We start from the raw sequence: 57,135 nt of genomic DNA, 5'->3' as shown, positions 1-57,135 counted from the left end.
ATTGTCCACATTCACTTTGCCGGTCAGCGCATTAAAAGCAAAGCCCTCGCTGAAGATGTCATGAAAATCCAGCTGAAAGCGCCGGGGCAGCGATTGCAGGCTGATCACCCCCAGCAGGCGGCCCATGCCGGGGTTGATCTTGGCAAATTGGCCGTTTTCGGCGCGCAGGCTGAGGTCACCACGCAGCGAGGACAATACCGGGCTGAGCACGCCACCCTGCCATTGCAGCGCGCCTTGTGCGGTCAGCCGGCCACGGCGCAGGGTGTCGGGGTAGCCAAAGCGCGCCAGCAGGCCACCCAGATCCTGACTGTCAAACTGGCCGCGCAGGGCGGTGACGCCTTCGCGGCCGTCGCGCTGCCACATGCCGGTCAGGCGGGCGCGGCCTTCCGGGCCGCTCCACCATAGCTGATCCAGTTGCCAGCCATTATTGCGTGGCTGCATGGCCAGTTGCAGATGGCCCAGCGGCTGTTGCTGATAACTGAGCGCATCTACCGTGATGTCCAGCGCCGGCAGGTTGGCGGCCTGGCGGCCCAGGCTGGTGTCGTTTGGCTCGTTGGCGCTGCTGCTCAGCGGCAGGTTCAGCCGCGATAGCTTGGCGCTGAGTTTATGCGCACCGGCTTGCCAGTGCAGGTTGCCGGCCAGCTCTTGCGCACTGACCTGGCCTTCCCAATCGCCATGGCTGGATTGCAGCTGCGCCTTGACCTGATGCAGCACACGGCCCTGGGCCAGCAGTTGCCGGGTGTCCAGCGCCACGCTCAATGTCGGCCAGGCACCGTCGGCGTCGCCGCTGCCCAGGCTGAGCCAGGGGTCAAGCTCAAAACGCTCGTCCTGCACCGCCACCGCCACGCCGCCGCGCGCCGGCAGGGCCGGCAAGGAGGCATGCGCCCCCAGACGCAGCGCACCGCGCTGGATTTCGCCCGAGTCAGCCAGGGCAAACTGGCCTTGCAGCGTCTGGCCCACTTTGACGCCCAGGCGCAGGCCGCCGCGCGCCTCTGGGGCCAAATCCAGCCGCAGGGGCAAGGTGTCGGCGGCTTGCTTGGCCAGGGGCATTGGCAGTTGGCTGCTGACTCCGCGCAAAGAGGATTCCAGCCATAGCGCGTCCAGGTCGCGGCTGATGTGAAATTCGCCGCGATACTCGCTTTGCCCGTTAAGGTGTGGCGCCAGCCAGGGCAGGTATTGCCGGGCGGCGGCGCGCATATCGGCGTGGCCGTTCAGGCCAAATCGCATGCGCCCCTGCGGCTCGCGGGCAATGCGCAACTGACCGGCGCCACCCAGTGCGGTAAAGCGCAGGCCGTCGCTGTCGGCGCCGGTTTCACTAAAGCGCAGCACGCCAGACACCTCGCTCAAGGGCGGCACCGCATAACCCACCAGGCGCACGCCATTGCGCTGAAACTGATATTCACCGCTCACCTGGGTGGCATCGGCATGCGCCAGCGGAATATCCAGCTTGAGCTTGAGCGCACCCGCGCCCTGGGTTTGTGCGGCGCGGGTCAGCCCGCCCAGCACGCGGTCGATGGGGGTGGCGCGCAGATACTGCAAAAATGCCTGGGTGGGCCCGCTGGCCTGGCCGTCGATCTGCAAATGGCTGCTGCTGTGTTCAATGTCCGGCAGGACGCCATTGACGTTAAACAGCCGCGCACCCATCACCTGGCCGCTGGCGTTGGCGATTTCCATGCGGTTGCGGATAAAGCGCAGCTCGCCGCTGATGTTCTCCAGCGCCGGCCAGCCCGGCGCATAGGCCAGGGTCACGCCGTCGGCGCGGGTGTGCACTTCAAAATTGCCCTTGCTGGCGTCGGCAAACGGAAAATGATCCAGGTCGCCGCGCAGCAGCAGCCGCGCGCCGTCGGCGTGGCCGCGCCGCAGCGCCTGGGTGAGCCAGTTGCGGGTGTCGTGGTCGATGCTCAGCGGCAAATAGGCCGGCACGCGGTTGGCCGGTGCGCGGCCCAGCGTGGCCTGAATGTCCACCAGGCCGGCGTGGCCGGGCACATAGCGGTAGCGGCCAGACAATTCGCCGCTGACGTCGGCGTTGGCAAAACGAATCTTGCCCAGATCCACCGCCACGCCCTGCGCCTCGCGCGTCCAGTTGACTCGGGCGTTGAGGTCGGCAAATTGCAGCGGGGCGATAAACACGCCAGGCAGGGTGACGCTGGCGGCGCCCTGGTTGCGCAGGTTCAGCTCGCCCCGGCTTTCGTCAAAGTTGAGCTCGCCGCTCATGCCGGTGACCGAGGGCAGCACGCCCGAGCCCTGCCAACCCAGCTGACGAAAAGCGCCCGACACCTGATAGCGGCTGGGGGCGACAATATCGCCGCGCCAGCCCACCTGGACTTTTTCCACAAAACCGGTGGGCGCCAGCGCCTTCCAGGCGGCGTTTTGCTCCAGCGGCAAATGGCGCAGCAGCGGCTTGATGGCGGCCAGGTCCACTTGCGACAGCGTCAGCTTGCCGTGGCCGTTGGCGCCGTCTTTCCATTCGCCCTGAATATCGGCGTGATTGAAGATGGCGGCGTTTTCCGCCACCGCGAGCAAATCCTGCGCCGCCAGCGTCCACACCCCGTCGCGGGTCTGCGCCAGCGCCAGCTTGCCCGACAACACCGGCACGCGCACGGCGGCTTCGCTGGGGTTCAGCCGCAGCAGCACATTGCGCAGCGACAGTTGCGCGTTCAGCGCCTCGATGCGTGGGCCGTCAAAGTTCAGCTCGACGCTGCTCTGGCCTTCGCCCTGCGGCAGCACCCGGCTGCTGTTGAAGTTCAGGTAGTTTTCCCAGGCGGACAAGCGCACGCCGCCCACGTCCAGCCGCACGCGGCCGCGCCAGGTTTTCCAGTCGGCCAGCCGGTCGCCGCGCCAGTCCATGGCAAGGGCAAAGCTGGACAGCCAATCGCTGGGCGGGCGGGCGCCAATGGCCAGGCTGTGGCTGAACAGACCGCGCCGCAGCACCACCCGGCCATCGGTCAGGGTCAATTCGGCCAGACCGGCAAACTCGTCGCGCCAGTGCAGGGTGGCCTGGTCAATGCTGACTTCGCTTTGGCGCAGCAGCCAATCCAGCAGCGCAGTGTCGCCGCTGCCCTGGGTGAGGTCGATGTCGTTGATCAGGATGGCGCCGCGTGCGTCGCGGCGGATGTGAATCACCGGGCCAGACAGGGCAATCCGGCTAAAACGCGGCTCCAGCCGCCACAGCGAGCTCAGCGACGGAGCCAGCTCCAGCTTGGCAAAGCGTTGCGTAGCGCCGCTGTGCGGCTGGCTGACGCTGACGCCGCGCACAAACAGCACCAGATGGCCATGCCGCCAGCCGCCGCCCAGTTGCGCGATACTGACCTGCTGGCCGGTGGCACGCGACAGGGCATCGGCCAGCGCCGGTTTGTAGTCGCCCAGGCGCGGCAGCAGCCAAAACTGAATGGCGCAGGCCAGCGCCGCCAGCAGCAAGGCAGCGGACACAATCAGCCATAAGGCGGCGCGAAGGGCGCGGCGCACGGCCGGGCGCTGGCGCCAGGCCAGCAGTCGAGCGGAGATCAGGCGGGGGAAAACGTTCAAAACAGGCGTCCGCTCAGGATATGATAGGGAAATTCACCCAGTGAAATGCCGGCTGGCCCTGCGCCAGCACTTTCAGAAATGGTCATTATATGTCACTCAGCCCCGTTCATGCGCTGTCCGCCGCCCAGGCGCACAGCCACTACCTGACCCGCCTGTTCGCCGCCGACCCGGCCCTGGCCGAGCGCATCGCCGTTGAGGCCGCCGAGCCGTTTTCGCTGCGCCACATGCAAGAGGGCTTTGCCAGCCTGCCCGCCGACAGCGAAGAGGCGCTCAAGCGCAATCTGCGCAAGCTGCGTCAGCGCATGATGGCGCACCTGATCACCCGTGACATTGGCCGGCTGGCCGATCTCAACGAAGTGGTTTCGACCATCAGCCAGTTTGCCGAGTTCTGCGTGACCACGGCGCTGGCGCATGTGCAGCCGCTGTTGGCGCACTTTGGCCAGCCCATCGGCGAAGACAGCGGCCAGCCGCAATCGCTGATTGTGGTGGGCATGGGCAAGCTGGGCGGCGGCGAGCTGAATGTCAGCTCGGACATCGACCTGATTTTTATCTACCCGGAAGACGGCCAAACCGAGGGCGGAACCCGCCATATCAGCAACCATGAATACTTCACCCTGCTGGGCAAAAAGCTGATCGCCGCCTTGTCCGAGCCCACCGGCGACGGCTTTGTGTTTCGCGTGGACATGCGCCTGCGCCCCTATGGCGATTCCGGCCCGCTGGTGATGAGCTTTGCCGCGCTGGAAAACTACCTGCTCAGCCAGGGCCGCGAGTGGGAGCGCTACGCCTGGATCAAGGGCAAGGCGCTGTGCGGCGACGCCGAGGGGCTGAATGCGCTGATCCGGCCATTTGTGTACCGCAAATATCTGGATTACAACGCCTACGGCGCCATGCGCGAGCTGTACGCGCAAATTCAGCGCGAAGTGGCGCGCCGCGAGCTGACCGACAACGTCAAGCTGGGCGCTGGCGGCATCCGCGAAGTGGAGTTCATCGCCCAGGTGTTTCAGCTGATTCGCGGCGGTCGGGAAAAAAGCCTGCAAGTGCGCAGCACCCGCGAGGCGATGGCGCGGCTGGCTGAGCTCAAGCTGCTGGAGCCAGAAACCGTCAGCGAGCTGCTGGAGGCCTACACCTTTTTGCGCGACGTCGAGCACCGCCTGCAATACCTGGACGACCAGCAAACGCAAACCCTGCCGGCCGGCGTCGAGGCGCGCCAGCGGGTGGCTGGCAGCATGGGCTTTGCCGATTGGGATGGCTTTGTGAGCGCGCTCAACCGCCAGCGCCAGCGGGTCAACCGGCATTTTCAGCAGGTGTTTCTGCTGCCCACCGAGCAACACGGCGGCCACCCGCTGGCCAGCCTGTGGCTGGACGTGGGCGAGGCGCCCGAGGCGGTGGTCGAGCGGTTGGCCTCGCAGGGCTTTCAGGATGCGCCAGCGGTGGCGCACCAGCTGTCCACCCTGGCGCGCAGCCAGCGCTACCTGCAACTGCCCGCCGCCACGCGCAAGCGCTTTGACGCGCTGATGCCGCCCTTGATTGAAGTCTCCGCCCAGTGCGGCAACCCGGATGTGACGCTGGCGCACATCATCAACCTGATGGAAGCCATCAGCCGCCGCGCGCCGTATCTGGCGCTGCTGGCGGAATACCCGCAAACCCTGCGCCGGCTGGTCACGCTGTATTCGTCCAGCCCGTGGGTGTCCAGCTACCTCACCCGCCACCCGATCCTGCTGGACGAACTGCTGGACGCGCGCGAGCTGTACGCCGAGCCAGACTGGCCGGCGCTGGCCGCCCAGCTGGAGCAGCAAATGGCCGAGTGCGGCAGCGATGTGGAAGCCAAGATGGACACCCTGCGCCATGTGCAGCACGCCCAGCAGTTTCGCCTGGTGGCGCAGGACCTGGCCGGCATGTGGCCGCTGGAAGCCTTGTCTGACCAGCTCTCGCAACTGGCCGACATGATTCTGGACGCCACCCTGCGCCACGCCTGGCAGGACGTGGCCAAGCGCCACGCCGACACCCCGCGCTTTGCCATCATTGGCTATGGCAAGCTGGGCGGCAAAGAGCTGGGCTATGTGTCTGATCTGGATGTGATTTTTTTATACGAAGACGAACACCCGGACGCCGCCGACGGCTACGCCCGGCTGGCGCGCAAGCTGTCGGCGTGGATCACCAGCGCCACCCCGGCCGGCATTCTGTACGACCTGGATTTGCGCCTGCGCCCGAATGGCCAATCCGGTCTGCTGGTGAGCACCGTCGAAGCCTTCCGCCAGTATCAGGCGCGCGACGCCTGGCTGTGGGAACACCAGGCGCTGACCCGCGCCCGCTTTGTGGCGGGCGACGCGGCGATTGGCGACGCCTTTGAAAAAGTGCGCTTTGAGGTGCTGTCGCAACCGCGCGACCTGGCCGCGCTGCGCCAGGAAGTGCTGGCCATGCGCGCGCGCATGCTGGAAACCCACCCGGCGCAGCCAGACAAACTCAAGCACGCGCGCGGCGGCATTATTGATCTGGAGTTCATCGTCCAGTACCTGGTGCTGGCCTACAGCCACTACCACCCGGAACTCACCGGCAATATCGGCAATATCGCCCTGCTGCACCTGGCCGCCAACGCCGGGCTGATCGAGCACGACCAGGCCGAAGCCTGCCAGGCGGCGTACCGCCACTACCGCCGCCTGCAACACGCCCAGCGGCTGAACGAGCACAATAGCGTGGAAGTGGACGACGTGCTGCGCCGCCACTACGCCGACGTGCAGGCGCTGTGGGAGGCGGTGTTTGGCCAGCCAGACGTGGTGTGACCAGCAAAAGCACACCCCCGCCGCCATGGATGGCGTGCGGGGGGCGCAATGCAGCTTCAGTTCAGTGGGTGGGGCGGAAACTCAGAACACCAGCTTGGCGCCGATCATCGCCATCATCACCGCCAGCGCCGGGCGCAGCCATTGCTCGGCCACGCGGCGGGTCATGTGGCTGCCCAGCCAGATGCCCGGCAGCGAGCCCATCAGCAGCTGCGCCAACAGGCCGTAATCCATATGTCCCATGCTGGCGTGCCCCAGACCGGCCACCAGGGTCAGCGGCACGGCATGGGCAATCTCGGTGCCCACCAGCCGGGCAATCGGCAGCAGCGGATACAGGGCAAAGATGGCCAGGGTGCCCAGCGCGCCCGCGCCAATCGAGCTTAAGGTGACAATCACGCCCAGCACCACCCCGGTCAGCACGGTGGCTTTCACCGGCAGCACGCCCTCCGGGCGCGGCGGCATCATGCGGGCCAGTTGGCGCAAAATCCACGGTTTGAACAAAATGGCGATGGCGGTCAGCATCAAGGCCACGCCCAGCATCAACTTGATCAGCCGCTCGATGTGCTGGGTTTCCAGGTGCAGGCCATGCAGCGCCAGCACGGTGAGCAGCGCCGCCGGCATGCTGCCCAGCGCCAGCCAGCCGGTGATGCGCCAGTCGATCTGCTTATGCTGGTGATGCACCCAAACCCCGCCCATCTTGGTGATACAGGCGTACAGCAGGTCGGTGCCCACGGCGGTGGCGGGGTTGATGCCAAACCACAGCAAAATCGGCGTCATCAGCGAACCGCCGCCCACCCCGGTCAGACCGACCACAAATCCGACCACCAGGCCGGCCACCACAAAACCCCATTCCACGGCGTTCTCGCTTCATGCAGATCAAACAAGTCTGCATGCTAGCCCACTGCGGTATAACTTTTTAGACGTTTTGAATCGTAGTTAATTCCAAATTAAACTAATAGACAAACTGGACGGGCGGGTGTGCAGGTGTGTGGCGCCGCTAGCCCTCGCTCTCGCGCGCCAGCCCCGCCGCATCCCGCACGGTAATCACCCCGCGTCCCAGCTGAATCAAACCCAGCTCGGCCAGTTGCCCAAGCATGGCGTTGCAGCTTTGCCGACTCAGCCCCACCGCGCTGGCCAGCGCTTCCTGGCTCAGCCGCAGGCTGGGCGCGCCATCGGCCAGCAGCAACAGGCGCTGGGCGACGCGGGCGCGTGAGGACAGCAAGGTGTGCTGCTCCAGTCCATTCATCAGCTTGCGGGTTTTGCCGGCCAGCAAGAGGCCGATGTCGCGCCATACGGCGGGCTCGGCGTCCAGCCAGGCCAGCAGCGCGCGCTGGGGCGTGTGCCACAGCAGGCAGGGCTCGTCGGCCCAGGCGTCGTGGCTGCGCGGGCCATGATCAAACAGCGCCAGCTCGCCAAACCACTGCCCGGCGCCCAGCCGCGACAGCAGCGCAGCCTTGCCCAGCGCATTGCTGGCGCCAATCAGCACACTGCCGGCCAGCACGCCATACAAGCCATCCGCCGCATCGCCACGCAAAAACAAGCAGCCGCCAGCCGGCAGCAGGCGCGGGCGGCCCAGCGCGCGCAAGCCGGCCTGGGCGCGCTCGGGCAGGCCGGCAAACCAGGGGTCGCGCTCCAGCAGGGTGGGCGCGGTGCTTGTGTCGGGGTTTTGACAGAAGTCGGCGGCAGAGCGGGGCATGATGTCTCCACGCGCCAAGCAGCGCGGCATTGACTGAGCGGCTCACCCGCCTGGCGTGACCTTGCCGTGCGACACGGCCAGGATCGCCGCGCCAGCTTTGGTGAGCGAGAGTTAAAAATATATTGCGACACGAGGCCAACACCATGAAACCGCTGACCCGCCATCTCGTCAACTACGCGCATTACCACCGCGACCCGCGCAATATCCGCACGCACTTTGTCGGCATCCCGATGATTGTCGTCGCCGTGGCCTGCCTGCTGGCGCTATTGCCCCTGCCTTTGCCCGGCGGGCTGACCCCCGCTCATTTAGTCACCCTGGCGGTGATCGGCTTTTATTTTTGGCTGGACCTGGCGCTGGGGGCAGCCATGGCGCTGGCCATGCTGGCGGCGCTGACGCTGGGCAGCAGCCTGGCGGCCGGGCCGCACGGCTGGCAATGCGGCGCGGGTTTGTTTGCGCTGGGCTGGGTGATCCAGTTTATCGGCCATGTGTTCGAGGGGCGCAAGCCGGCGTTTGTCGACGACCTCACCGGGCTGGTGATCGGCCCCTTGTTTGTGGTGGCGGAATGGCTGTTTGCCTGCGGCCTGCTGCGCGCCCTGCAAGCCGATATTGAGCGGGAAGCCGGGCCGGTGCGTCTGCGCCCGCATGCGGCTGGGGCAGTTGGCCGCCACAGCTGAGCAGCCAGGCGCGTTTGTCCGCCGCGCGCATGGCTTTCACCGCGCGCTCGGCGGACAGCGCCTCGCCCTTGCTGGCGAACTCCACCACCAGCGCCAGTTGCTGCGGCGGAAAGCTGCGGGTGTAGCGCGCGCCCTTGCCGGCCAGATGCGCCGCCCAGCGGCGGGCCACATCTGGCGTGACGCCGGTGTACAGCCCGCCGCCCTGACAGGCCAGCACATACAAAAACCAGGGCCGCGCCATCGGCTTATAAATCCAGCTGGCGCTGGCCGCCGTCCGGGTGGCGAATCTCGGCCTGGGTGACGCCGTCGGCCAGGCGCAGGGTGACGCGCTCGTTTTGCTTGAGCGCATCCGGGCTGCGCACTGCCTGGCCTTTGCGGTTTTCCACGATGGCGTAGCCGCGTTGCAGCACCGCCTGCGGATTCAGTGCGCTCAGCCGGTCGGCCAGGTGCTGCTGATGCAGCGCGGCTTGCGCCAGCTGCCGGCGCATGGCCTGACGCAGGCGCTCGGCCAGCGCGTCCAGACCGGCTTGCGCGGCGGCAGCTTGCGGGCGCGAACGGGCGTGACGCTCGGCCAGCCGCTCCAGCCGCCAGCCGGCCTGCTGCACGGCGCTGCGCGCCAGGCTGGCAAGCCGGGCTTGATCGCGCTGGAGCAATTGCGCTTGCTGGCGCAGGCGCTGGCCGGGGTGGGTAAGCCGGGCGGATAAGGCGTCCAGCGCCTGCATGCGGCTGTGCAGCAGGCGCTGCATGGCGCGGCGCAAGCGCTGCTCGCGCTGCGCCAGCTCGGCCAGCAAGGCCTGGCGGTCCGGGCACACCTGCTCGGCTGCGCCGGTGGGGGTGGGCGCGCGCAGGTCGGCGACAAAATCGGCAATGGTGAAGTCGGTTTCGTGCCCCACGCCGCTGATGGTGGGAATCGGGCAGGCGGCCAGCGCGCGGGCGACGGCTTCGTCGTTAAACGCCCATAAGTCCTCAATGCTGCCGCCGCCGCGACAGACAATCAGCACGTCCACTTCCTGGCGCAGCGCCGCCTGGGTGATGGCGGCGACAATCTGCGCCGGCGCCGCCTCGCCCTGCACCAGGGTGGGGTAGAGCACCAATTGCGCCGATGGCATGCGCCGACGCAGCGTGCTGACCACGTCGCGCAGCGCCGCGCCGGACGGTGAGGAGACAATGCCGATGCGGCGCGGAAACGCCGGCAGCGGCCGCTTGCGCGCGGAGTCGAACAGCCCTTCTTCGCCCAGTTGGCGCTTGAGCCGCTCGAAGGCTTCAAACAGCCGGCCTAAGCCGGCTTCGCGCATGCGGTCGAGCTGGATTTGATAATCGCCGCGCGCTTCATATAAAGACACCTGGCCAAACGCCTCAACTTGCACGCCCTCGCGCAAACGAAACGGCAGGCCGGCCACCCGACCGCGAAACATCACCGCGCGAATCTGGCCGCCTTTGTCTTTCAGCGAAAAATACGCATGCCCGCTGGCGGCCACGGTGAGGTTGGAAATCTCGCCGCTGACCCACAAGGGCGGCAGGCCGCGCTCCAGCAGGCCGCGCGCCAGGCGGTTGAGTTCGCTGACCGAAACCAGCTCGGGTAAAACGTCTTGCATGGGTGGTTTTCCTGGCTTGTCAAGTCATCCACACCTCTTGGCCTTGTGGGTATTCTGTCAAGAGGGTTTGTCATGAAAGCGCAATTATTTTTTAAGTGTTTGTTTTTTATAGACTTAGCCAGCCTGCCCAGCAAATGGGCAATCCAGAAAAAAGCCTTGCCTGACTAGGGGTTTGCCGGTTCACTCAAGGTTTGTCCACATGGTTATCCACAGTTTGTGTGGATGAATGCAAAAAACCGTGACAAACCATGGTCTTAAGTAAAATTACCCAGAAAACACCGAGAAAATCCCCCTGGTGGCGGTCAGATGTCTTGCCGCAGCTGACGCCTTCGCGTAGAGTTTAAAGATTGTACTGTCTACGCATAAAAGGGGTCTTGCGTGTTGTCGATCATCGAAGCGGCCGGCTGGCCGATCTGGACCATCATTCTGGCTTCCGTGGTATCGCTGGCGATCATTTTCGAGCGCTTCTACAGCCTGCGGCAAAGCCTGGTGGCGCCGGCGGGCCTGCTGGAAGACGTGCTCAACCGCAGCCAGGCAGGCGACACCCGCGCATTGTACGAGCAATTGGTCAATGGCGCGCCGCTGGCGCGCATCCTGGCCGCCGGCCTGAAAAACCAGCGCGCCAGCCGCGAAGTAATGAAAGAAGCCATCGAAGAAGCCGGCCGCGTGGTGGCCCACGAGCTGGAGCGCTTTCTGACCACGCTGGGCACCATCGCCGCCATGGCCCCGCTGCTGGGCCTGCTGGGCACCGTGGTGGGCATGATCGAGCTGTTTGGCGCCAGCAGCCCCACCGGCACCAACCCGCAGCAACTGGCGCATGGCATCTCGGTGGCGCTGTACAACACCGCCTTTGGCCTGGTGGTGGCGATTCCCAGCATGATCTTCTACCGCCATTTCCGCGCCAAGGTGGACGCCCTGCTGGTGAGCATGGAACAACAGGCCATCCATCTGGTGGACGTGGTCCACGGCGACCGCGACCGTTAAGGAGAGCGGCATGAACTTCAGCCGAGGCCGCAAGCGCGAAGAGCCGGAAATCAATTTTATTCCGCTGATTGACCTGTTGCTGGTGATCTTGATCTTTTTGATGGTCACCACGACTTACAATCGCTTTGCCGAACTCAAGATCAACCTGCCCACCGCCAGCGCCGACGCCCCGCAGGAAAAACCGCTGGAAATCCGCGTGGCGGTGAACCCGGCCGGCGAATACCTGGTGAATCAGCAGCCCGTGGCCGCCAACGCCCTGGGCGACGCGCTCAAGGCCGCCGCTGGCGGCCAGGCCGACCCCAGCGTGGTGATTCAAGCCGACGGCAAGGCGCCGCACCAGGCGGTGGTGACCGTGATGGAAGCCGCCCGCCAGGCCAGCCTGAGCAAGCTGACCTTCGCCACCCAGGCGCCGGCCGCCCAATAAGCGCCGCTCACAAAACCCCCTGGCGTTGTGGTGTGACCTTGCCGTACTTGTTGCACTGTCTGCACACGCCTAGCCAGGGGCGCTTCGCTGAGTTTTGTGAGCGACTCTAAGCGCGGCTGACCAAACCCTCTGGCGGCATATGCACTGCGCGGCAGTGCTCGCCAGCCCGCACACCAGGCGGCCAGCGGCTGCTTGGTGCGGCGGCGGCGCCGCCTTCTGATCCCGACCATGTCTGACTCCCCTTCGACTTTTGCCGAGCGTCTGCAAGCCTTCTGGCATGGCCGCCGCGACCCGTGGCTGGCGCTTTGGACCCTTCCGTTGTCCTGGCTGTTTGCCGCGCTGGCTGGCCTGCGACGCGCCGCGTTTGCCTGCGGCCTGCTGCGCCGTGAGCGCCTGCCGGTTCCGGTGGTGGTGGTGGGCAATATCCACGTTGGCGGCGCCGGCAAAACCCCGCTGACCCTGGCCTTGCTGGCCGAGCTGCGCGCCGCCGGCCTGCACCCCGGCGTGATCAGCCGGGGCTATGGCGGCGCGGCGCGCCAGGCGCAGGCGGTGCATGCCCACGACGACCCGGCTCAAGTCGGCGACGAACCCTTGCTGTACGCCCAGGCTGGCTTTGCCGTGGCGATTGGCCGCCGACGCAGCGAGGCCGGGCGCGCGCTGCTGGCCGCTCACCCCGAGGTGAATGTCATCCTGGCCGACGATGGCCTGCAACACTACGCGCTGGCGCGCGACATCGAGCTGGCGGTGGTGGACGGCGGGCGCGGCTTTGGCACGGGCCGCCTGCTGCCGGCCGGGCCCTTGCGCGAGCCCGTCAGCCGGCTGGCGCGGGTGGACGCGGTGGTGGTGAATGGCGACGCGGCGCCGCCCGACTTGCCGGCGCATCCGCGCTGCTTTCATATGCGTTTGCAGCCTGGCGCGCTCTACCAGCTCAGCCAGCCGGCCAGGCGCTGCGCGCCAGCGGATTTACCTGGCCGGGTGGTGGCGCTGGCCGGCATTGGCCACCCGCAACGCTTTTTCGACACGCTGCGCCAGCAGGGGCTGACGCCCGCGCGCTGCCTGGCGTTTGCCGACCACCACGCCTTTACCGCCGCTGACTTGCCCGCCGACGCCGACGCCGTGGTGATCACCAGCAAGGACGCAGTCAAATGGCAAGCGCTCGATAATGGTAAACTCTGGGTTTTGCCAGTCACCGCCCAGCTGGACGCCGGGTTGGTGAGCTGGCTGGTTTCTACGCTGAAAGAACTGCGCCATGGACAGCAAGCTGCTTGAAATTCTCGTCTGCCCGGTCTGCAAAGGCCCGCTGGTGTTTGACAAGTCCGCCCAGGAACTGATCTGCAAGGCCGATCGCCTGGCTTTTCCGGTTCGCGACGGCATTCCGATGATGCTGGAAAGCGAAGCGCGCGAACTGCCCGCCGACGAAGAGGTGCGCGGTGGCTGAGTTTCGCGTGGTGATTCCGGCGCGGCTGCATTCCACCCGCCTGCCGGACAAACCGCTGGCCGACATCGCCGGCCTGCCGATGGTGGTGCGCGTGGCGCAGCAGGCGGCCAAAAGCGGCGCCGCCGAAGTGGTGGTGGCCACCGACCACGCCCGCATCCTGCAAGCCTGCGCCGAGCATGGCGTGGCCGCGCGGCTGACCAGCGCCGATCATCCGTCCGGCACCGACCGCCTGGCGGAAATGGCTGATTTGCTGGCGCTGGCCGATGATGACATCGTGGTGAATGTGCAAGGCGACGAACCGCTGATCGACCCGGCGCTGATCGACCGCCTGGCCGCGCTGATGGCCGCCAGTGAAGCGCCGATGGCCACGCTGGCGCATCCCATCCATGATGCGGCGGACATGTTTAATCCGAATATTGTCAAAGTGACGCTTGACCGGCGCGGTCATGCGCTTTACTTTAGTCGGGCTCCGATTCCCTACGCCCGCGACGCGTTTGCCCACCGAACCGACGCGCTGCCGCCAGAGCTACCCGTTCTGCGCCATATCGGGATGTATGCCTACCGCGCCGGCTTTCTGCGTCACTACCGTGAACTGGCGCCGTCCGCGCTGGAAGCCATCGAAGCGCTGGAACAGCTCCGTGTCTTGTGGCACGGCCACGCCATTGCTGTGGGCGTGGTCGAGCAGGCGCCGCCGGGTGGGGTTGACACCCCCGAAGACCTGGCCCGCGTGCGCGCCCTGTTTCACCCATAACCATAACGACCGCCAAAAACCTACAAGTGGAGTCTCACTCAAATGAAACTGATTCTGTTGGGCGCACCGGGCGCCGGCAAGGGCACCCAGGCCAACTTCATCAAAGATAAATTCGGCATTCCGCAAATCTCCACCGGCGACATGCTGCGCGCCGCCGTGAAGGCCGGCACCCCGCTGGGCCTGGAAGCCAAAAAAATCATGGATGCCGGCGGCCTGGTGTCGGATGAAATCATCATCGGCCTGGTCAAAGACCGCATCGCCCAGCCCGACTGCGCCAACGGCTTTCTGTTTGACGGTTTTCCGCGCACCCTGCCGCAAGCCGACGCCATGCAGGCGGCTGGCGTGACCATCGACTACGTGGTGGAAATCGACGTGCCGGACAGCGAAATCGTCGAGCGCATGTCCGGCCGCCGCGTGCACGTGGCCTCTGGCCGCACCTACCACGTCAAGTTCAACCCGCCCAAGGTGGAAGGCGTGGACGATGAAACCGGCGAGCCGCTGATCCAGCGCGACGACGACAGCGAAGCCACTGTGCTCAAGCGCCTGGCCGTGTACCACGAGCAAACCGAAGTGCTGGTGGGCTACTACTCGAAGATGGCCGCCAGCGGCGACGCCAGCGCGCCGAAATACGTCAAGGTGCCGGGCGTGGGCTCGGTGGACGGCATTCGCGACGCCGTGTTCCGCGCACTGGGCGCCTGATCCTCGATCCCTGCTCAGGTAAAACGCCCCGGATGGCTACGGCCCGCCGGGGCGTTTTTGTTTTACACTGGCACCATCACACCTGCTCGGGAGCGTGCCATGCGCTGCAAGAACGCTTTTTATGCCCAATCCGGTGGCGTCACCGCCGTGATCAATGCCTCGGCAGCCGGGGTGATCGAAACCGCCCGTCAGCACCCTACGCGCATCGGAACGGTATACGCCGGGCGCAACGGCATTCTGGGCGCGCTGGATGAAGACCTGATTGACACCCGCCACGAGTCCGCTGCTGACATCGCTGCCCTGCGCCACACCCCCGGCGGGGCGTTTGGCTCCTGTCGCTACAAGCTGCAAGATCTGCAACAGCATCGGGCGGAATATCAGCGTCTGATCGAAGTGTTCAAGGCACATGACATTGGCTACTTTTTTTATAATGGCGGGGGTGATTCTGCCGATACCTGCCTGAAAGTGGCCCAACTGTCTGCGGCACTGGGCTACCCGATCCAGGCCATCCATATCCCCAAGACCGTAGACAACGACCTGCCCATCACCGATTGCTGTCCGGGCTTTGGCTCAGTCGCCAAATACGTAGCCACTTCAATTCGTGAGGCGGGCTACGATGTGGCGTCCATGGCCAAGACCTCCACCAAGGTGTTTATCCTGGAAGTCATGGGCCGCCATGCTGGCTGGATCACCGCCGCCTGTGGCCTGGCCAGTGAAGCCGAAGGCGAGCCGCCGCATTTGTTGCTGTTTCCGGAAATTCCGTTTGAGCCCAAGCCGTTTCTGGATCAAGTGGATGCCTGCGTACAGCGCCACGGCTATTGCGTGGTGGCTGTGTCAGAAGGCATTCGCCAGGCCGATGGCCGCTTTATTGCCGAAAGCGGGCTGACCGATGCCTTTGGCCATGCCCAGCTGGGCGGCGTGGCGCCGGTGCTGGCCAATCTGGTCAAGAGCGCATTGGGTTATAAATACCATTGGGCCGTGGCCGATTATTTGCAACGCGCGGCCCGCCATCTGGCTTCGGCAGTGGATGTCGAGCAGGCCTGGGCACTGGGCGCGCGAGCCGTGGAATTGGCGCTGGCCGGTCATGGCGGGGTGATGCCGACCATCGTGCGTCTCAGCGATGTGCCTTACCAATGGACGCTGGGGATGGCGGCACTGGAAGACGTGGCCAATGTGGAAAAATTCATGCCAAAGGAATTCATCAGTGCCGAAGGATTTCACATCACTGACGCTTGCCGACGCTACCTGGCGCCGCTGATTCAGGGCGAGGCCTGGCCTCCGTTTGTCAATGGCTTGCCACACTATGTGCGCCTGCAAAATCGCGCAGTCCCCCGCCAGTTGCCGCCGTTTTCTCATTGAAAGCAGGCCGTCACCCAGCCTGCCATGTGGCCGGAACGGCAGGATGCGGGCGAGGTTGTCGCAGTGCACAGGGCCATGCCGATTTGCCACTGTTGCATGTCCCCCACAATATCCCAGGCTGACATATTATTTTGCTATATGTTGAGGCAGAAACAATTGCTTCACATTTGATGTCAATTAAGTAAATCTACCAAAAATCTTTGCCTGGCATAGCTTGTGTCATTCAGCTTAATTTAAGCTTGGCTCGTGATACTCTTAAAAAATCCCACCGCATCGTGCAGGGCACCCCATCGCTGCCACAACAAAAAAACCTGCGTTCATTCATCAACTTGGCTAAAGTACAATTTCAATTGTCATTTTTTGATCGACCTTTGGGTTTTTCGGCATACGGGGAGGTTTCCTGACAGATGGTGCTCGCCCTGGCGGGAAATACACCTTTTGCTGGCAGGGGAATATCGCAGGATTTCTGCTCACAGTCCGTCAGGCATCGGCGTATACTGTTGAACTTTTGTTTATTACTTATAAAGCATGCTCGGCCAGGCCGCATCGGCACGGCGCATGCGCAGCAGGAACTCACGCATCCATGAAAAATCTGTCTGTTCGCACACAGTTGCTGACCCTGGTTGTTCTGGCGGTGGTCGGCTTTCTGACCTTGGGTGGCATGGTGCTGCGCTCGGAATATCAGGCGCTGCGCGCCGCCAGTATCGGCAAGCTGACCTGGCTGACCGAAAGCACCTTGCGCATCATCACCCACTACGAAGACGCCGCCAGCCAAGGCAAGCTCAGCGAAGCCGAGGCACAGGCGCGCGCCAAAACGGCAGTGATGGCTGCCCGCTATGGCAAGGATGGCTATTTTTTCATCTTTGACGCCCAGATGAACTACGTTGGCCACCCGATCAAGCCCGCCTTGGACGGCACCAGCGTCTACAAGCTCAAAGATGCCAAGGGGCGCAATCTGGGCGAGCTGTTTGCTCAGGCACTGGCCAATGGCAGCGGCCTGGCGGCGTATGACTGGGTCAAGCCGGGCGACAGCGAAGAAAGCGAAAAAATCTCCAAGGTGCTGGCCAGCCCGCGCTGGAAATGGGCAGTGGGCACTGGTCAGCATATCGACGACGTCAATCGGGAAATCCTGCAGTCGGCCATCAGCCTGCTGGTCATCGTCGGTTTTGGCACCCTGACACTGGTGGTTATCGGTTTGCTGATTGCCCGCAATATTGTCCGCCAGTTGGGTGGCGAGCCCGCCTATGCGGCTCAAGTGGTTGCCAGCATTGCCGCCGGCAACCTCAATACTCCGGTTCAGCACGACAACCAGGGCTTGCTCGCAGCCATCGCCGGCATGCAGCAGCAATTGCGCACCATGGTCAGTCAGGTGGCCGATCAGGCGCACCGGCTGATGAATATGTCACAAGGGCTGTCCGGCCATGTGGGTCAGCTGTCGCAATCGGCCAGCCAGCAAAGTGAATCCGCTTCGTCAATGGCGGCATCGGTAGAAGAAATGACCGTCAGCATCAACGAAATCGCCAGCCACGCCGGTCAGGCGCGGGAAGTCAGTCAGCAGGCCGGTGTGCAGTCGCGCGAAAGCGGCCGTGTGGTACGCCGCGCGGCAGAAGAAATGGCCAAGATTCATGATTCGGTCGAAGCCGCTTCGCATACCCTGACCACACTGGTGGACGATGTATCTGGCATCAGCTCGATTGTTGGCGTGATCCGCGATGTGGCCGACCAGACCAATCTCTTGGCGCTGAATGCTGCCATTGAAGCCGCGCGCGCCGGCGAACAGGGGCGTGGTTTTGCCGTGGTGGCCGATGAAGTACGCAAGCTGGCCGAACGCACCAGCCAGGCCACTGGCGAAATCACCGACAAGATCAGCCGCATCCAGCAATTGTCTGGCCAGTCGCGCCAGAGCATGGATGCCGCTGTCGAGCAGATGGGCGCCGGCGTGGCATTGGCGCGCGAAGGTGGTACGGCCATTGCCGTGATCGAAGGACGCACTGACGAAGTGGTCAGCACGGTCAACGATATTTCGCTGGCGCTCAAAGAGCAAAGCCTGGCCAGCAACGACATTGCCCTGCGCATCGAACACATTGCCCAGAGTGCCAGCGACAACGCCGCCGCCGTGGATGCCGCCGCCCAGGCCAGCCACGATATGCACACGGTGGCCGCCAACCTGCAAACCTCGGTGCGCGGTTTTCAGACATAAGTCCCGGCCTGATGGCCTGTACGGCGCCACCGCAGGGTGGCGCCAGGATGCCTTGAGAAGATGTGTGATCCCCTGAGCTTGCCCACCCTGCCCGCCGCCCTGGACGCGCAGGGTGTGCGTTTGCGTGCCCGTCAGTCGGGCGACCAACTGGCGGTAGACCAGCTATATCAGCAATGGCGCATCGAACAATTCATCGTCGGCGGCCTGCCGCTGGCGGATTGCCAGCAACTGGCCAGCCAGCAATGCCGCGCACAGCGCCAGCATTACCGGCTGCTGGAGGGCCCACTGGCCTGGGGAGTGGTGGAACAGCATGGGCAGTGTGTCGGTCGCTTATACCTGCAACAACATGGTGACGACCTGCACATCCTGGATATCCTGCTGCAACCGGCCAGCCGCAACCACGGCCTGGGCAGCGCGCTGCTGACCGCCTGCCACGCGCACGCCGCCGCGCTGGGTTGCACGCAGCTCAGCCTGTTGGTGGAACTGAACAACCCGCGCGCCCTGCTGCTGTATCAACGCCTGGGTTTTGTGCTGACCGGGGTAAACGGTGTGCACGGCCAGATGGTGTGGCCGGTGTAAAAAGCGCTCACACAATGCGCCTGGCGTTGTGGCGTGACCTTGCCGTGTCTGCACACGCCCAGCCAGGATCGCTTCGCTGCATTGTGTTCGCGCTTCTCGGCGCCTCATGCACAACGCCCCCGCCGGCATCACCGGACGGGGGCGCGTGATTTTCAGCGCAGCGGGGGATTACAGGCGTTCAAACACCACGGCAATGCCCTGGCCGCCGCCGATGCACATGGTCACCAGCGCGTAGCGGCCTTGCACGCGGTGCAGCTCGTGCAGCGCCTTGGTGGCGATCAGCGCGCCCGAGCAGCCCACCGGGTGGCCCAGGGCAATGGCGCCGCCGTTGACGTTGGTCTTGCTCAGATCCAGCTCCAGGCCCTTGGCCACGGCCAGCGCCTGCGAGGCAAACGCCTCGTTGGATTCGATCACGTCGATCTGGTCCAGGCTCAGGCCGGCTTTTTTCAGCGCCAGCTTGGTGGCCGGGATCGGGCCTTCGCCCATCACATCATTGGGCACACCGGCCACGGCGTACGACACCAGGCGCGCCATCGGCTTGTAGCCGGAATTGGCGGCGGCGGCGGCGTCGGCCAGCACCAGGAAGGCGGCGCCATCGTTCAGGCCCGAGGCGTTGCCGGCGGTGACGGTGCCGTCTTTCTTGAACGCCGGCTTCATGGCGGCCAGCGACTCCAGCGTGGTGGCGCGCGGGTGTTCGTCGGTGTCGAACACGGTTTCGCCCTTGCGGCTCTTCAGCACGATGGGCACGATCTGGCCGGCAAAGCGGCCTTCGGCGATGGCTTTGGCGGCGCGCTGTTGCGATTCCAGCGCAAAGGCGTCCTGCTCGTCGCGGCTGATGCCCCACTTGCTGGCCAGGTTTTCCGCGGTGATGCCCATATGGCCCACGCCAAACGGATCGGTCAGGGTGTCCACCATCATGTCGATGGCCGGAGTGTTGCCCATGCGCGCGCCGCTGCGCAGCGCCGGCAGCATGTACGCGCCGCGCGACATCACTTCCACGCCGCCGCCAATGCCGTATTCGCAATCGCCCAGCATGATGCTTTGCGCGGTGCTGACCACGGCTTGCAGGCCGGACGAGCACAGACGGTTCACCGCCATCGCCACCGATTCCATCGGCAGGCCGGCCTGGATCGAGGCCACGCGGGCCACGTAAGCAAAGCGCGACTCGGTGGGGATGCAGTTGCCCACGGTCACGTAGTTGATCGACTGGGCGTCCACGCCAGAACGGGCGATGGCTTCTTTCATCACGCGGCCCGCCAGATCGGACGGCTCCAGGCCAGCCAGCGAACCATTGAACGTGCCCACAGCCGAGCGCACGGCGCTCAACACCACAACATCTTTTGTCATTGTATCTATTCCTCTATTTTTTCATGGCCGCCGGCAAGGGCGGCGGCATGCCTGCGATGGGGCCGACGCGGGATGCGCACATGGACTATGCTGCACCGCAACATCAAGCCGGTGGGCACTTTACCATCACTTGCGCCACAGGCAAAGTGTCACACCGCCATCCGGCCAAATGGCCTGCCCATCCCGGTCTTTTTACCCTGAATTTGTTCGCGCATGGAGATTGCATGAAAGAACCCTATCATTTGGCGCAACGGCTGTTGCGCCGCGCGTCACAGGGCGCGCTGGCCACCCTGTCGGCCGAGCTGGACGGCTGGCCGTTCGCGTCCGCCGTCAATCTCGTCGCGCTGGCCGACGGCAGCCCGGTGTTCTTGATCAGCCGGCTGGCTGAGCACACCCGCAACCTGAGCGCCGACGCCCGCGCCAGCCTGTTGCTGGTGGACCCTTTCGCCCCGACCGAGGGTGCGCCACGGCTGACGCTGATCGGCCGCGCCGAACCGCTGACGCTCAGCGCGGCAGAACGCGCGCGCTGCCTGCGCCTGCATGCGGCGGCGGAACAGTATCTGCAACTGGGCGATTTTGCCTTCTGGCGCCTCCGCCCCGAGCGGCTGCGGGTGATTGGCGGCTTTGCCGCCGCCGGCTGGGTGAGCGGCGAGGCCTATCTGGGCGCGCCTCAGCTTAGCCTGGATGACGAACAGCACTTGTTGGACGAGCTGGCCGCCGAGACAGGGGGCACCGTATTAGGCGTGGACGCCTATGGCGCTGATGGGGTGGACGCCGCCGGCCGGCGCTGGCGTGATGAATTCACCGCCCCCTGCACCAGTGCCGAGGCGGTGCGCTCCGCGTGGGCGACGCGGCGGCGCTGTGGCGGCTAAGCTCGCCAGCGCGACTCACCAAACCCTGCTGAAATCGCAGCATGGGATTTTGTGAGCGTTTTGTGAGCCGCTGTGATCTTGGGGGGGCCGCCAAGGGGCCAAAGCAAGCCGCCCGTCGTCCCCGAAGGGGCGGCGGGCGGGAAGGGGTTACAGCACTGGCGGGCGGGTGTCGATGAAAGACTGACGTGCTTCCAGCTTGGCCATTAGCGCAGCCAGATTGGGATATTGCTCACGCCAATTCATATGGGCAAAGCGCAGATCCAGGTAGTTCAGGCTGCAACCAACCGCGATATCAGCCAGGCTGTAGGATTCGCCATTGCACCAGGTTTTCTCGCCCAGATCTGCTGACATGGCAGCCAGGCCACGGCGCATTTTGCCAAACTGGCGCTCGATCCAGCCGGGGTTCTGCTGGGTGGATTCGCGTTGTTTTTCCAGGTAGATGGCCACGGCGGCGTCGATGACGCCATCGGCCAGCGCTTCCCAGCGCTTGGTCATCGCCAGTGGGCGGCTTTCTGCCGGCAGCAGGCGCGACACTGGCGAGAGCTTGTCGAGGTATTCGACAATCACCCGCGAATCGTACAGCGCGGTGCCGTCATCCAGCACCAGCACCGGCACCTTGCCCAGCGGATTGTATTCAGGCACCTGGCTGTCTTCATCCCAGGGGATGTCCACGTCCAGCTGGCAGTCGATTTTTTTCTCCAGCAGGACAATGCGTGCCTTGCGGCCGTAAGGGCTGGTCAATGAACTGAGAATTTTCATGGGGCTGCAAACAGTATTTCGGGATGGAGGGTGTGCAGTATCTTGCCACACTCGCCGCATGCTGTGGGCGGCCATTGACGGTTTTCTGTGTCAGCGCCGCCTCACCCGGATTTACGGCGCGGTTTGCACCGTGCCTTGCACCTGCACGCTGATTTCGCTCACCCCCGGCGCAAAGCTGGGCGCGGCTTCGGCGGCCATCATCGGCGCGCCGGCCTTCATCGCGCGCTGGGCGCGAAACACCTGCAAGCCCGGCTGGCCGGCCTGATCCACGCGCATTTCCACCAGGCGGTAGTCGCGTCCGCCCAGCGCCTGCACAATCAGCCGCGCCTTGTCGCGAAACGCGCCAATCGCCTGCGGGATCAGCTCGGATTCCACCTTGCGCCGTGCCTCGTCCGACACGCTAAAGCCCACCTGGGCAATTTGCAGCTGGTTTTGCAACTGGCCAATCAGCTGCGAGGCTTGTTCAATGTCGCGGCTTTCCAGGCGCAGCTCGGCGCGGCCGCGCCAGCCGGTGACGCGCTGGTTGTTGTCGTACACCGGCCAGGTGGACAGCTGGCCGCTGCTGGCCTTGACCTTGCCATGCTGGCTGGCGATTTTCAGCGCGGCGGCCATGCGCTCGTTGAGCACGGCGCTCAGCCGCGCCGGGCTGGCGTGGCTGTCTTCGGTGAACAGCACGGCATTGAGGGTGTCATTATTGATTTCGCGGCGGGCGTCGGCGCCCAGCTGAATCTGGTTGTAGTTCAGCGGCTCGGCCAGCGCGCCTGCGCTGAACAAAACGCTGGCCAGCGCCAAGGGGGCAAGCACAGAAAAACGCATGGGATCACGCTCCGGCAAGGATAAAGCGGTTCAGACTGCCGGTGGTGAACAGGGTTCCACCGTGGCGGCCAAGGCCGCCGCCGACGCCCGAAAATGCAGCAGCGCCACCGGCTGGCCATCGCGCTGGCGCGCTTCCACCGCGTGCGGGGCAAAGCCCAGCGCCGGATAACACAGCAGGCCGGCGACATTGCCGTTAAAGCACGACACCCCCAGCTCGCGCACCTGCCAGCGGGCGATGGCCTGCTGCGCCATGGCGGCCAGCAAGGCGCGCGCTGCGCCGCGACCGCGCCAGGCCGGCGCCACAATCACATTGCCTATCATCGCGCACTCGCCCGGCGTGTGCCGGTAGCAATTGGCAAACGCCACGGGCGCGCCATCGGCCAGCAACACCGTGTTGAGCTCGCGCGCGGCAAAGGCCTCGGCCAGCTGGGCCACGGTCAGCGGAAACTGCGCGCGCGGATGCAGATAAAACAGCGTATCGGCGTCGTCCACCCAACTGCACACCACAGGCAAATCAGCCAGCGTCGCCGCGCGGGCGGCAAACGCGCTCATACCGGCTCTTCGTCACACTGCGGAATCAGGCCCAGCAGGTCGGTTTCGCCGATGTCCACGCCACATTGCGACAGCAGGGTGGTCACCTGGCCGCGATGGTGGGTCTGGTGATTAAAAAAATGCATCATCAGGCTGCCCATCGGCCGCACCGCTGGCACGCCCTTCAGGCTTTGGTAGGCCAGCGGATGCGCCAGCGCGTCGGCGTTGAGCTCGGTACACCAGTCGATGATGGTTTGATCCAGCTGATGGCGGGCCAAGGTGAGCTCCGGCAGGGTGTCGTGCAGCATCACATCCACCCGCTGCGGGGCGGACATGCGCCGAAACGATTCCAGCGCGGCATGGCGGGCCGGGTGGCGGGCAAAGCGCGACAACCACACCCGATCACCCACCATGATGTGGTTGAGCGTGCCCAGCACCGAGCGGAAAAACGCGCCGCGATCCTGGGTGAGCATATCGTGCGGCAATTCTGCCGCCGCCGCATACAGCCGGGTGTTGATCCATTGATTGTAGTCCGCCATCAGGCGGGCATGAGCGAGCAGGGCATGCATGATGGATTCCCTCTGATGTCCGGGCAGCGCCAAGCCATGCGCCGCGTGCCCGTGTAATTTTGTGCATTGCAACATCAGCTTAGCACGAAGCATGCTGATTGGACAGTGTCCAAAAGCCGTAAAATCACCTAGAAAACTCCATCAGCATGGGCCAGATGCCCCTCAAGCATTCTACCGTTCAGTGCCCTGCTCTCGTTCAGAGCCAGGCATGCGTACGCCATGCTTACCTTTCCAGCGCGCCCTGGCCATCCGCCGCCGACCACAACACCCGGCCGATGTCGGCCCCGGCGTCGCCCAGGCGCAGCGTCAGCGAGCCATCGGCGCACTGGCCATCCAGCCGCAGCCAGGCCGCCGCGCCGCCCAGCGGCGGCGTGACCCATAGGGTTTCGCCGCTGCGCCCCAGCAGACTCAACGCGCCATCCAGCCCCAGTCGCAGCAAGCTGGCCTGGGCACTGCCGGGCGCTTGCCACAGCAGGCGGCCATCGGCGGCGCACAGGCGCAGGCCGTCATCCAGCGACAAAGACACGCTCGCCCCGCCATCCTGGCTCAGCAAAGCCTCACCGGGGCGCAACACGCCGCCCCGACGGCTGTCCAGCAGGGTGGCGTCGCGCATTTCGCCCAGCAAGGCGCGCTGGAACAACATGGCCACCTGCGCTGCCGACCAGCCATGCAGCTCGGCCAGGGCCAATAACACGCTCAGCTTGACCTGTGCAGCCACCGGGGTCATGTCGCCGGGGTTGAGCGCACCCAGCTGCGCCAGCCAGGCGCCCGCGGCGTAGATCTGGCCATTTACCCCGCCATGCGGCGTTTGCGTGCCGCCCACCAATTGCACGCCCTGCTGGCGCGCCTGCGCCAGCGCCTGATACACCGCGCCGCGCGCCGGCTCGCTGGCGTCGCCGCTGGGGAAGTTTCCCGCGCCATAGCCCAGCAACAGCAGGCCGCGCGCGCCAGCGGCCACCGCCGCGTGAATGGCCTGCGCCAGCGGATTGGCCTGGCCGTCGGCCGGCTGCGCCAGCAGCGTCCACACCGGATGGGCCGCCAAGCGGGCTTGCAAGGCATCCAGCAGCGCCAGCTGGGCGGCGCGGGCGGCCGGGGATTCCAGGCTGCGCGCCGGGCTGGCCGGCGGCGGCAAAAAACGCTCGCCATGCACCCGGCATTCCAGCCCGTCTTCGATCAAGGGCAAATCATTGGGCGCGGCAAAGGCGGCAAACGCCTGCGCGTCGGTTTTCAGCACCCGATTGCCGCGCCACAGCGCCCGCTGAAAATACACCGCCACCTCGCACACGCCGCGCTGGCAGGCGCGCAGCGCGCCATCCAGATTGGCCAGCGCGTCGCCCTGCGCGTTCAGCGTCAGGCCAGCGGCGCTTTGCGCAAACAAAGGCAGTTGCGAGCCGGTCAGCAGCACCGGCCGCGACAGCGCCGCGCTCAGTTGGCCATCGGCGGCAAAGCCATTCAGCAAAAAAGACAAGGCCGCGCCGCTGTGCGCCATGCTGTCGGTGCCGTGCAACACCACAAAGGCGTCGTACTCGGTGTAATGGGCAAGTACCCAGCGCGCCATGCGCAGCCAATCCGTGGGTTGCAGATTGGTGCTGTCCAGCGTGCCGCTGGCCGAACCCGGAAAGCGCAAATCCACCGGAAAATCCAGCTGCAAGCGGGCATGCCGCATGGCCAGCCACGGCCCCAGCAGGCGCTGGCAGGCGGCGGCAAACTCGGCCGCCGGCATCGGCGCCAAGGGCGCGCCCACGCAGCTGATGGTGCCGCCGGTGTTGAGAATGGCAATGCGCATGGTGAACTCCACAAAAGCAAACGGCCGGCATCATGCCCGCCCGCCTCACAAAAGCCAAGCGCCCCGCGCGCTAGCGCCCTTACAATCGTCTTTCACCACCAGGAAAAACCACCATGCCCCACCTCACCATTGAATATTCCGACAACCTGCCCGGCTTTGACCCCCGCGCCGCCCTGACCCACGTCAACCAGATGCTGGACGCCAGCGGCTTGTTTCAGGAAATCGACATCAAAAGCCGCATCATCGCCTGCTCGGTGTTTCAAGTGGGCCTGGCCGACAGCGGACGCGGCTTTATCCACGCCCGCATCGCCATCATGCCCGGCCGCACCGACCAGCAAAAAGCCGACCTTACCCAAGCCGTGCTGCACGCCCTGCGCCAGCAACTGCCCACCCTGGCCGATGTGCATGTGCAAATCTCGGTGGAGCTCTACGAACTCGACGCCGCCAGCTACGCCAAAGACAGCCTGGTGGGCGGGGTGTCGATTGGGCATTGAACGCCCAAGCATGTGTGGTGCGTGCGATGCGGTGAACAACACCTGAGCTGGCGCGGCGGCTGTCGTTCTGTATGGCCTGTTTAGCAGCGCCAAGCAACTGGCCATCCCCATCAGCTTGCCTTTACACTCTTGGCATGATCCCTGATGCAAAGTGCGCGGCCATGCCCTCCCATCCTATCCATGCCCTGATTGACCTTTGGCGCCAACGCCAGCCCCGCCACGCGCATGGCGGCTGGTGGGCCTTGTCTGGATTTCATTACCAGCTGCTGATCAGCATTCAGCAAACGATTGACGCGTATCGCCCCGGCCAATCTGCCCTGCAACTGAACGAAACGCTGTCCGACCACCTGCGTTTTGAGGCAAACAGCACGCATTGGCTGTGCATTCAAGTCAAACGCCGACTGGATCGCCGCACATTGTCTGCTGCGCTGGCGGAGTTATGGCTCATCCACATCCTGGCGCTGTCCGACGCGCCCGAATTGGCCCGCGATGCGCACTACGAAGTGTGCGCCGAACAAATAGACGGCCAACCCGATGCGCATCTGCCTGACTGGCAACCTGATCATCCGGCTGAGCCGGCGCAGTTGGCGGATTTTTTGCAGCGGGTTCAGGTGGTGCATCGCCACAATGTGCGCGCCGCCATTCTCACACAACTGGTGAGCCAGCCGATTTATGCGGCGACGCCCCTCACCCTGCTGGAAAGCTGGCTGGCGCATGGCCTGAGCATAGAGCGCACCCGCGATGGCCAAGCCTTGGCGGAACGCATTTACAACGACTTGCATCAAGCGCCAAAAACCCATGGCGCGCTGCCGCCAGGCATCATGATGTGGCGGCCCCATTTTCGGCCGCCAGCCGATGTGGTGTGTGACGACCGCGAAGATAGCGTACTGACAGGCCAGCAACCCACACCGCAAGACCTGGCGGACGGCTGTTTTTTTACGCGCCCCTTGTATGCCACGCTGGCAGACAAGGCCGAGCGCTGGATTCACCAGCAGGCCAGCCAATCCCGACCCCTGCCCGCCGTATTTTGGCTGGGCGGGCGTTCTGGCTGCGGCAAAAGCGTGGCGCTGTTACATGTGCTGGGCCAGCTGCATCAGGCCGGCTTTGACCACATTTTATGGCTGGGCAACAGCGTGAACCTGCTGCCAGACGCCGTGGCGCTGGCGCGGGTGCTGCACTCGGAAGACAGCCGGGAAGCGCCGGTGATTATTGCGCTGGACGACCCCTTTCTGTTGCCCGACAGCCAGGCGCTGGCCGCCTGGCAAGCCGCTGTGGATGCCCTGCAAGACCTGGTGGCGCAACGCCGGGGCGATGAGCTGCCGGTGTTTTTATGCTGCGGCCCCAGCGAACAAGCCATACGTTTTGAAGAACAGATGGCTGGGCAATTGCGGGTGAGCCGGCACGACCTGCCTATTGAATCCCCTGCTGAGCTGGCCGATATGCGCCACTGGTTTACCCGGCGCACCAGCCGGCCTGCGCCACACTACGCCGAGCATGATGAAAATTTGCTGTTGGTGCAGTTGTTTTTTGAATGGCGGCATGCTGAACCATTGACGGAATTTGCCTGGCACTTTCGCCAGCGGCTGAAAGCCTGGGACGACAGCGGCGAACTGGAAAAACACGTCGCCCAGATTCTGGCGGCCAATCGCCTGTATATTGGCTACTGCCCTGCCGCGCTGGAGCGTCTGGACGCTGTTTTGCGCGACCGCCTGAGCGCGCTCACTCAAGACCAGCACCTGCGCGTCTTGTCTGATGCCCGCCCGCTGTCTGCCGCCGCTGGGCAAGCGCGCCGCCCCGGCGTCTGGCTGGCGCATCCCCATCTGGTGGATGCCATCTATCAAACCTGGTTTCCACCAGGCCAGCACGCCGCCACCCGTCGCCAGCACCTGGTGAACGCCGCGCTGGATTGGCTACAGCACGCAGCCGAAGACAGCCAGCGCAACACCGTGCTGTGGGCCATCGCCTATAGCCAGACCCGGCCATCGCTGCCCTACGCCGGCAGACTGAGCGCCGCCGACGCCGCGCAAACCCTGGCGGACATCCATCACCAACGGCCCGACTTAACGCAGGGCTCGCTTAGCGCGCTGGCGCCATGGGTGGCGGCAGAAACCGAGCTGCCCGCGCTGGTTGCCCAACTGCCCAACCGCCCGCGCGCGCAAGCCATCCATCGGCTAAACGCCATTCAGCAAGACGAGCCCGGCCTGGGCCTGGTGTGCCGCCTGCTGGCCACCCCACCCGCCAACGCGCACGATGCGGCCGCCACAGATACCGTGCTGGCGCTATTGCGTCGCCTGGACGCGCGCCAATGGCCGAAATGGCAGTCTTTGGCCCAATATTGCCTCACCCTCACCCACGACCCCGCCTTGGCGCTGAGCCTGGCCAATTATTATGCCCAGCACCCCAGCGAGCATCCTGGCCTATGGCTGGAGCATTGCCTGCAATCAGCAGGCGAAGCCGCTCTGCCCGCTGTGCAAACCTGGCTGGCTCAAGCCCCGGCGACGCTGCCGGCATGGAGCTATATCTGGGAGGCCGCATGGGGGCAGGCGCATCATCCGAATACGCCACTGCGCACGCTGGCCAATGATTGGATGCGCCGAGCAGATACGCAATCTGGCCCATCTTGGGCCTTCATTTGGGGTCCTCTGTGGCAAGCAGCGCCGAACGATGCGGCATTGGCGGCGCTGGGGCGGGAATGGTTGCAGCGGGCGCCGGCTGAGCATGCTTCATGGGCGTTTGTGTGGGAAGCGCTGTGGCAAGCGGCGCCGAACGATGCGGCATTGGCGGCGTTGGCGCGGGAATGGTTGCAGCGGGCGCCGGCTGAGCACAAATCATGGACTTTTGTCTGGCAAGCCCTGTGGCGAGTCACGCCTGATGACCCTGTGCTTGCGCAGCAAGGGCAGGCGTGGCTGAGTGCTCCGCGCTGGCGCCATGATATGTCTTGGGGCTATATGTGGCAGGCGCTATGGGAAACACGCACGCAGGACCAGCCCTTGCTGGCGCAAGGACGGCGTTGGCTGGAGGAGACGCGCAGCCGCCGTGGCGGCTGGGGGCGTGTGTGCGCCAATGTATTGCCGCATTACGCCGAGGATACGGCGTTGATGGCGGCGGCCGAGGCGTGGTTATTAACGCGCCCGGCAGAGGATGAGGAGGCTGTGCGGGTGCGGCAGGCTTTGGCAAAGCGCTAAATATAAAAACCCCCTGAAAAATCAGGGGGTTTTTATCGATCTGGCGGAAGCGGTGAGATTCGAACTCACGGGGGACTCGCATCCCCGACGGTTTTCAAGACCGCTGCCTTAAACCGCTCAGCCACGCTTCCGGAACTCATAACTATACCGGCTTGCCGGGCTTTTGCCTAGCCCCGATGCCATGCGGATGGCCGGCGCTGGCCCGGGTCAGCGCCGGCTTGGGCTTACTCTTCGCGGGTGTAAATAATCTCCCAGTCGCCATCATCCTCATCGTCAAAGTCGTCGTCGTCCAGCGGCAGCGCCTTGCCGTGCATTTCGCTGCGCAGCACGGTGAGCAGGGCGCGCATGTCGGCGGGCAGGCGGGATTTCCACTGCATGGTTTCGCCGGTGGCCGGGTGCACCAGGGCCAGGCGGAAGGCGTGCAGCGCCTGGCGACCCAGCAGGTTGACCGCTTCGCGGGCGGCATCGCTCATGGCGTGGCGCGGGTTGCCATACAGCGGGTCGCCGGCCAGCGGGTGTCCGGCTTTTTGCATGTGCACGCGAATCTGGTGGGTGCGGCCGGTTTCCAGCCGGCATTCCACCAGGCTGTGGTGTTGCAGGCGCTCGATGACCTCCACATGGGTGATGGCCGGTTTGCCGCCAAAGCTGAGCACGGCCATTTTCAGGCGGTTGCGCGGGTCGCGGCCGATGGCGGCGTCAATCGTGCCGGATTGGCGCACCAGGCCGTCGGCCACGGCGCGGTAGTGGCGCTTGACGGTGCGCGCTTGCAGCTGGCGCACCAGGTCGGTTTGCGCCAGTTGGGTTTTTGCCACCACCATCAGGCCGCTGGTGTCTTTGTCCAGGCGGTGCACAATGCCGGCGCGCGGCAGCTGGGCCTGGCTGGGGCAGTAGTGCAGCAGGCCGTTGAGCAAGGTGCCCGACCAGTTGCCGGCGGCCGGGTGCACCACCAGGCCGGCGGGTTTGTCGATCACCAGCAGGTGCTCGTCTTCGTACACCACCGGAAAATAAATCTCTTCGGCGGTAAAGGCGGTCAGCTCGGGCGGCGGCGGGGCGTCCAGCAGGATTTGCTCGTCGCCGTAGACTTTTTGCTTGCCCAGCGCCGGCTCGCCATTGAGCAGCACGTGGCCGTCCTTGATCCATTGTTGCAGCCGGGAGCGCGAGTACATCGGGAACAGTTTGGCCAGTGCGGCGTCGAGCCGCTCTCCGGCGAATTCCGTCGGTATCTGGACGACACGGTTTTCGGATAAGTCGTTATAATCTTCGGAATTGTCGTAAGGATGGCTCATGAAAAAAATCGTAGCTGCAATGCTGATGACAGCAGGCCTGGTGGCTTGTTCGTCCACCAAGGGACCTGCAGATGAAACGCGAGGCTGGCCGGTTGAACGGCTGTACGGCGAAGCCCGCGACGAGTTGAACAGCGGCAATTATACCCGTGCCGTGCAACTCTATGAAACGCTGGAAGCACGCTTTCCGTACGGTCGCTATGCCCAACAGGCCCAAATGGACCTGGCTTACGCCCATTACAAGGATAAAGAGTCGCAAATGGCACTGGCTGCCTGCGATCGCTTTATCAAGTTGCACCCGGCGCACGCCAACCTGGATTACATCTATTACCTGAAGGGCTTGATCCACTTCAACGAAGACGAATCGCTGCTGACCCGCTGGACCGGGCAGGATTTGTCCGAACGTGACCCGCGCGCCGGCCGTGAGGCTTTCCAGGCGTTTGGCGAGTTGATCAAGCGTTACCCGGACAGCCAGTATGTGGACGACGCACGCAAGAAGATGATCATTCTGGTGGATGCGCTGGCCGCCAACGAGATGCATGTGGCGCGCTACTATATGAAGCGCAAGGCCTATCTGGCGGCGGCCAACCGCGCCCAGGCCGCCATTCGGGAGTTCTCCAACACGCCGTACGTGGAAGAAGCGCTGGCGCTGATGGCCACCGCCTACACCGAGCTGGAGCTCAAGCCGCTGGCCGACGACAGCCGCCGCGTGCTGGCGCAAAACTACCCGAACAGCCGCTACCTGAAAACCCCGTGGGTGTATCAGGATATGCCGTGGTATCAGTTCTGGCGTTAAGCGGAGCAAGCAACGGCAGCTCAGACTTTGCGTCTGACAGAAAACAGGGCCAACGCTGCCAAGGCGCTGGCCCTGTTTTTTTAGTTCTGCTCACAAAATTCAGCGAAACGTTCCTGAAGAGCAGGCCCCGTGCCTGCCCTTGTAGTCAGTTAACATGATTTGAACTGACTGGCCTGCGCTACGCTGTGGACACGCCAGGATTCCCGCCTGCGCGGGAATGACTTGGTGTCATGCGGAGAGAGGTTCGTCGTGACACATGAACCCTCGTGTTTCAACGTGACTGGCTACTAGCAGATGCCCAAGGCCACCCCGGCCGCCAGGCCGCCGCCCAGTTCGGCGGCGTCGGCCAGCGCTTGCGCATCGGGCTCGCCCACCACACGCAAGGGCGGCGCCACGGCGCGCCAGCCGTAACCAATGGCAATGCGCTCGATGGCGGCAATCGCGCCACGGCCGTCATTGCCGGCGCACACCATCACTGCATAGGGCAGGCCCTGGCAGCGGCCTTGCGCCGGGTAGTAGGTGCGATCAAAAAAATCTTTCAGCGCGCCGGCCATATAGCCAAAGTTCTCTGGCGTAGCCAGCAGCAGCGCATCAGCGGCCAGCAAATCCTCCACGCAGGCTTCCAGCGCCGGGCGCAGCCACACCCGCGCACCGGGCTCGGCCTGGCGCGCGCCATCGGCGGCGGCCTGGGCCAGGCGGGCGGTGCGGCCGCTCTGGCTGGCGTACACCACCAGCACGGTCGGGAAATTCTTATCCGCGCTCAAGGCGGCCAAAGGCTCGGTCATGGCACAGTGCTCCCTGTGTTTACCGGAGAATCCCACATGCAAACCTCGCAAATTCATCTGTTCGACGCGCGTGGCATCGCCAAGCGCTTTCGCCACGCAGCCATTTTTGGTGCGCTGGAATCGCTCAGCCATGGTGAAACCATGCGCTTTGTGAATGATCATGATCCGCTGCCGCTGCTGGGGCAAATCCAGCAGCGCTACGGCGAGCAAATCCGCCTGGCCTATCAGCAGCGCGATAGCGAACAAGTGGTGATTGATTTCACCGTGGATCTGCCCGGCGCAGAAGGCTCGGGCGGCGGTTGTGGAGGGGGTGGCGGCGGCGGTTGCGGCTGCGCCGGCCACTGAGTCGATCTTACGGCGCGACGCGCGCGCCGTTCAGGCAGGCATGCACCCTGGCGTCGCCGGCCACGCCGCACGGCGAGGCGTGTGCTGCCGGATGCGGAATGCCTTCGGCGTCCATATCCGCCGCCACGGTGTCCCAGCGCGCCACGCCGTGGCGGGTCAGCGTCATGCGCAGCAGCCAGCCGCGTTTTTCTGCCTGGCGGTCAAAGCCGTCAAACACAAAATTGCCCAGGCTGTAGATAATCGGCTTGCCGCGATAGGTTTCTGCGCCCTGGGTGACATGCGGATGGCCGCCCACCACCGCGTCGGCGCCGTGGTCGATCATCCGCCGCGCCAGCTGGCGTTGGCGGGCGCTGGGCGTGGTTTCCCGCTCCCACCCCCAATGCATGAACGGAATCACCAAGTCGGCCCCGGCAGCGCGCGCGGCGCGGATGTCGCTGATCACCTGGGCGTCTTCGCTCCAGGCAATGCCTGGCTGCTGAGCGCCGGCCTCGAATGCGCGCGGCTTGAATTCGTTGTAGCTGAGCAAGGCCACGCGCAGGCCGGATTTTTCCAGCCACAGCGGCGCGTGCGCCTCGCGCAGATTGGCGCCGCCGCCAAAATACGGGATGCCGTGTTGCTTGAGCAGCGCCAGCGTTTCGCTGAAGGCGGTTTTGCCGTAGTCGCCCGAGTGATTATTGGCCAGCGCCACCGCGTGCAGGTGGCGCTTGAGCACCGGCAGCACGCGCGGATGGGCGCGGAAGGTGTAAATCTTGCTGTCCATCGCCCGGCCAGTGGTGGCAACCGGGGTTTCCAGATTGCCGATGGTGTAATCGGCATCGGCCAGCAGGGCGGCCATCGGCGCAAATGGGTCGCGGCCGTCGGCAATCACCTTGCCGGGGCCGTCGTCCAGCATCACATCGCCCACCAGATTCAGCCGCAACTGCGCCTCGGCCTGCGCCGGGCCGGCCAGCAGGGCGGCCAAGGCACTGGCGCAGGCCAGCGTGTTTTTCAATGATTTGCTCATGACAGGCGCTCGCACCAATAGCTCAGCTCACCGTCGCGCACCGGCTCGTACACCCGGTGGCGACCGCTGAAGCCATATTGCCGGCCAGGCTGGCGGGCCGGCGGAAAGGGATAGCTGGCCTGGTGAATCAAGGCCAGGCCGTCTTCGTCGCGGTCGGCGTAGGTGTACACCTCGACACTGGCCAAATCCGCCGGCCGGGTGCGCAATACCACGCGAAAATGAAAATACGAGCCCACCGGCACGCTGTCCACGGTGTAGGGCGAGGCGCTGGGCGCAGCGCGCAGGGTGTGGGTTTCGCCACCATAGCTATAGTGGCAGGCCACTTGCGGCGTGGCCAGCACGGGCAGGGCAGCGCTAACCAGACAGGCGGCCAGCAAAATACGCAGAGGCATCATGGCAACTCGCCAACGGCAATGTCATCAATGGATCGGCATGATAACAGGCCTGGGGCGGTCTGGATGTCGGAAAAATCAGAATGAAGGGACGGCTCACAGCACTCAGCGCAGCGTGCCTGGCCAGACCTGCGACCGCAGACAGTACACATCGTCTGGCAAGGACGCACAACAACGCCAGATGAATTTTGTTCGCTGTGTGAATCAGCGAGGCGTGGCCCATTCGCTCAGGGCGATGGGCCAGCAAGACGACTTAAACGGCGGATTCGCCAGTTTCGCCGGTGCGGATGCGCACCACCTGATTGACGTCGAACACAAAAATCTTGCCGTCGCCAATTTTGCCGGTGCGTGCGCTGTTGAGGATGGCTTCGATGGCCTGCTCGACGCGATCATCCGGCAGTACGACTTCCAGCTTCATTTTGGGCAGAAAATCCACCACATATTCAGCGCCGCGATACAGCTCGGTATGGCCTTTCTGGCGGCCAAAACCCTTTACTTCAGTGACGGTCAGGCCATTCACCCCCAGCGCCGACAGCGCCTCACGCACTTCGTCCAGTTTGAACGGCTTGATGACGGCTTCGATTTTTTTCATGCTGGCTCCTGTAATAATTCAATTTAATCCGTGGTTTAGCAAATTTTCGCGTCGCAATCCCGCTCGAAACGGACGGCGTTTTGATGTATTATGACCGTTTTTTACCCGTTGCTGCGAGTTCCCTCAATGCCTTCCATTCTCAAGCTTCGCGGCGGCGCCGCGCTGTCTGCGTTTCGTTCCGACAAACTGCATCGTGCCATCTCTGAAGCCGGATTGCCAACCCTGACAATTGCCGCAGAATACTGGCACTTCGCCGAGGTGTCGGCACAGCCGGATGGGGCGGAATCCGCCACCCTGGCGCGCATTCTGACGTATGGTGAGCCGCAGCTCGAACCCGCCCCACAAGGCGAGCTGTTTCTGGCCGTGCCGCGCATCGGCACTATCTCGCCGTGGTCGTCCAAGGCCACCGACATCGCCCGCCATTGTGGCCTGGGCGTGGTCGAGCGCATCGAGCGCGGCGTGGCCTACTGGGTCAGCGGCGCCGAGCTCACTGCCGAGCAGCGCCAGCAGCTGGCCGCGCTGCTGCACGACCGCATGACCGAACAAGTGCTGGGCGCGCTGGACGACGCCGAGCGGCTGTTCTCGCATGTCGCGCCGCAGCCCTTGCGCACCGTCGACGTGCTGGCTGGCGGCCGCGCCGCGCTGGAAGCCGCCAACCGCGAATTCGGCCTGGCGCTGTCGCCGGACGAAATTGATTATCTGGTGGAAAACTTCACCGCCATCGGCCGCAACCCGACCGACGTCGAGCTGATGATGTTCGCTCAGGCCAACTCGGAACACTGCCGCCACAAGATTTTCAACGCCACCTTTGTGATCGACGGTAAGGCCAAAGACAAAAGCCTGTTCGGCATGATCCGCGACACTCACAAGGCGCATCCGCACGGCACGCTGGTGGCGTATTCGGATAACTCGTCGGTGATCGAAGGCCGCACCGTCGGCCGTTTCTACCCGGAAAGCGGCAGTCATCGCTACGCTTACCACGAAGAGCCGACCCATATCCTGATGAAGGTGGAAACCCACAACCACCCGACGGCGATTTCGCCCTTCCCTGGCGCATCCACCGGCTCGGGCGGCGAAATCCGCGACGAAGGCGCCACCGGCCGCGGCTCGCGCCCCAAGGCGGGCCTGACTGGCTTTACCGTCTCCAACCTGAATATCCCGGACTTTATCCAGCCGTGGGAAGACACCGGCTGCGGCAAGCCCTCGCGCATTGCCTCGGCCCTGCAAATCATGCTGGATGGCCCGATTGGCGGCGCGGCGTTCAATAACGAATTCGGCCGCCCCAACCTGGCTGGCTACTTCCGCACCTTTGAAGCCGAAGTGCACGGCGAGATGCGCGGCTATCACAAGCCGATCATGATCGCTGGTGGCCTGGGCAATATCCAGGGCGGCCAGATCGACAAACACGAACTGCCGGAAGGCGCGCTGCTGATCCAGCTGGGCGGCCCTGGCCTGTTGATCGGCCTGGGCGGCGGTGCGGCGTCGTCGATGGACACCGGCGCCAATGCCGAAGACCTGGATTTCGACTCGGTGCAGCGCGGCAACCCGGAAATCGAACGCCGCTGCCAGGAAGTCATCGACCGCTGCTGGCAGCTGGGCGAAGCCAACCCGATTCTGTCGATTCACGATGTTGGCGCTGGCGGCCTGTCCAATGCCCTGCCCGAGCTGATTCACGGCTCCAATCGTGGCGGCGTGATTGATCTGCGCGCCGTGCCGCTGGAAGAATCCGGCATGTCGCCGATGCAAATCTGGTGCAATGAATCGCAAGAGCGCTATGTGCTGGCCATTCACCCGGACAATCTGGATGCTTTCGCCGCGCTGTGCGAACGCGAGCGCTGCCCGTTTGCCGTGCTGGGCACCGCCACCGCTGAACAGCAACTGCGCGTGCGCGACGAGCTGCTGGGCGCCGACGCGGTGGATATGTCGCTGGAAGTGCTGCTGGGCAAACCGCCGCGCATGACCCGCGACGTGGCCCGCGTCAAACGCGCCGTCACCCCGTTCTCCACTGTGGGCCACACGCTGGACGACGCCGTGCAGCGCGTGCTCAGCCTGCCGGCCGTGGCCAGCAAGAGCTTCTTGATCACCATCGGCGACCGCACCGTGGGCGGCATGACCGCGCGCGACCAGATGGTCGGCCCGTGGCAGGTGCCGGTGGCCGATGTGGCAGTGACCACCATGGGCTTTGACACCCTGGCCGGCGAAGCCATGGCCATGGGTGAGCGCACCCCGGTGGCCGCCTTCGATGCCCCGGCCTCTGGCCGCCTGGCGGTGGCCGAAGCGCTGCTGAACATCGCCGCTGCGCCGATTGGCCGGCTGGATCAGGTCAAGCTGTCGGCCAACTGGATGGCCGCCGCCGGCCACCCCGGCGAAGACGCGGCCTTGTACGACACGGTGAAAGCCGTGTCCGAGCTGTGCCAGTCGCTGAAGGTATCCATCCCGGTGGGCAAGGATTCGCTGTCGATGAAGACGGTGTGGGAAGAGCAAGGCGAAAAACGCAGCGTCACTTCGCCGCTGTCGCTGATCATCTCGGCGTTTGCCCCGGTGGACGACGTCACCCGCACGCTCACCCCGCAACTGCGCACCGACATTGCCGAAACCGCCTTGCTGCTGGTGGACCTGGGCGAAGGTCGCAGCCGCATGGCCGGCTCGGCCTATGCGCAGGTGTTCCAGCAAATGAGCGGCGAAGCGCCGGATCTGGTGGACGGCAAAAAGCTCGAAGCGTTTATCCATGCGCTGCAAGACCTGAATGCCGATGGTCTGGTGCTGGCCTACCACGACCGCTCGGACGGCGGCCTGTTCGCCACCCTGGCGGAAATGAGCTTTGCCAGCCGTGCCGGCATGGTGGTCGAGCTGGATACCTTGGTGAAAGCCCAGGGCGAACATGGCGATGTGCTGACCGCCTTGTTTAACGAAGAACTGGGCGCCGTGCTGCAAATCGACGCCGCACAACTGGAAGTCGTGGTCACTCGCCTGGTGCAGGCTGGCCTGGGCGCTTGCTTGCACCTGCTGGGGGCGCCAGTGGATGAGTATGATTCGCTGACGCTGTGCCTGGGCGGTGAAACGGTGTTTGATCAAGCGCTGACTGATCTGCTGCAAACCTGGAGCCAGACCAGCGCCGAGTTGCAATCGCTGCGCGACAACCCCGAGTGCGCACAAAGCGAATTCGACCTGATCAGCGAAGAAACTGGCGGGCTGTTTGCCGTCGTGCCATTTGACACCGAAGCCAACCCGGCGGCGCCGTTTATCCAGACTGGCGTGCGTCCGCGCATGGCCATCCTGCGCGAACAGGGCGTGAACGGCCAGCTGGAAATGGCCGCAGCGTTTGACCGCGCCGGCTTTGAATCGGTGGATGTGCACATGAGCGACATCATCGAAGGCCGTGTGTCGCTGAACGACTTCAAGGGCTTGGCCGCTTGCGGCGGCTTCAGCTACGGCGACGTGCTGGGCGCTGGCGAAGGCTGGGCCAAGAGCATTCTGTTCAATGCCCGCGCCCGCGACCAGTTCGAGGCCTTCTTTGCCCGCAACGATTCGTTTGCCCTGGGCGTGTGCAATGGCTGCCAGATGATGTCCAATCTGTCGGAAATCATCCCCGGCGCCGAGCACTGGCCGAAGTTCCGCCGCAATGCCTCCGAGCAGTTCGAAGCGCGCTTCACCATGGTGGAGGTGCCGGACAGCCCATCCATCCTGTTTGCCGGCATGGCGGGCTTGCAGGTGCCGGTGGTGGTCAGCCACGGCGAGGGCCGTGCGGTATTCGCCAACGATGACGCCCGCGCCCAGGCATTGGTGGCCATGCGTTATCTGGATCATGACGGCAACGCGACCGAAATCTACCCGCACAACCCGAACGGCTCGCCGGACGGCATCACTGGCTTGACCACGCCGGATGGCCGTTTCACCATCATGATGCCGCACCCCGAGCGGGTGTTCCGCAGTGTGCAGATGAGCTGGCGCCCGGAAGGCCTGGGCGAGCACAGCCCGTGGTTCCGCATGTTCGCCAACGCCCGCGCCTGGCTGGCTTGATCCACCTGTGACGTTTCTGCGCCGGAGGCTGGCCTCTGGCGCTGTGCGGCCCGCCCGGAACCTCCGGCGCGGGCCGTGTTTCCAATGTGCCCGGTTTTTTACTGAATGATGAGGCTGAATCCTGATGTCTGCTTTTCTGCCTGAACCCAGTTTTCGACACGACAGCCCGGCTCGCCTGGGCGTGCTGCTGATCAACCTGGGCACCCCGGCTGCGCCCACCGCGCGCGCGCTGCGCCCCTACCTGAAGCAATTTTTGTCTGACCGCCGCGTGGTCGAGCTGCCGCGCTGGCTGTGGGCGCTGATTCTGAACGGCGTGATTCTGAATGTCCGCCCGCGCAAATCCGCCGAGAAATACGCCTCGATCTGGACGCCGCAAGGTTCGCCGCTGCTGGTTAACACCTGCAGTCAGGCGGAAGGCCTGGCCAGCCGGCTGGCCGGTGAACACGTGGTGGTGGAGTTCGCCATGCGCTACGGCCAGCCCTCGGTCGAGCAAGGCGTGCAAAAGCTGCGCGCCCAAGGCGTGGAGCGCCTGTTGCTGCTGCCGCTGTATCCGCAATACGCCGCCAGCAGCAGCGGCAGCGCGCTGGACGCCGCCTTTGCCGCGCTGATGAAGCTGCGCAATATGCCGGAAGTGCGCACCGTGCGTCATTACCACGACCACCCGGCCTATATCGCCGCGCTGGCCGCCCAGGTGGAGGCACATTGGCGTCAGCACGGCCGGGGCGAAAAACTGCTGATGAGCTTTCATGGCGTGCCGCGCTACACCCTGGACAAGGGCGACCCCTACCCGTGCGAATGCCACAAAACCGGTCGCCTGCTGGCCGAAGCGCTGGGTCTGGCTGCCAGCGACTATGTGGTGTGTTTTCAGTCGCGCTTTGGCCGTACCGAATGGGTAAAGCCCTATACCAGCGATGTGCTGCGCGAGCTGGGTCGGCAGAAGGTGGGCAAGCTGGACGTGATCTGCCCCGGCTTTGCCGCCGATTGCCTGGAAACCTTGGAAGAAATCGCCATGGAAGGCAAGGAAACCTTTCTGACCGCTGGCGGCGGCGAATACCGCTATATTCCCTGCCTGAACGACAGCGCGCCATGGCTGGAGGCGCTGGCCAGCATCTGTCGCGAACAACTGGCCGGCTGGCGCCCCGCCAACGCCGACCTGAGCGCCCGCAAGGCCCGTGCCCAGGCAATGGGCGCCAAGGCCTGAGTCTGCTTGTCCGAGCAATCCTCTGTCGTTCGCGCCGCTTACAAAACCCAGCGCAGTGTGCTGGCCAGACGCTCGACTGCCATGCGAAACAACGCCAGGGTTTGTGAGCGGCACTTAGGCAAGGTGCTGCGCGGCATGTGCGGCAAGCTGCGCAGCACCGGGCAAGATGCGTGACCTGATCGGCATATTGCCGTAACATTACCCCTTCATGACCGGGCGTGCCCAACGTTCGGGCTGTGTATGATTTCTCCCCCCGCTCGTCCCGCAACAGGATTTCACCATGCGTTCTTCTGCCAGCTGGTCACCGCGCCTGCCGCTGCAAACCAAACTTTTGTTGATGTTGATTTGCATTAACCTGCTGACCGTGCTGGCCTATACCAGTTATGCCATCTACGCGCGCCAGCAAGACGAAATCGAACGGCTGGACAGCGTGCTGAATGTGGCCGCCCACGCCGTACCTGGCCTGCTGGCCCCCGGCGTACTGGAGCGTGAGCGCCAGCCGCAGGCCATGAGCCAGGCCGAATACCGCGAACAAAGCCAGCGCCTGCGTCGTTATGCAGATCAAGTGGGTCTGGCTTATCTTTACGTGCTCACCATTCAGCCCGACGGCAAGGCCGCCTACCTGATGGACAGCCCCACTGCCCAACAAGTGGCCAAGGGTGACGCCGGTCACTATATGGAAGCCTATCCCGACGCCAGCCCGATGGTAAAAACCGCCTGGGACAGCGGCCAGATTCAAAGCGACGAATATACCGATTCTTACGGCGCTTTCCGCTCGGTGTTTCTGCCCATGCGCGGCGCCCAAGGCCAGCGCTATGTGATTGGCGCCGACATCACCGCCGATTCGGTGGCCGCCGCCATGCGGCAAGTCTTGTGGCGCCAACTGGGCATTGGCGCGGCCATGTTGCTGATTGGTGCGCTGCTCTCCTGGCTGTTTGCCCGCCTGCTGGCAGCCAGCCTGCGCCGCATCACCCGCCAGATTGGCCAGATTGCCGAAAGCCGCGACCTGTCCGCCACCATTCGCGTGGCCAGTCGCGATGAATTGGGCGAGATGGCCCAGCAACTGAATCACTTGTTTGAGGTACTGCGTCAATCGCTGGGCAAGGCGCGCGACGTGGCCGAGCACAATGCCGCCCTGGCCGCACAATTTCGCGCCAGCGCCGGCAAAGTGCAGGAAGAAGTCGCCCATAGCGCCCGGCAAATGAGCGACATGGCCAGCGCCTCCAGTCAGATTGCCAGCTCGGCCAATCTGGCCGCCGACATCGCCGGCCAGGTGCGCGACGAAGTACGCCACACCAGCCAGCAGCTGGATGCTGCCCGCCAGGTGTTGGACGCCATGATGCAGGGGGTTCAGGCCAACTCGGCCAACAGCGCCCATCTGGCTGACGAACTGCACGCGCTGAACGCCCATACTGGCGAAATCAGCCAGGTGTTGGCGGTGATTGGTGAAATTTCCGACCAGACCAATCTGCTGGCGCTCAACGCTGCCATCGAAGCCGCCCGCGCCGGCGAAGCCGGACGTGGTTTTGCCGTGGTGGCCGACGAAGTGCGCGCCTTGGCGGTGCGCACACAAACCACGGTGAAAGCCACCCAGGACATCGTGACCAAGCTCACCAGTGGCATCGACCGCGCCGTGGGCAGCATGGCCGATAGCAGCCGCCAGGCCGAACAGCTCAACGCCGACTCACGCGGCGCGCTGTCCAGCATCAACGGCATGGTCGAGCAAATCCGCCAGGCCTCGTCCAGTGTGGATCAAGCTGCCCACCAGGGCGACAGCATCCGCGACGCCACCGGGCATATGTCCGGCCAGATGGACGTTGTCAACCACACGCTGGGCTTATGTGCCGACGACGCCCGCGAAATTCACCACGCCGCCACCGCCCTGGGCGAACAGGCGCTGGTGCTGCAAACACAGTTGGCCAGCTTTCGGTTTTGAGGGTTTTTTGCCGTTGGCATCTGTCCGATGGAGAGTGTGTCGCGTTCCTGCAACGTCTGCCATGTCGGCGTCTGCCACACGCTGACCATGGCAAATCCAGTCCTGACAAGCAACTGACTAGCGGGTAAGTAAAAATACCTGTAGTTTATGCAATAGGTATATTGACCCCATGGCAAAACGGGGTAAACTGGCCGTAATGTTACGCAGTGCAGACTGTTTGCCAGCCAAGGCAAAAAGCGCACGGCGTTTTTTCTGGTCAAGTCAACCCGGGCGCGCCGCTTCACTGAGCACCGGTCCCGCCATCGGCACGGAGAACCCACATGCTGTTCACCCATCTGACGCAAGCCATGACGGCGCTGGTCGACGTTCTCGCGCAAAACCAGCGCCGACTGGTCGAAGCCCAGTTTGATGTCTGTCGGCAATGGGTGGAAGCCTGCCGTCCGGCGCAGCTCAATGCCAGCGCCACGCCGCTGGCCAATGCCGCCGAAGACACCCGGCTGGATGGCCCGATGCAGGCCACCCAATCCTTGCTGATTGCCCAGGTGCAGGCCGGCAACGACCTGATGATGCTGTCCGAACGCCTGGTGTCCAGCATGAACCGCGATCTGGTCAAGCAGCTGGATAAAAGCCCGCTCACCGGCCCCAGCCGCGACGCGCTGGAATCTGCCGTCGCTGTCGGTGGCTGTGCTTATGAATCCATGTCCAAGGCCACCCGCCAGGTTAATCAGTTTGCCTGTACCAATATGTCTGCTGCCTCGATGCGCGCGGTCAAGCATGCACGCAAACACCTGAGCGGCACCCGGCATCACTGACCCGGCGGTTAAGCTTTCTGCCGTGGTTGTGTGGCCTTGCCGCACTACGCCGCGCGGCTGGCCCGGCGTGTGCTGCGTTGAGTGTGATGAGTAGCGCCAGTACCGTGCACACGGTACTCACTTGGCCGTCTGGCTGCCGTTATCTGCCCGGCGGACGGCCAGAATAGCCCGCCAGACCACGCCATCCCCTCACCACAGAAGGGTTTTGTGCGCGGCGCTTACTGCTATAGTAAGCCATCCCCCCACTCGCACGACCTGCCATGTCCCCGATCGAAACCGGGCTGTTCAGCCCCCGTTACGCCGCCCTGCCGCCGATTTTTTACCGTGTGGTTGCCCCGCAACCGCTGGACGCCCCGCACTGGGCGGCCATCAGCCCGGATTGCGCCCAACTGCTGGGCTTGAACCCCGCCACCGACTTTAACGACGCCAGCCTGGCCGTGCTGGCCGGCCAGCGCCCGCCCGCCGCGCATCCGGCGCTGGCCACCGCGTATTCCGGCCACCAGTTTGGCGTGTGGGCCGGCCAGTTGGGCGATGGCCGCGCGCTGCTGCTGGGCGAGCGCCAGGGCCGCGATGGCCAGCGGTATGAAGTGCAAATCAAGGGCGGCGGGCTGACGCCGTTTTCGCGCATGGGCGACGGCCGCGCCGTGCTGCGCTCGTCAATTCGTGAATTTTTGTGTTCAGAAGCCATGGCCGGGCTGGGCATTCCCACCAGCCGGGCGCTGGCGCTGGTGGCCTCGCGCACGCCGGTGCAGCGCGAAAGCTGGGAAACCGCCGCCGTGGTCACCCGCGTGGCGCCCAGCTTTGTGCGCTTTGGCATGTTTGAGCATTTTTGCCACGGCAACCGCCCGGACGCGCTGCGCCAGCTGGCCGACCATGTGATTGCCGCGCATTTTGCCCACTGCCGCGACGCGCCCCAGCCCTATCTGGCCTGGTTTACCGAGGTGATTGCCGCCAGCGCCCGGCTGGTGGCCGATTGGCAGGCGGTGGGCTTTTGCCACGGCGTGCTCAATACCGACAATATGTCTATCCTCGGCCTGACGCTGGACTACGGCCCGTTTGGCTTTCTGGATGGTTTTGACCCGGAACACATCTGCAACCACTCTGACCACCACGGCCGCTACAGCTACCGCCGTCAGCCCTATATCGTGCAATGGAATCTGCAAAGGCTGGCCGCGGCGCTGTGGCCGCTGATCCGCGAGCCCGAGTTGCTGGCGGCGCTGGAAGGCTATCAGGCAGAGTACGAAACCGCGCTGGCCGAGCGCATGTGCGCCAAGCTGGGCCTGCTGGCCTGGCGCGACAGCGACTGGGGCTTATTGACCGATTTGCTGGATGTCATGGCCGAGGCGCGTGCGGATTACACGCTGACCTGGCGGCGCTTGTGCGCGGTGCGCGCCGATGGCGGCGACCCGCTGGGCGCGCGCGATTTGTTTATCGACCGCGCCGCGTTCGATGCCTGGCGCGCTCGCTACACCGCGCGGCTGCGCGAGGACGGCCAGGACGACGACGTCCGCGCCAGCGCCATGCGCGCGGTGAATCCAGCCTATGTGCTGCGCAATCACCTGGCCGAGCAGGCCATTCAGGCCGCGCAGCAGGGCGATTATCAACCGATTGAGCGGCTGCGCGCCGCTCTGGCCGACCCCTACCGCGAACACCCCGCCAACGCGGACCTGGCCGCGCTGCCGCCGCACTGGGCGCAGACGCTTAGCGTGAGTTGCTCCAGCTAGCGGCTCTTAACGTGATGCCTCAGGCGCGGCGGCGCAATAACCACAGCGCCAGCAGCGCCATGGCCACAAAGCTGGCCAGCGACCACACCGGCATCGGCTGGCCCAGCAAGCGCCAGTTGATTTCCGCGCATTCGCCGCTGCCGCGAAACACCTTGGCCAGCATATCGGTAAACGGCATGGTTTCCAGCATGTAGTCCAGGCCGGGGCCGCAGGCGGGGATTTTGTCGGCCGGGGTGAACAACTGCAATTTGACATGCCAGGCCGCCACACCCGCGCCGCCCAGCGCCGCCAGCAAGGTCAGCCCGGCAAACCCGGCTTGGCCAGCCCGGTACACCGGGTTGCGCCAGGCAGCCAGCAAGGCCACCAGGCCGACGGCGATCACCGCCACGCGCTGGAAGATGCACAGCGGGCACGGCTCCAGCCCCAAGCCATGCTGGGCGTAAAGTGCAAACGCCATCGCGGCGACACAGACGACAAACAGGGCCAGATAGACCCGACGCTGCGAGGGCAAACGGTAATGCATCACGATCGAGAATTCCTTGCTATCGGGTGTTGCCCACCCAGAGACGGCGACAACGCCGCGTGTGATTCGGATTTTTTCCGGGATTCTACCCATAAGCGCGGCTTAAGCGACATGCGCGATGGCGAATCTTTGCCATCACACATATCTGGCCGCCTGGATTGGGAGTGAAATCCGTCTCCCTGGGTTCCCGTGTGATGCGTGATCACGCACGCTGGGAGGATGATTATGCAAAGAAACAAAGACGAAGTCATCGCCCTTTTCTGGCCACAGACGGTCGCTGTGGTGGCTTGGCCCAGCTTGCACAACTCAGTACTGCGGTGTGTGCGGACACGGCAAGGCCGCGCAACAACGTCAGGCGGACCCCACGCACCGCTTAATACAACACCGTCTCCGGGTCCAGGCTGCGCCACAAATACCAGGTGGCCACCGTGCGCCACGGCGCAAAGCGCTGGCCAAAGGCGCGCAGGGCTTTTGGCGTGGGAGTATCGCCGGCCAGGTAATGGCGGCTGACTGCGCGTTGCAGGCCGATGTCGTCCACCGGCCAGACATCGGCGCGCAATTGGTTGAAAATCAAAAACATCTCGGCCGTCCAGCGGCCGATGCCGCGCACAGCGACCAGCTCGGCAATCAGGGTTTCGTCGTCCAGCGCCTGAAAGCGTGCCGGGTCGATGCGCCCTTCGGCAAAATGCCGGGCCAGGTCGTGGGCGTATTCCACTTTGCGCGCCGACAGCCCCACCGCGCGTAGCGCGTCCGGCGCGTGGGCCAGCAGCGCCTCGGGCGACAGCTGCGGCACGACGGCCAGCAGCCGCGCCCACACTGCATCGGCGGCGCGGGTGGAAATCTGCTGGCCGACAATCGCCCGCACCAGGGTGACAAACGGCTCGCCGCGCGAGCTCAGCTGCGCCTCGGGATAACGGGCGATCAGCTGCGCCATCACCGGGTCGGCCGCCAGCGCGGCGCAGGCGTCGCGCCAGTAGGCCGGCTGACCCGGCGCGTCGGCCGGGATCATTCGCCGGCCACCGTCATGCGCGACAGCAGGATGGAGCCGCAGCGGGTGGCGCCGCGCACCAGCTGGTCGCTGCCGATGGCGATGATGTCGCGGAACATGTCCTTGAGGTTGCCGGCGATGGTGATTTCTTCCACCGGGTAGGCCAGCACGCCGTTTTCCACCCAAAAGCCCGCCGCGCCGCGCGAGTAATCGCCAGTGACGGTGTTCACGCCGTGCCCCAGCAGCTCGGTGACCAGCAAACCCGTGCCCAATTTTTGCAGCAGGGCGGCAAAGTCTTCGCCGCTGTCGCGCACCAGCAGGTTGTGACAGCCGCCAGCATGGCCGGTGCTGGCCATGCCCAGCTTGCGCGCCGAGTAGGACGACAGGAAATACCCCTGCGCCACGCCATCGGCCACCAGGGTGCGCGCGCAGGTGGCCACGCCTTCGTTGTCAAACGCGCCCGAGGCGATGCCGCGCGGGATGAACGGGTCTTCGTCGATGTGCACCAGCGGCGAAAACACCTGCTGGCCGAGCGAATCCACCAAAAAGCTCATTTTGCGGTACAGCGCGCCGCCGCTGACTGCCGAGACAAAATGGCCAATCAGCCCGGCGGCCAGCGGCGCTTCGAACAGCACCGGATACTGGCCGGTTTTCACCCGGCGCGCGCCCAGGCGGCGCACCGCGCGCTCGCCGGCCACCCGGCCCACTTCGGCGGCGCTGAGCAAATCTTGCGGGTGGCGGGCGCTGCTATACCAGTAGTCGCGCTGCATATCGCCATCCTGCTGGGCGATCAGCGTGGTGGACAGGCTGTGGCGGCTGCCTTGCTGGCCGTGGCAAAAGCCGTGGCTGTTGGCGTAGACAAACTGGCTGAGGTTGGTGTTGACGCTGGCGCCTTCGGAGTTGTTCACCCGCGCGTCCACCGCCTGGCCGGCCGCCTCGGTGGCGCGCGCCAGCTCGATGGCGTCTTCGACGGACAGTGACCACGGATGACACAGCGACAAATCCGGGAATTCGGTCGCCAGCCGATCCGGGTCGGCCAGGCCGGCAAACGGGTCGGCAGCGGTGAAGCGGGCGATATTGATGGCGGCTTTCACCGTGTCTTCCAGCGCGGCGGCAGAAAAATCCGAGCTGCTGGCGTGGCCCTTGCTCTGGCCCAGATACACGGTGACGCCCACGCCTTTGTCGCCGGTGTATTCGATGGTTTCCACTTCACCCAGCCGCACCGACACGGCCTGGCCGACGCCTTCGGACACTTCCGCCTCGGCAGCGGTGGCGCCATGGCGGCGGGCCAGATCCAGCACCTGGGTGGCAAGGTCGGCGAGTTGGGCTTGGCAGTAATTCAAGGAGCTGGCGGATTCGGTCATGGTCACAGTCACAATGAAATGAAAAACACCCGCAAGCGCGTCAGCCGCAAGAGCGGGCAGGCTTCCTGTATCATACCAGTCTTAGTTTTTTCCCCAAGCGCCATGACCACTTCGATCCAACCCCAACAGCCAGAAGACACGCTGATCAGCAAGTCGCAAAAAAAGCGCGAGATGGACGCCCTGCAAGACCTGGGCAAAACCCTCGCCGGCTTATCCACCGACACGCTGAAAACCATGCCCATCCCGGACGAGCTGCGTGAAGCCATCCGCGAATACAAGCGCCTGAACGCGCACGGCGCACTGCGCCGGCAACTGCAATACATCGGCAAGCTGATGCGCAGCGTGGACGCCGAGCCGATCGAGGCCCGGCTGGCGGTGCTGCGCGGCGAATCCGACCAACACACCGGCTGGCTGCACCGGCTGGAGCGCTGGCGCGACCGCCTGCTGGCGGAAGACAAAGCCCTGGACGCGCTGCTGGCCGAACACCCCGGCCTGGACGTGCAAACCCTGCGCACCCATATCCGCAACGCCCGCCGCGAACAGGCCGACAACAAGCCGCCCAAATCTTACCGGGTGATTTTCAAAATGCTCAAAGACATCATCCCCGAGCCGGGCCGCCCTGCCGGCGCGCCGGCCGCTCAGACGGATGAGGACGCGCACGAGGACTGAGCATGAACCAGACACTCAAAATCGGCCTGGTGTCGATCAGCGACCGCGCCAGCCAGGGCGTGTACGAAGACAAAGGCCTGCCGGCGCTGCGCGACTGGCTCAAGCGCACGGTGACCACGCCGCTGGAGTTTGAAGCCCGCCTGATTGCCGACGAGCAGGACGAGATCGAATCCACCCTGATTGACCTGGTGGACTACCAAGGCTGCCAACTGGTGCTGACCACGGGCGGCACCGGCCCGGCGCCGCGCGATGTCACCCCGGAAGCCACCCTGGCGGTGGCCGACCGGGTGATGCCCGGTTTTGGCGAGCAAATGCGCCAAATCAGCCTGGCCTTTGTGCCGACGGCGATTTTGTCGCGCCAGGTGGGGGTGATCCGCAAACAGGCGCTGATTCTGAACCTGCCCGGCCAGCCCAAGGCGATTGCCGAAACGCTGGAAGGCCTGCGCGACGCTGACGGCCAGGTGAAAGTGCCCGGCATTTTTGCCGCCGTGCCCTACTGCCTGGATTTGATCGGCGCGCCGTGGATCGACACCGACCCGGCGGTGGTGAAAGCCTTCCGCCCGAAATCCGCCCAGCGCCCGGCCTGAGGCCACGGTGAGCGCCACGCTGCACCCGTCCGCCTACCGCGCGCCGGCCTGGCTGCCCGACGGCCACAGCCAGACCATCTACCCGGCGCTGTGCCTGGGCGGCGCGCGGCCGGCCTACCAGCGCGAGCGCTGGGCCACGCCGGATGGCGGCGAAATCACCGTGGACCGCCTGCCCGGCCGCCAGGGCATGCCGCTGCTGTGGCTGCTGCACGGCCTGGAAGGCGGCAGCGACAGCCATTACGCCCGCGCGCTGATGCGCGCCGCACAGGCGCGCGGCTGGCATGGCGTGGTCAGCCATTTTCGCGGCTGCGGCGGCGCGGTGAACACCCTGCCGCGCGCCTACCACGCGGGAGATTCCGCCGAAGTGGCCTGGCTGCTGGCGCGGCTGGCCAGCGAAGGCCGGCCCGTGTGCGCGGTGGGGGTGTCGCTGGGCGGCAATATGCTGCTCAAGCACCTGGGCGAGGCTGGCGCCAGCGCGCCGCTGTGCGCAGCGGCGGCGGTGTCCGCCCCGCTGGATTTGGCCGCCGCCGGCCGCATGCTGGAGCGCGGCCTGGCGCGCCAGCTGTACACCCGCATGTTTTTGCGCACGCTCAAGCCGGCCAGCCTGGCCACTGCGCGCCGGCATCCCGGCCTGATTGACGTGCGCCGCGCGCAGGCCAGCCGCACGCTGCGCGAGTTTGACGACGCCGTCACCGCGCCGCTGCACGGCTTTGCCGGCGTAGAAGATTATTGGGCGCGCGCCTCGGCCAAGCCCTGGCTGCGCCAGATTGCCCGGCCCACCCTGGTGCTCAACGCCCGCAACGACCCGTTTTTGCCGGCCACAGCGCTGCCCGGCCCCGACCAAGCCAGCGCGGCGGTCACGCTGGAATTCCCCGCCGAAGGCGGCCATGTCGGCTTTGCCAGCGGCGGCTTTCCCGGCCGGCTGGACTGGCTGCCGCAGCGCCTGCTGGATTTTTTTGCCCCCCATGTTCCGCACTGACTGGATGCTTTGCTCATGTCCGATATTCTGAACACCATCATCGCCACCAAACACCGCGAAGTGGCCGCCCAGCAAGCGCTCACCCCGCTGGCGGAACTGGCCGCCGCCGCGCGCGACGCCGCGCCCAGCCGCGATTTTGTGGGCGCCATCCGCGCCAAGCTGGCCGCCGGCCTGCCGGCGGTGATTGCCGAAGTGAAAAAAGCCAGCCCGAGCAAGGGCGTGATTCGCGCTGACTTCGACCCGGCCGCCATCGCCGCCAGCTACGCCGCCCACGGCGCCGCCTGCCTGTCGGTGCTGACCGACCGCGATTACTTTCAGGGCTGCCCGGCCTATCTGCAAGCCGCCCGCGCCGCCTGCGCGCTGCCGGTGCTGCGCAAGGATTTTATTGTTGACCCGTATCAGATCGTCGAAGCCCGCGCCATGGGCGCCGATTGCATTCTGCTGATCGCCGCTGCCTTAAGCGCAGCGCAAATGCGTGAGTTTGAGCAACAGGCCCAAGAACTTGGCCTGGCGGTCTTGGTGGAAGTGCACAATGCTGAAGAACTGGACGCCGCCTTGACCCTGGCCACCCCGCTGATTGGGGTGAACAACCGCAATCTGCGCACCTTCAGCGTCAGCCTGGACACCACGCTGGACCTGCTGCCGGCCATTGGCGCCGAGCGCATCGCCGTTACCGAAAGCGGCATCGCCACGGCCGAGGACGTGGCCCGCATGCGCGCCAATCAGGTCAATACCTTTTTGGTGGGCGAGGCCTTTATGCGCCAGGCTGACCCCGGCGCGGCGCTCAGCGCGCTGTTTGGCCCGATCTGACGCGCTTTCACCAGCTTACTGAATTTGCCGGCCCTGGCGCCGGCCCACATGGAGACACCACCATGAAAAAAACCCTGCTGGCCGGACTGGCCATCACCCTGGCTGTCAGCGGCTGCGCCAACACCGGCTGGGACGGCATGAGCAATACGCAAAAGGGCGCCATCTTGGGCACCCTGGGCGGCGCGGCCGCTGGCGCGGCGATCAACCACAAAAACCGTGGCAAGGGCGCGCTGATCGGCGCCGTGGGCGGCGCGCTGGCCGGCTCGGCTGTCGGCTACTACATGGATCAGCAAAAGCGTGATCTGGATACCAACCTGGCCAGCGAAGTGCAGGCCGGCAATATCATCATCCAGCAATACAGCGACAAGTCGATCAAGGTCACCATGACCTCGACCACCGCGTTTGACACCAACAGCTACAGCATCAAGTCCGGCTTTTATCCGACGCTGAACAAGATTGCCAACACGCTGACCAAATACCCGAAAACCACCCTGGCGATTTCTGGCCACACCGACAATCAGGGCAGCGACGCCATCAACAAGCCGCTGTCAGAAAACCGCGCCATGGCGGTGTCCAATTATCTGGCTGGCAAGGGCGTGATTCCGGAGCGCATGAGCGTGGTGGGTCGTGGCCGCTTTGAGCCGCGCGCCAGCAATATGACCGAAGAAGGTCGCCGGCTGAATCGTCGGGTGGAAATTCTGATTGCGCCGATTACCGAATAATCCCTAAGGCATTTCTGTCCAGTAAACCGGGTGACGACAGCATGAAAGCATCCAGCTGTGTCGTGCCCGGTGTGCCTGTCCACATTCTGCGTGGGCATTGCTGACACCTATCTTGCACATTTGTCCGCCCTCGGGAAACTTCATGCCCATGTTGGTGGATTCCCCCTTGTGGCATGGCCGCAGACATGCCAACATACTGAAGTGATCCACTCAGCACCAGCAAGGCTTTCGCCTGGCTGGCATGCTGTTGGCCTGACCGGGCGGTACAGCCCGGCAAACTCCTTTCTGATGAATGCGCTGACCGGATGAAACCCCTTGCTGGCCCACATATGGCAACCCGCGCAATCAGCCCTTGGCGGCTGGGCGTGGTGCTGTGGTGCGTCGGTTTCATCATCATGACCTTGTACTGGCTGAACAGCGAGTACACCCGCCAGCATGCCTTGTTCCGCCAGCGTGCCAGCGCCTATGCGCAAACCGTGTCGCAGCGCATGGAACAAAACGAGTCGGTGATGCTGTCGCTGGAGCTCTTGATGCGCACCCAGTCACAACTGGGCATGCAGGACGTGCAGCGCTTTACCCAGCAGTTGATGCAGCGCTATCCGCATATTTACAGCATCCAGTTTTTTGAAGAGGTTTCGCGCGAGCAGGCCCCGGCCTTCGTTCAGCGCATGAAGCAACGCGGGCTTTTTGATTTTCAGCTCAAAGAGCCGGCAACTGACCAGCCGCAAGGATGGCGGCCAGTGCGTCCGCGCAGCCTCTACCATCCCATCGTGATGATCGAACCCCAGCAGGATGGCCAGAACAGCCAGTTGGGCATGGACATCAATGCCGATGGCCAGCACAGCGAAACCCTGCGCGCCGCCGAGCAATTTGGTCACATGGAATCCACCGCGCCATTTGCCCTGCCCGACAATGGCCGTGGTTATTTGCTGGTCAAGGCCGTGCAACAGCATGGCACACGCGGTGGTGAACCGCGCCAGGCTTTTGTCGGCATCCTGTTGCGCCACGACCGGCTGCTGGCAGATATTCCGCTGGCCAATAGCCACGCCCACGACATCAGCGTGGTGTTTTACCCACGGGTGGATCGGGCTTTTGACAATATGTTTTTCCGCGCGCCGATGACGCCCGCTCCGGCCTGGGAAAGCACCTGGCTGCCGCGCTTTCACTTCGAACAACCCGTCAGCAGCACCGCCCAGCCGTTTTTGATCAAGCTGGATTATCAACTGCGCGGCGGCGACCTCAACCTGCAGCCGCTGGTCTATCTGGGCCTGACTCTGGGCATGGCGGTGGGCTTTGCCATGGTGATGCTCAGCCAGCGCCGCCGCTCGCGCCAGCAAGGCATGGAAGCCAACGAATCGCTGCAACGCGAACGCGAAATGGCCGCCATGACCTTGCAGCATATCCACGACGGCGTGATCCGCATCGACAGCGCCGGGCGCATCGACTATCTCAACCCGATGGCTGCCACGCTGCTGCAAACACCTCCCGAGCAAGTGATTGGCCAGTCGGTGTTTGCCGTATTTCGTCTGCATTTTGAAATGTCGCAACATATGCAGGACAACCCGGTCAACGAAAGCCTGAAATTCCGCCGCCCGGTCGAACTGCCGGAAAACACCTCCTTGCTGCGCAAGGACGGGCAAAGCCTGTTGATCGAGGGCAATATCTCGCCGCTGCCCTCACGCCAGCACCTGCACGCCGGCGCGCTGATCACCTTTCGCTATCTGGGCAGTGCCCACAATAAAATTCGCGACCGGCTCACCACCAGCCAGAAGCGCCTGCGCGAGCACGAAGAAAAACTGGCGCATGTGGCCCGGCTCAACACCATGGGTGAAATGGCCTCCGGCATTGCCCACGAGCTCAACCAGCCGCTGTCGGCCATCGTCAGCTACAACCAGGCCTGCCTGCGTATGCTGGACGACGACTATCCCGATCTGGAGCTGATCCGCAGCGCCATGCACAGCACCGCCAACCAGGCACATCGGGCAGGCGAAATCATCACCCGGCTGCGTGCGTTTGTCTCCAAACAGCCGGCCCGGCGCGAAGCCATCAGCCTGAATCAGATCGTGCGCAACACGCTGATGCTGGCCGAGCACGCCTTGCGCGAACATGGCATTGAAATCCTGCTCAATCTCAAGGAAGACCTGCCGCCAGTGGAAGGCGACAGCATCCAGATCGAGCAAGTCACCCTCAACCTGCTGACCAATGCCATCGACGCGCTCAGGCACAAGCCACAACCACGGCAAATCCGCCTGGAAACCGGCGCCACTGCCGAACTGGCCTGCCTGAAAGTGGTGGACAATGGCCCGGGCATTCCCGACACCATGCTCAGCAAACTGTTTACCCCGTTCAGCACCACCAAGCCACATGGCATGGGTTTGGGGCTGACCATCTGCCAGTCGATCATCGAATCGCATCAAGGCCATATCTCCGGGCGCAACCAGCCCGAAGGCGGCGGCAGTTTCCGCATTACCTTGCCGCTGCAAAACGCGCAGCCAAGCTCGGCTGCTCTGTGTGAAAAGGAACCTTTGTCTCATGACGCCAACGCCCAACTTTGACCCGATTGTGTATGTGGTTGACGACGATCCGGCCGTGCTGGATTCGGTCAGCCTGCTGATCCGCAGCGCCGGCCTGAAAGTGATGGCCTTCCCGTCCGCGCTGGAGTTTCTGGCCGCGTTCATCCCCAACCAGATCGCCTGCCTGGTGCTGGACATCCGCATGCCTGGCACCACCGGCCTGGAACTGCAAGCCGAACTCGAAGGCGCCGGCGTGGCCTTGCCCATCATCTTCATCACCGGCCACGGCGACGTGGCGCAGTGCACCCGCGCCTTCAAGGCCGGCGCCAGTGATTTCATCACCAAGCCGATCGACGGCGAACTGCTGATGGAGGCCGTGCGCAAGGCGCTGCGCCACTGCATCCAGACCCACGAAAAAACCGCACGTACCCAAGAAGCCGAAATGCGCCTGGCCCGCCTGTCCAGCCGCGAGCTGGAAGTGCTGCAACTGGTCACCGAAGGCCTGTCCAGCAAAGAAATCGGCAGCCGCCTGGGCCTGTCGCCACGCACCATCGAAGCCCACCGCGCCAGCATGTTCGACAAACTGGAAGTCGGCACCCTGGCCGAACTGATCAAACTGTTTGTCTATGCCGTGGAAGCAGGCAAGGCCGAAGGCATGACCATCTCCCCGCTGCGCACCAGCGAAGCGCCAGGCGATGCCGGCACCGCGGACAGCACCGCCCCCGCCAGCAGCGACGATACTGTCGCCTGAGTTGGGGGGGGCGGATAAGACAAACGACCTGTTGCCCGGTGGGGTGACGGATACTCTGTTTTATCATTTAGAGGGTGTCTACAAAGCATGTAAATTTGCTCCTAACGACGAAGAGAGCAAGTCACATGGTCAAAATAGGGCGCCCAGCAAAAATTCAGGCAGACGACGCCACGCAGCTTGTGGCCATCGTCGAATCAGACCGCACCGCCACGCTGAGTGAAGTCCGCCACGAGTTCAAGCGGCGCACCGGCATTGATGTGCATGAGCAGACCATCGTTAAAACCTTGCGCAAGCTCGGCATTCAGCGCGTGCCCAGCGAGCAGGCCGTTTGCGTCGAGCGCAAACTCAACGCGCGTCGCTACGGCTATACCAAGGCGCATCGACGGCAGGAACCGGAGCAAGACTACTCCAGTTGCCTGACCGCCGCCGAGTGGGCGTTGGTGCGTGATCTGTTTGAAAACCCCGGTGGGCGTGGCCTGCCGCCCACCATCAGCCGCCGCAAGCTGGTGGACGCCTGCTGCTACGTGGTGCGCACCGGATGCTCATAGCGGATGCTGCCGTCGGACTTTCCACGCTGGCAGAACGTCTACCGCACCTTTCGGCGCTGGAGCGAGCAAGGCAAATTCGAACAGATGCATGATCGCTTGCGCGCGCTATGGCGAGAACGCGTCAAGCGCAACGATGAACCGACCGCCGCCGTGCTGGACTCGCAATCCACGCGCAGCTCACCACAGGGCGGAGACACTGGCTTTGATGCGGGCAAGAAAGTCAAAGGACGCAAGCGCCATCTGGTTGTGGACACCCTGGGCCTGCTGCTGGCGGTGAGCGTGACCGCCGCCAGTGTGCAGGATCGTGATGGCGCATCTCCGGTGGTGAGCAAGATGGTGGCTAAGTATTCGACGATTAAGACTTTATTCGTAGATTCCGCTTATGCGGGGAAATGTGCACAACTGATCTCGCACTGCCATAACATCCGGGCACAGGTGGTGCGTCATCCGGCAAATCGCAACGTTGGACGCTGGGTAAACGACAAGCAAGCGGACCTGTTCACCGTTGAGGCGGACGCGCAGGGGTTTGTCGTACAGCCCAAGCGCTGGGTGGTGGAACACAGCCATGCCTGGATCGAGCGGTCGCGTCGTTTGATCATGCATCACGATCGACTGTCGCAGATTGCCGAGACATGGGTGTGGCTGGCTGGTGCGCGCTTGTTGCTTTGCCGTTTGACCACTGAGTTTTTGTAAAAATCTTCTAAGAAATAGAGCTTAAAATAATGAGTGAAAAAATACTATATGAATGGACCGAGGCCGGTTTACTAGAGGAGATGCAACAATTGCATCAATATCGGACAGACAGGAGACTGGCATTTATTTTAGGAGCAGGGGCTTCGGTCAGCTCAAAAATTCCCGCAGGTGGTTACTTGGCGGAAAAATGGCTGAAAGAATCTTATAGACGCGAACAATACAATATCACGTGCAGCCTAGAGGAGTGGGCCCGCATTACTTTCGGCAACCATGATTTTACTTTGGAGGATGCTGCAAACTACTACCCAAAGATTTTTGACCTGCGTTTTAGAGATCACGCTTCAGGTTTTGCAGCATTAGAAGAAGCCATGCGAGATGCCAAACCCAACATCGGCTATTCCGTCCTAGCGAAAATCTTGGATAAAACTCGACACAACGTAGTGGTCACCACCAATTTTGACAACCTGGTAGCCGATGCCATGGCAATTCATGCACAGCGTCAGCCATTGATTGTTGGCCACGAAACTTTGGCCCATTTTGCCCGGCCGCCGCTGTCTCGTGCATTGGTAGCAAAAATTCACCGTGACCTATATTTACAGCCCAAAAACGATACTCAAAGTGTCAACGCTATGGATCTAGGGTGGAAAAATAGCCTTACCCAGCTATTTCAGCACTATACCCCTCTCGTGCTTGGTTATGGGGGAAATGATAATGGATTAATAGATTTCTTGAAATCAGCAGATCAAATTAATGGTACAGTATATTGGTGCTATCACCGGGCAAGTGAAAAACCTAAAAACAGAGATATTTACGATGTAATCAGTAAGCACAAAGGGGTTTTTGTTGCTATTGAATCATTCGACGATTTTATGATAAAGCTTGGTCAAGCGTTAATGCCTGAGCACATAAGCATCCGCAGGTTAATACAAGATATCGACGAGCGTGCAAAAGACCAAAAAGAACGCTATCAAAATAGCTGGGCTGACTTGGGGTACGGTATAGCCGACCAAGGCATAAAGCCACAACCCCATGAAGACAACAATGCAGTCTCTTTGGAAAAGCAAGTAAAGCTAAATAAGAACCCCATAAAAAACCCAAAAATTGAATTAAATAAAACTCATGGCATCGAGCAAGATTGGGGAGATGTTGTCCAAAAAATCAGATCCGAGCCTGATATCACTACTCAACTTGAACAGTATCTAACAGCGTTAAAACGATTCAATCAAAAAGGGTTCGTACTCTATTTTATGCAGGACCTGGACTCATGCGCACTTCCAGACAATGAAAAGGAAAAGTACTATAGGCGAGCACATAGTTTACTATCTGCTAATAGTGTACTGTTGATGCGCTTTGCTAAATTCTTAAGTCAACACTCGGCGCGCCATGATGAAGCCGAAGTTTTATACAAACAAGCAGCTGAACAAGATAACACGCTAGACTCACTCACAGAAATTGCCGAGTTTTTAGATTTTAGTAGAAAGAAATATGATCAAGCAGAGTCTTATTATCGGCGCTGTTTAGAAAATCACCCTGACTCTAGTGCTGCCCATATTAACCTTGCTGGCTTTATGACTTACCGGCGAAATAATCTCGACTATGCTTCAGAGTTATACGCTCAAGCACTCAAGCTAAAAGAAGGTGAAAAGAACCATGGAGAGTATGCCAGCTTCAAGTACCAATGCAAAAATTACGGAGTGGCAAAATACCATTTTGGTATAGCTTTGGAGGGTAAAGCCGTACATGTTGAAACACTGGTGAACTATGCCTGTATGCTGCTTACTCAAAAAAAAGAAGAGTCAGCACAAGAGGCGTATGAAAAACTGATGGCTGCTCTGGAACGTCATGTTCAAGCCTCCTCTCGCAATTATACGCAATCGCTTGCAGAGACATATTTTTATCTGGCGATATGCCATGAGCTCAAAAAAATAAAAGCACAAACTTACCTAGAGCCTGTTCTGAACTATCCCATAGCGGTAAAATCCAAGCCCCATGGAAAACCGCAAACCTTACCCATCCGATGTCAGCGACGAAGAATGGGC

General features: G+C 63.6%; 47 protein-coding genes, 1 tRNA gene and 2 pseudogenes (1 of these 50 only partly in view). 30 read left to right on the top strand and 20 right to left on the bottom strand.

From position 1 onward, the window contains the following. Nucleotides 1-3,525, bottom strand: the 5' portion of a protein-coding gene (locus DFR34_RS12040) for a YhdP family protein (protein WP_158281809.1). It extends 318 nt beyond the left edge of the window; the window shows 3,525 of its 3,843 coding nt (coding positions 1-3,525); its start codon is at nt 3,523-3,525; its stop codon lies beyond the left edge, outside the window. A gap of 89 nt (nt 3,526-3,614) precedes the next feature. On the opposite strand from DFR34_RS12040, the gene glnE reads away from it, so the two are divergent. Then, nucleotides 3,615-6,305 carry a bifunctional [glutamate--ammonia ligase]-adenylyl-L-tyrosine phosphorylase/[glutamate--ammonia-ligase] adenylyltransferase gene (gene glnE / locus DFR34_RS12035; protein ID WP_110391406.1) on the top strand — a complete coding sequence of 897 codons (2,691 nt, stop codon included), beginning with the start codon at nt 3,615-3,617 and terminating at the stop codon, nt 6,303-6,305. An 81-nt stretch (nt 6,306-6,386) separates the two neighbouring features. On the opposite strand, the gene DFR34_RS12030 is transcribed toward glnE, so the two are convergent. Then, on the bottom strand, nt 6,387-7,157 hold the full coding sequence (locus DFR34_RS12030) for a sulfite exporter TauE/SafE family protein (RefSeq protein ID WP_110391405.1): 771 nt from the start codon (nt 7,155-7,157) through the stop codon (nt 6,387-6,389). Nucleotides 7,158-7,299: 142 nt separating this feature from the next. Then, on the bottom strand, nt 7,300-7,998 hold the full coding sequence (locus DFR34_RS12025; protein WP_158281808.1) for a Crp/Fnr family transcriptional regulator: 699 nt from the start codon (nt 7,996-7,998) through the stop codon (nt 7,300-7,302). Nucleotides 7,999-8,141: 143 nt separating this feature from the next. On the opposite strand from DFR34_RS12025, the gene DFR34_RS17635 reads away from it, so the two are divergent. Beyond that, nucleotides 8,142-8,672 (top strand): Mpo1 family 2-hydroxy fatty acid dioxygenase, encoded by a 531-nt coding sequence (locus DFR34_RS17635; RefSeq protein WP_110391403.1) that lies wholly within the window; start codon nt 8,142-8,144, stop codon nt 8,670-8,672. Between the two features lie 43 nt (nt 8,673-8,715). Here DFR34_RS17635 and DFR34_RS17630 read toward each other — a convergent pair. Then, nucleotides 8,716-8,913, bottom strand: a pseudogene (locus tag DFR34_RS17630) (GIY-YIG nuclease family protein); the annotation flags it as partial. Nucleotides 8,914-8,917: 4 nt separating this feature from the next. Further along, a complete protein-coding gene (gene xseA / locus DFR34_RS12010; RefSeq protein WP_110391402.1) occupies nt 8,918-10,267 on the bottom strand; it encodes an exodeoxyribonuclease VII large subunit in 1,350 nt (449 codons plus the stop codon). Nucleotides 10,268-10,645: 378 nt separating this feature from the next. Between xseA and DFR34_RS12005 the strand changes: the two genes are divergently transcribed. The 9 genes from DFR34_RS12005 to DFR34_RS11965 all read left to right on the top strand — a co-directional run bounded on the left by DFR34_RS12005 (nt 10,646) and on the right by DFR34_RS11965 (nt 18,701). After that, complete coding sequence (locus tag DFR34_RS12005) at nt 10,646-11,251, top strand: MotA/TolQ/ExbB proton channel family protein (protein ID WP_110391401.1); 606 nt, start codon at nt 10,646-10,648, stop codon at nt 11,249-11,251. Nucleotides 11,252-11,261: 10 nt separating this feature from the next. Continuing rightward, entirely contained in the window at nt 11,262-11,675 is a 414-nt protein-coding gene (locus DFR34_RS12000; protein WP_110391400.1) for an ExbD/TolR family protein, read from the top strand. A 228-nt stretch (nt 11,676-11,903) separates the two neighbouring features. Then, entirely contained in the window at nt 11,904-12,944 is a 1,041-nt protein-coding gene (gene lpxK, locus DFR34_RS11995; RefSeq protein ID WP_110391399.1) for a tetraacyldisaccharide 4'-kinase, read from the top strand. Beyond that, nucleotides 12,925-13,113, top strand: a complete 189-nt coding sequence (locus tag DFR34_RS11990) for a Trm112 family protein (protein WP_110391398.1) — start codon at nt 12,925-12,927, stop codon at nt 13,111-13,113. The genes lpxK and DFR34_RS11990 overlap by 20 nt, the downstream gene beginning before the upstream one ends. Continuing rightward, complete coding sequence (gene kdsB, locus DFR34_RS11985; RefSeq protein WP_110391397.1) at nt 13,106-13,864, top strand: 3-deoxy-manno-octulosonate cytidylyltransferase; 759 nt, start codon at nt 13,106-13,108, stop codon at nt 13,862-13,864. Before DFR34_RS11990 ends, kdsB begins: the two co-directional genes overlap by 8 nt. A 42-nt stretch (nt 13,865-13,906) precedes the next feature. After that, entirely contained in the window at nt 13,907-14,563 is a 657-nt protein-coding gene (gene adk, locus DFR34_RS11980; protein ID WP_110391396.1) for an adenylate kinase, read from the top strand. Nucleotides 14,564-14,662: 99 nt separating this feature from the next. Beyond that, nucleotides 14,663-15,922, top strand: coding sequence for a 6-phosphofructokinase (locus DFR34_RS11975; RefSeq protein WP_110391395.1), 1,260 nt, complete (start codon nt 14,663-14,665; stop codon nt 15,920-15,922). Nucleotides 15,923-16,505: 583 nt separating this feature from the next. Then, a complete protein-coding gene (locus DFR34_RS11970; RefSeq protein WP_110391394.1) occupies nt 16,506-18,122 on the top strand; it encodes a methyl-accepting chemotaxis protein in 1,617 nt (538 codons plus the stop codon). Nucleotides 18,123-18,182: 60 nt separating this feature from the next. Next, on the top strand, nt 18,183-18,701 hold the full coding sequence (locus tag DFR34_RS11965) for a GNAT family N-acetyltransferase (RefSeq protein ID WP_110391393.1): 519 nt from the start codon (nt 18,183-18,185) through the stop codon (nt 18,699-18,701). 168 nt (nt 18,702-18,869) lie between these two features. Here the strand turns inward: DFR34_RS11965 and DFR34_RS11960 are convergent, their stop codons facing one another. Continuing rightward, nucleotides 18,870-20,048: an acetyl-CoA C-acyltransferase family protein gene (locus DFR34_RS11960; protein ID WP_110391392.1), complete on the bottom strand. Its 1,179-nt coding sequence runs from the start codon at nt 20,046-20,048 to the stop codon at nt 18,870-18,872. 224 nt (nt 20,049-20,272) lie between these two features. On the opposite strand from DFR34_RS11960, the gene DFR34_RS11955 reads away from it, so the two are divergent. Further along, on the top strand, nt 20,273-20,920 hold the full coding sequence (locus DFR34_RS11955; protein WP_158281807.1) for a HugZ family pyridoxamine 5'-phosphate oxidase: 648 nt from the start codon (nt 20,273-20,275) through the stop codon (nt 20,918-20,920). 147 nt (nt 20,921-21,067) lie between these two features. Here the strand turns inward: DFR34_RS11955 and DFR34_RS11950 are convergent, their stop codons facing one another. The 5 genes from DFR34_RS11950 to DFR34_RS11930 form a co-directional block, all read right to left on the bottom strand. Beyond that, nucleotides 21,068-21,679 (bottom strand): glutathione S-transferase N-terminal domain-containing protein, encoded by a 612-nt coding sequence (locus DFR34_RS11950; RefSeq protein ID WP_110391390.1) that lies wholly within the window; start codon nt 21,677-21,679, stop codon nt 21,068-21,070. A gap of 111 nt (nt 21,680-21,790) precedes the next feature. Then, nucleotides 21,791-22,495 (bottom strand): SIMPL domain-containing protein, encoded by a 705-nt coding sequence (locus tag DFR34_RS11945; protein ID WP_110391389.1) that lies wholly within the window; start codon nt 22,493-22,495, stop codon nt 21,791-21,793. Nucleotides 22,496-22,525: 30 nt separating this feature from the next. After that, on the bottom strand, nt 22,526-23,047 hold the full coding sequence (locus DFR34_RS11940) for a GNAT family N-acetyltransferase (protein ID WP_110391388.1): 522 nt from the start codon (nt 23,045-23,047) through the stop codon (nt 22,526-22,528). Beyond that, nucleotides 23,044-23,595, bottom strand: coding sequence for a DinB family protein (locus DFR34_RS11935; RefSeq protein WP_110391387.1), 552 nt, complete (start codon nt 23,593-23,595; stop codon nt 23,044-23,046). The genes DFR34_RS11940 and DFR34_RS11935 overlap by 4 nt, the downstream gene beginning before the upstream one ends. Before the next feature lie 223 nt (nt 23,596-23,818). Beyond that, nucleotides 23,819-25,381 carry an asparaginase domain-containing protein gene (locus tag DFR34_RS11930; protein ID WP_110391386.1) on the bottom strand — a complete coding sequence of 521 codons (1,563 nt, stop codon included), beginning with the start codon at nt 25,379-25,381 and terminating at the stop codon, nt 23,819-23,821. A 113-nt stretch (nt 25,382-25,494) separates the two neighbouring features. Here DFR34_RS11930 and DFR34_RS11925 point away from each other — a divergent pair, with 113 nt between their 5' ends. Continuing rightward, nucleotides 25,495-25,875 carry a 5-carboxymethyl-2-hydroxymuconate Delta-isomerase gene (locus DFR34_RS11925; RefSeq protein ID WP_110391385.1) on the top strand — a complete coding sequence of 127 codons (381 nt, stop codon included), beginning with the start codon at nt 25,495-25,497 and terminating at the stop codon, nt 25,873-25,875. A 161-nt stretch (nt 25,876-26,036) separates the two neighbouring features. Next, nucleotides 26,037-29,060, top strand: coding sequence for a hypothetical protein (locus DFR34_RS11920; protein WP_146215134.1), 3,024 nt, complete (start codon nt 26,037-26,039; stop codon nt 29,058-29,060). Between the two features lie 41 nt (nt 29,061-29,101). Here the strand turns inward: DFR34_RS11920 and DFR34_RS11915 are convergent. Further along, nucleotides 29,102-29,191, bottom strand: a tRNA-Ser gene (locus DFR34_RS11915). Between the two features lie 93 nt (nt 29,192-29,284). Next, a complete protein-coding gene (gene rluD / locus DFR34_RS11910) occupies nt 29,285-30,346 on the bottom strand; it encodes a 23S rRNA pseudouridine(1911/1915/1917) synthase RluD (RefSeq protein WP_110391383.1) in 1,062 nt (353 codons plus the stop codon). On the opposite strand from rluD, the gene DFR34_RS11905 reads away from it, so the two are divergent. Next, nucleotides 30,345-31,139 carry an outer membrane protein assembly factor BamD gene (locus DFR34_RS11905; RefSeq protein WP_110391382.1) on the top strand — a complete coding sequence of 265 codons (795 nt, stop codon included), beginning with the start codon at nt 30,345-30,347 and terminating at the stop codon, nt 31,137-31,139. The two genes, rluD and DFR34_RS11905, sit on opposite strands and share 2 nt — an antisense overlap. 287 nt (nt 31,140-31,426) lie before the next feature. Here the strand turns inward: DFR34_RS11905 and DFR34_RS11900 are convergent, their stop codons facing one another. Continuing rightward, nucleotides 31,427-31,924: a flavodoxin family protein gene (locus DFR34_RS11900; protein WP_110391381.1), complete on the bottom strand. Its 498-nt coding sequence runs from the start codon at nt 31,922-31,924 to the stop codon at nt 31,427-31,429. Nucleotides 31,925-31,960: 36 nt separating this feature from the next. On the opposite strand from DFR34_RS11900, the gene DFR34_RS11895 reads away from it, so the two are divergent. Continuing rightward, complete coding sequence (locus DFR34_RS11895) at nt 31,961-32,269, top strand: DUF2249 domain-containing protein (RefSeq protein ID WP_110391380.1); 309 nt, start codon at nt 31,961-31,963, stop codon at nt 32,267-32,269. A gap of 7 nt (nt 32,270-32,276) precedes the next feature. Here the strand turns inward: DFR34_RS11895 and DFR34_RS11890 are convergent, their stop codons facing one another. From DFR34_RS11890 to DFR34_RS11880, 3 genes are all read right to left on the bottom strand, one after another. Beyond that, the gene (locus DFR34_RS11890; protein ID WP_110391379.1) at nt 32,277-33,272 is read right to left on the bottom strand and encodes a CapA family protein; all 996 of its coding nucleotides are present in this window, start codon (nt 33,270-33,272) and stop codon (nt 32,277-32,279) included. After that, the gene (locus tag DFR34_RS11885) at nt 33,269-33,667 is read right to left on the bottom strand and encodes a hypothetical protein (RefSeq protein WP_211309391.1); all 399 of its coding nucleotides are present in this window, start codon (nt 33,665-33,667) and stop codon (nt 33,269-33,271) included. The genes DFR34_RS11890 and DFR34_RS11885 overlap by 4 nt, the downstream gene beginning before the upstream one ends. A gap of 250 nt (nt 33,668-33,917) precedes the next feature. Next, a complete protein-coding gene (locus tag DFR34_RS11880) occupies nt 33,918-34,256 on the bottom strand; it encodes a P-II family nitrogen regulator (RefSeq protein ID WP_110391378.1) in 339 nt (112 codons plus the stop codon). 126 nt (nt 34,257-34,382) lie between these two features. Between DFR34_RS11880 and purL the strand changes: the two genes are divergently transcribed. From purL to DFR34_RS11855, 5 genes are all read left to right on the top strand, one after another. Beyond that, nucleotides 34,383-38,276: a phosphoribosylformylglycinamidine synthase gene (gene purL, locus DFR34_RS11875; protein ID WP_110391377.1), complete on the top strand. Its 3,894-nt coding sequence runs from the start codon at nt 34,383-34,385 to the stop codon at nt 38,274-38,276. A gap of 124 nt (nt 38,277-38,400) precedes the next feature. Then, nucleotides 38,401-39,477, top strand: coding sequence for a ferrochelatase (gene hemH, locus DFR34_RS11870; protein ID WP_110391376.1), 1,077 nt, complete (start codon nt 38,401-38,403; stop codon nt 39,475-39,477). Between the two features lie 280 nt (nt 39,478-39,757). Further along, nucleotides 39,758-41,413, top strand: a complete 1,656-nt coding sequence (locus tag DFR34_RS17160) for a methyl-accepting chemotaxis protein (RefSeq protein ID WP_110391375.1) — start codon at nt 39,758-39,760, stop codon at nt 41,411-41,413. Nucleotides 41,414-41,733: 320 nt separating this feature from the next. Beyond that, nucleotides 41,734-42,225 (top strand): hypothetical protein, encoded by a 492-nt coding sequence (locus tag DFR34_RS11860; protein WP_110391374.1) that lies wholly within the window; start codon nt 41,734-41,736, stop codon nt 42,223-42,225. Nucleotides 42,226-42,485: 260 nt separating this feature from the next. Further along, on the top strand, nt 42,486-43,949 hold the full coding sequence (locus DFR34_RS11855) for a protein adenylyltransferase SelO (protein WP_110391373.1): 1,464 nt from the start codon (nt 42,486-42,488) through the stop codon (nt 43,947-43,949). A 19-nt stretch (nt 43,950-43,968) separates the two neighbouring features. Here the strand turns inward: DFR34_RS11855 and DFR34_RS11850 are convergent, their stop codons facing one another. From DFR34_RS11850 to pmbA, 3 genes are all read right to left on the bottom strand, one after another. Next, entirely contained in the window at nt 43,969-44,472 is a 504-nt protein-coding gene (locus DFR34_RS11850) for a disulfide bond formation protein B (protein ID WP_110391372.1), read from the bottom strand. A gap of 373 nt (nt 44,473-44,845) precedes the next feature. Next, nucleotides 44,846-45,481 (bottom strand): DNA-3-methyladenine glycosylase family protein, encoded by a 636-nt coding sequence (locus tag DFR34_RS11845; RefSeq protein WP_110391371.1) that lies wholly within the window; start codon nt 45,479-45,481, stop codon nt 44,846-44,848. After that, nucleotides 45,478-46,824: a metalloprotease PmbA gene (pmbA, locus tag DFR34_RS11840; RefSeq protein ID WP_110391370.1), complete on the bottom strand. Its 1,347-nt coding sequence runs from the start codon at nt 46,822-46,824 to the stop codon at nt 45,478-45,480. Before pmbA ends, DFR34_RS11845 begins: the two co-directional genes overlap by 4 nt. Nucleotides 46,825-46,926: 102 nt before the next feature. Between pmbA and yjgA the strand changes: the two genes are divergently transcribed. The 9 genes and pseudogenes from yjgA to DFR34_RS16915 form a co-directional block, all read left to right on the top strand. After that, nucleotides 46,927-47,493 (top strand): ribosome biogenesis factor YjgA, encoded by a 567-nt coding sequence (gene yjgA, locus DFR34_RS11835; RefSeq protein ID WP_110391369.1) that lies wholly within the window; start codon nt 46,927-46,929, stop codon nt 47,491-47,493. A 2-nt stretch (nt 47,494-47,495) separates the two neighbouring features. Beyond that, a complete protein-coding gene (mog, locus tag DFR34_RS11830; protein ID WP_110391368.1) occupies nt 47,496-48,080 on the top strand; it encodes a molybdopterin adenylyltransferase in 585 nt (194 codons plus the stop codon). A gap of 19 nt (nt 48,081-48,099) precedes the next feature. Continuing rightward, nucleotides 48,100-49,059 (top strand): YheT family hydrolase, encoded by a 960-nt coding sequence (locus DFR34_RS11825; RefSeq protein WP_110391420.1) that lies wholly within the window; start codon nt 48,100-48,102, stop codon nt 49,057-49,059. 15 nt (nt 49,060-49,074) lie between these two features. Continuing rightward, the gene (gene trpC / locus DFR34_RS11820) at nt 49,075-49,869 is read left to right on the top strand and encodes an indole-3-glycerol phosphate synthase TrpC (RefSeq protein WP_110391367.1); all 795 of its coding nucleotides are present in this window, start codon (nt 49,075-49,077) and stop codon (nt 49,867-49,869) included. 62 nt (nt 49,870-49,931) lie between these two features. Then, nucleotides 49,932-50,591 carry a YiaD family glycine zipper/OmpA-like lipoprotein gene (locus tag DFR34_RS11815; protein ID WP_110391366.1) on the top strand — a complete coding sequence of 220 codons (660 nt, stop codon included), beginning with the start codon at nt 49,932-49,934 and terminating at the stop codon, nt 50,589-50,591. A gap of 329 nt (nt 50,592-50,920) precedes the next feature. After that, the gene (locus tag DFR34_RS11810) at nt 50,921-53,146 is read left to right on the top strand and encodes an ATP-binding protein (RefSeq protein ID WP_158281806.1); all 2,226 of its coding nucleotides are present in this window, start codon (nt 50,921-50,923) and stop codon (nt 53,144-53,146) included. After that, nucleotides 53,124-53,855, top strand: coding sequence for a response regulator transcription factor (locus tag DFR34_RS11805; protein ID WP_110391364.1), 732 nt, complete (start codon nt 53,124-53,126; stop codon nt 53,853-53,855). The genes DFR34_RS11810 and DFR34_RS11805 overlap by 23 nt, the downstream gene beginning before the upstream one ends. A 125-nt stretch (nt 53,856-53,980) precedes the next feature. Further along, nucleotides 53,981-55,096: pseudogene (locus DFR34_RS11800) on the top strand (IS5 family transposase). Nucleotides 55,097-55,125: 29 nt separating this feature from the next. Beyond that, nucleotides 55,126-57,135: SIR2 family protein (locus DFR34_RS16915; protein ID WP_146215133.1), on the top strand; the 2,010-nt coding region annotated here is incomplete at its 3' end.

This window comes from Rivihabitans pingtungensis (assembly GCF_003201855.1).
GTDB lineage: Bacteria > Pseudomonadota > Gammaproteobacteria > Burkholderiales > Aquaspirillaceae > Rivihabitans > Rivihabitans pingtungensis.
The sequence above is the reverse complement of the archived record's forward strand: the minus strand, read 5'-3'. Positions and strand labels throughout refer to the sequence as shown.

What these genes read in the sequence shown, in the direction of transcription:
- DFR34_RS17160 (WP_110391375.1), top strand. Translation starts at nt 39,758, where the DNA reads ATGCGTTCTTCTGCCAGCTGGTCACCGCGCCTGCCGCTGCAAACCAAA.
- DFR34_RS11965 (WP_110391393.1), top strand. Translation starts at nt 18,183, where the DNA reads ATGTGTGATCCCCTGAGCTTGCCCACCCTGCCCGCCGCCCTGGACGCG.
- DFR34_RS11860 (WP_110391374.1), top strand. Translation starts at nt 41,734, where the DNA reads ATGCTGTTCACCCATCTGACGCAAGCCATGACGGCGCTGGTCGACGTT.
- DFR34_RS11950 (WP_110391390.1), bottom strand. Translation starts at nt 21,679, where the DNA reads ATGAAAATTCTCAGTTCATTGACCAGCCCTTACGGCCGCAAGGCACGC.
- DFR34_RS11905 (WP_110391382.1), top strand. Translation starts at nt 30,345, where the DNA reads ATGAAAAAAATCGTAGCTGCAATGCTGATGACAGCAGGCCTGGTGGCT.
- DFR34_RS11855 (WP_110391373.1), top strand. Translation starts at nt 42,486, where the DNA reads ATGTCCCCGATCGAAACCGGGCTGTTCAGCCCCCGTTACGCCGCCCTG.
- DFR34_RS12025 (WP_158281808.1), bottom strand. Translation starts at nt 7,998, where the DNA reads ATGCCCCGCTCTGCCGCCGACTTCTGTCAAAACCCCGACACAAGCACC.
- DFR34_RS11935 (WP_110391387.1), bottom strand. Translation starts at nt 23,595, where the DNA reads ATGCATGCCCTGCTCGCTCATGCCCGCCTGATGGCGGACTACAATCAA.
- DFR34_RS12000 (WP_110391400.1), top strand. Translation starts at nt 11,262, where the DNA reads ATGAACTTCAGCCGAGGCCGCAAGCGCGAAGAGCCGGAAATCAATTTT.
- DFR34_RS11815 (WP_110391366.1), top strand. Translation starts at nt 49,932, where the DNA reads ATGAAAAAAACCCTGCTGGCCGGACTGGCCATCACCCTGGCTGTCAGC.
- glnE (WP_110391406.1), top strand. Translation starts at nt 3,615, where the DNA reads ATGTCACTCAGCCCCGTTCATGCGCTGTCCGCCGCCCAGGCGCACAGC.
- pmbA (WP_110391370.1), bottom strand. Translation starts at nt 46,824, where the DNA reads ATGACCGAATCCGCCAGCTCCTTGAATTACTGCCAAGCCCAACTCGCC.
- DFR34_RS11960 (WP_110391392.1), bottom strand. Translation starts at nt 20,048, where the DNA reads ATGACAAAAGATGTTGTGGTGTTGAGCGCCGTGCGCTCGGCTGTGGGC.
- adk (WP_110391396.1), top strand. Translation starts at nt 13,907, where the DNA reads ATGAAACTGATTCTGTTGGGCGCACCGGGCGCCGGCAAGGGCACCCAG.
- DFR34_RS11890 (WP_110391379.1), bottom strand. Translation starts at nt 33,272, where the DNA reads ATGAGCAAATCATTGAAAAACACGCTGGCCTGCGCCAGTGCCTTGGCC.
- DFR34_RS11885 (WP_211309391.1), bottom strand. Translation starts at nt 33,667, where the DNA reads ATGATGCCTCTGCGTATTTTGCTGGCCGCCTGTCTGGTTAGCGCTGCC.
- DFR34_RS11850 (WP_110391372.1), bottom strand. Translation starts at nt 44,472, where the DNA reads ATGCATTACCGTTTGCCCTCGCAGCGTCGGGTCTATCTGGCCCTGTTT.
- DFR34_RS11805 (WP_110391364.1), top strand. Translation starts at nt 53,124, where the DNA reads ATGACGCCAACGCCCAACTTTGACCCGATTGTGTATGTGGTTGACGAC.
- trpC (WP_110391367.1), top strand. Translation starts at nt 49,075, where the DNA reads ATGTCCGATATTCTGAACACCATCATCGCCACCAAACACCGCGAAGTG.
- DFR34_RS11920 (WP_146215134.1), top strand. Translation starts at nt 26,037, where the DNA reads ATGCCCTCCCATCCTATCCATGCCCTGATTGACCTTTGGCGCCAACGC.
- DFR34_RS11880 (WP_110391378.1), bottom strand. Translation starts at nt 34,256, where the DNA reads ATGAAAAAAATCGAAGCCGTCATCAAGCCGTTCAAACTGGACGAAGTG.
- lpxK (WP_110391399.1), top strand. Translation starts at nt 11,904, where the DNA reads ATGTCTGACTCCCCTTCGACTTTTGCCGAGCGTCTGCAAGCCTTCTGG.
- DFR34_RS11955 (WP_158281807.1), top strand. Translation starts at nt 20,273, where the DNA reads ATGAAAGAACCCTATCATTTGGCGCAACGGCTGTTGCGCCGCGCGTCA.
- DFR34_RS11895 (WP_110391380.1), top strand. Translation starts at nt 31,961, where the DNA reads ATGCAAACCTCGCAAATTCATCTGTTCGACGCGCGTGGCATCGCCAAG.
- rluD (WP_110391383.1), bottom strand. Translation starts at nt 30,346, where the DNA reads ATGAGCCATCCTTACGACAATTCCGAAGATTATAACGACTTATCCGAA.
- DFR34_RS11970 (WP_110391394.1), top strand. Translation starts at nt 16,506, where the DNA reads ATGAAAAATCTGTCTGTTCGCACACAGTTGCTGACCCTGGTTGTTCTG.
- xseA (WP_110391402.1), bottom strand. Translation starts at nt 10,267, where the DNA reads ATGCAAGACGTTTTACCCGAGCTGGTTTCGGTCAGCGAACTCAACCGC.
- DFR34_RS11810 (WP_158281806.1), top strand. Translation starts at nt 50,921, where the DNA reads ATGGCAACCCGCGCAATCAGCCCTTGGCGGCTGGGCGTGGTGCTGTGG.
- DFR34_RS17635 (WP_110391403.1), top strand. Translation starts at nt 8,142, where the DNA reads ATGAAACCGCTGACCCGCCATCTCGTCAACTACGCGCATTACCACCGC.
- DFR34_RS11900 (WP_110391381.1), bottom strand. Translation starts at nt 31,924, where the DNA reads ATGACCGAGCCTTTGGCCGCCTTGAGCGCGGATAAGAATTTCCCGACC.
- purL (WP_110391377.1), top strand. Translation starts at nt 34,383, where the DNA reads ATGCCTTCCATTCTCAAGCTTCGCGGCGGCGCCGCGCTGTCTGCGTTT.
- DFR34_RS11925 (WP_110391385.1), top strand. Translation starts at nt 25,495, where the DNA reads ATGCCCCACCTCACCATTGAATATTCCGACAACCTGCCCGGCTTTGAC.
- DFR34_RS11990 (WP_110391398.1), top strand. Translation starts at nt 12,925, where the DNA reads ATGGACAGCAAGCTGCTTGAAATTCTCGTCTGCCCGGTCTGCAAAGGC.
- DFR34_RS11930 (WP_110391386.1), bottom strand. Translation starts at nt 25,381, where the DNA reads ATGCGCATTGCCATTCTCAACACCGGCGGCACCATCAGCTGCGTGGGC.
- DFR34_RS11845 (WP_110391371.1), bottom strand. Translation starts at nt 45,481, where the DNA reads ATGATCCCGGCCGACGCGCCGGGTCAGCCGGCCTACTGGCGCGACGCC.
- DFR34_RS11945 (WP_110391389.1), bottom strand. Translation starts at nt 22,495, where the DNA reads ATGCGTTTTTCTGTGCTTGCCCCCTTGGCGCTGGCCAGCGTTTTGTTC.
- DFR34_RS11975 (WP_110391395.1), top strand. Translation starts at nt 14,663, where the DNA reads ATGCGCTGCAAGAACGCTTTTTATGCCCAATCCGGTGGCGTCACCGCC.
- DFR34_RS11940 (WP_110391388.1), bottom strand. Translation starts at nt 23,047, where the DNA reads ATGAGCGCGTTTGCCGCCCGCGCGGCGACGCTGGCTGATTTGCCTGTG.
- yjgA (WP_110391369.1), top strand. Translation starts at nt 46,927, where the DNA reads ATGACCACTTCGATCCAACCCCAACAGCCAGAAGACACGCTGATCAGC.
- mog (WP_110391368.1), top strand. Translation starts at nt 47,496, where the DNA reads ATGAACCAGACACTCAAAATCGGCCTGGTGTCGATCAGCGACCGCGCC.
- hemH (WP_110391376.1), top strand. Translation starts at nt 38,401, where the DNA reads ATGTCTGCTTTTCTGCCTGAACCCAGTTTTCGACACGACAGCCCGGCT.